This is a genomic window from Rhizobium sp. Root1220 (genome assembly GCF_001426265.1).
In the GTDB taxonomy this organism is placed as follows: domain Bacteria; phylum Pseudomonadota; class Alphaproteobacteria; order Rhizobiales; family Rhizobiaceae; genus Rhizobium.
In genome coordinates this window covers 114,122-170,024 of sequence record NZ_LMDG01000036.1, presented here as the reverse complement: position 1 = coordinate 170,024, position 55,903 = coordinate 114,122, and the positions used below count along the sequence as shown (strand labels likewise).

The following is a 55,903-nucleotide window of genomic DNA, read 5'->3' as shown; positions in this document are numbered from 1 at the left end:
TGGTTCGTGGGCCGTCTGGTGGACATTCTGGCGACCGTCACGCCCTCGGCGGGATGGAGTGGCCTTCTTGCCGCACACGGGGCCGAGATGGCCGGCATGCTGGTCCTCATCGGCATCGTTCGCTTCGTCGTTGCGTTCCTGATCGCACTTGTCGACCAACAGGTAATCATGCCCGGTTTCTATAATCTGGCGCGCTGGCAATCCTACCTGCATGTCTCGCGTCAATCGCTGTCGTTCTTCCAAAGCGATTTTTCGGGGCGCATCGTCACCAAGGTCTGGTCGGCCGGTCAGGCGACCGGCGATCTGGTCACCTCTTTGATGGAAAGCGTATGGTTCGTCGGAATCTACGCCGTTGCCACGCTTGCGCTGGTGGCCCGGCTCGACCTATCGCTTGCCGTCGTCGTGCTTGGCTGGCTCTGTGCATTCGGCGTCCTGGCGCGCTATTTCGTGCCGCGTATCCGCTTTCATTCCCGCGAGACGGCAGAAGCCGCGTCGATGATCAACGGCCGCATGGTCGATGCCTACAGCAACATCCAGACGCTGAAACTGTTTGCACGAGACGAGGAGACCGACCGCTACATGCGGCAAGGTTTCGATTTCTACCAGGAAACGGTACTTCGCTTCACGCGCTTCATCACCGGCGTGCGGGCGTCGATGGCGCTTCTCTCCGGCCTGATGATTGTGATGATGGCGGGCCTCAGCGTGCATCTGTGGCTCCAGGGCCTGATCAGTTCCGGCGCGGTGGCTTTCTCTCTGGCACTGGTCCTTCGTCTGAACTTTCTTCTCGGGCGGCTGATGACGCAGTTCAACGGCATCATGCGCAATCTCGGCACGATCCAGAATGCGGCCGAGCTGATTTCCAAGCCGCTCGGATTGGTCGACCGTCCGGGAGCGCCCGATATCGCCATACGACAACCCGGCATCCACTTTGAAAACGTCTCCTTTCACTATGGCCAGTCGAACGGCGTCATCGATGACTTTTCGCTGGTTGTTCGCCCTGGGGAAAAGGTCGGTATCGTCGGCCGTTCCGGGGCGGGAAAGTCTACGCTGGTCAATCTGCTGCTGCGCCTCTACGACCTCGAGGGAGGGCGCATTCTCGTCGATGGCCAGGATATTGCTGCCGTCACGCAGGAGTCGCTGCGCATGCAGATTGGCGTCGTCAGCCAGGATACCTCACTGCTGCATCGTTCGGTCAGAGACAATATCCTCTTCGGGCGCCCTGATGCGAGTGAGGCTCGTCTTGTTGAAGCGGCGCGACGCGCCGAGGCGCTGGGCTTTATAGAACGTCTGCAGGATCAGACGGGTCGCACCGGATTTGACGCGCATGTCGGCGAACGGGGCGTCAAGCTCTCCGGCGGTCAGCGCCAGCGGATCGCGATTGCGCGCGTCATGCTGAAGGACGCTCCGATCCTCGTCCTCGACGAGGCGACCTCGGCGCTCGATTCGGAGGTGGAGGAGGCGATCCAATCCAGTCTGCTCCAGATCATGGAAGGCAAGACGGTTTTGGCGATTGCGCACCGCCTCTCGACAATCGCCGCGCTCGATCGCCTCATCGTCGTCGACAAGGGCAAGATCATCGAGGAAGGCACGCATGAAACCCTGCTCAAGCTGGGTGGCCTCTATGCCGAGCTTTGGGCGCGCCAGTCGGGAGGCTTCCTCGCCTCCGAGTATGAAGAGACCAAGCCGGCTTCAGCGGTCGAGGGTAAACTCGGCCATGAGGCCAAAGTGATTTGAGCCCTTGTTGTCCTCGATGCGCTCGACGGATTTAAGCCTGAGCGGTGGTCGAGCGAAAACATGGTCGATGCTGATGCCGAGGCGACCAGCCTTGATCGGCCAGGTGGCCGGTTCGGGGAAAGTGCTGCGAAAGCCGGTCTGCCGCATGAAGCGCTGAATATGCGGATCGATGACTGCAGAATTGAAGTCGCCCGCAAGCACGAGGGGGCCGTCGATTGCCGCGACAGCCGTTCGCAGGTCGAGAAGCTCGTCAGCTTGAAAATCATCGAAGTAGGGTTTGGCGAGGTGTGCCGCCAGGAAATTGATCTTCGTCCCGTCGAAATCGATGGCTGATCGCGTGAGCCGGTTGCGCCAGAGATCTCCGAGGCTGCTCGTCTCCTGTTCCACGAAGGGGCGTTTTGAAAGCACGAGCGTGTCGCACTCCACGGACCCCGCAGCGCAGCCCAGGTGATAGGGATAGGTGGCGGAGAGGCGGGGGAGTTCTCTGCGGAGCGGTTCGGCCTCTAGGATGTTCACGACGTCGGCATTCGAGGCGATGATCATATCGGCGATACCGGTGCCGTTGGCGAAGTTGTCGTTTTCGATATTGAAGGAGATCAGCCGGAAAAGCGGCTTCGTCGCCGCGTTGGCGGGCGCGACTGCGAACTCCTTCATCATGATCACGCCGTGCCCCAGCAGCACCAGGGCAACGGCGAGGAGGAGATAGCCGAACCAGTGGCGCTTGATGAGCAGCAGCGCGAAAACACCGACAAGCGCTGCCAGGGCGAAATGCACCTGGAAGCTGTAAACGAAGGCTAGAAGCCAGACGTGCGTCAGGTAGCGGAGCGATATTGTCGCGAGCACGAGCGAGATCAGGACACTGACTACGCAGAACAACCTGTCTCTCATCGCTGGGTGCCGGTACGGTTAGGGGAATGAACCGATCGCCTAGCATGGGTCTGGATTTGTTGCAATGCAACATTGTTGCAAGCATGTGATTGTCTTAAAAAATCATCTGAAAATTCCCGCGACATTGTGCCCACATGGCCTTGCCAAGGCTGGACATAATTTGCGATCAAGCTTAGAACGCGCCGGGATTGGTGGGGAATCTATGTTCGGATTGTGTCGCGACAGATTCGCCGCCGTGAGGGGCAAGGCGGAGTTCCGCAAAATTTGCGCAGAGGATGGTAAGCCGTGAGCGAACACGAAACGACAGGCGGGGTCTCGGGAGAGCCTACGCGCCGTGATTTCCTTTATCTCACCACTGGTATGGCCGGAGCGGTAGGCGCCGTTGCGGTCGCTTGGCCGTTCATCGATCAGATGCGTCCGGACGCTTCGACGCTGGCCCTGGCTTCGATCGAAGTCGACGTGACGACGCTTGAGCCGGGTATGTCGCTGACCGTCAAGTGGCGCGGCAAGCCGATCTTCATCCGCAATCGGACGCCGGAAGAAATCAAGGCCGCTGCGGACACTCCGCTGGCGGATCTCAAGGATCCGGTCGCCCGCAACGCCAATCTTCCGGCCGATGCCCAGGCGACGGATCTCGACCGTTCGGCAGGCAAGGACAAGGAAAACTGGATCGTCATGGTCGGCACGTGCACGCACCTCGGTTGCGTACCGCTCGGCCAGGCGGGTGAATACAACGGGTGGTTCTGTCCCTGTCATGGTTCTGTCTACGACACGGCCGGCCGTATCCGTAAGGGTCCGGCGCCGGAAAACCTGGCCATACCGACCTTTTCGTTCATTTCCGACAAGAAGATAAAGATCGGTTGAGGGGAGACTGATACATGAGTGGCCATTCCAGCTACGAGCCATCAACCGGCTTGGAAAAATGGGTCGATGCGCGGCTTCCGCTGCCGCGTATGGTCTATGACAGCTTCATTGCATACCCGGTTCCGCGCAATCTGAACTACGCCTATACCTTTGGCGCCATGCTGGCGGTAATGCTGATCGTGCAGATCCTGACCGGCGTGACGCTTGCCATGCACTATGCGGCCGAAACGTCCATCGCCTTCAATTCCGTCGAAAAGATCATGCGCGACGTCAACCACGGTTGGCTGTTGCGCTATATGCACGCCAACGGCGCGTCGTTCTTCTTCGTCGCAGTCTACCTGCACATTGCCCGCGGCCTGTACTACGGCTCCTACAAGGCGCCGCGCGAGATCCTCTGGATCCTCGGTGTTCTCATCTACCTGCTGATGATGGCAACCGGCTTCATGGGTTACGTTCTGCCCTGGGGTCAGATGTCGTTCTGGGGCGCAACCGTCATCACCGGCTTCTTCTCGGCCTTCCCGCTAGTCGGCGAATGGGTGCAGCAGTTCCTGCTCGGCGGCTTTGCCGTCGACAATCCGACGCTGAACCGCTTCTTCTCGCTGCACTACCTTCTGCCTTTCGTTATCGCCGGTGTCGTCGTCCTGCACATCTGGGCGCTGCATGTCGTGGGCCAGACGAACCCGACGGGCGTCGAAGTCAAGACAAAGACGGATACCGTTCGGTTCACGCCCTATGCAACGCTCAAGGATGCGCTCGGCGTTTCGATCTTCCTGCTGGTATATGCCTACTTCGTCTTCTACCTTCCGAACTTCCTCGGCCACGCCGACAACTACATTCCGGCTGACCCGTTGAAGACGCCGGCTCACATCGTTCCCGAGTGGTATTTCCTGCCTTTCTACGCGATGCTTCGTTCGATCACCTTCAATGTCGGTCCGATCGACTCCAAGCTTGGCGGCGTTCTGGTGATGTTCGGCGCGATCATCGTGCTGTTCTTCCTGCCCTGGCTCGACACCTCGAAGGTCCGTTCCGCGGTCTATCGTCCTTGGTACAAGCTTGCTTACTGGCTGTTCGTGATAAACGCGATCATCCTCGGATGGCTCGGTTCACAGCCGGCCGAGGGCCTCTACACGACGATCTCGCAGATCTGTACGCTCCTTTACTTCGCATTCTTCCTTGTGGTCATGCCCGTGCTTGGTCTCGTCGAGACACCGCGCCGCGTGCCGAACTCGATCACGGAAGCCGTGCTTGAAAAGCGCAACAAGACTGTCTCTGCTGCAACGGCCAAGGCATAAGCGGGCGACGGAAGGAATAGAGAAATGAAAAAGCTTGTTGCAAGCATTCTGTCGCTCGCAGTCGTTGTTGGTCTCGGGACCGCGGCCTACGCTCAGGAGGCCGCACCCGCCGAGCACCACGAGGCGACGCCGCACTATCCGCTGAAGGAGCCCAAGGAGGTCGACTGGACCTTTGCCGGGCCTTTCGGTCACTATGACAAGGGTCAGTTGCAGCGTGGACTGAAGGTCTACACCGAAGTCTGTGCCGCCTGTCACTCCATGTCGCTGGTGCCGTTCCGCACGCTGAGCGATCTTGGTTATTCGGATGCCCAGATCAAGGCTTTCGCCGCCAACTATGAAGTCCAGGACGGTCCCAACGCCAGTGGGGACATGTTCACCCGCAAGGCTGTTCCGTCGGATTATTTCCCTTCGCCTTTCCCGAATGCGGAAGCGGCCGCGGCCTCCAACAACGGCGCGGCACCGCCTGACATGTCGCTGCTCGCCAAGGCGCGGGAAGTCGAACGTGGCTTCCCGCAGTTCGTCTTCGACATCTTCACGCAGTATCAGGAAGCGGGACCGGATTATATCTATTCGCTGCTGACAGGATACGAAGAGCCACCTGCCGGTTTCCAGGTGTCACAGGGCCAGCACTACAACCCGTATTTCCATGCGGCCGCGGTCCTTGCGATGCCTAAGCCGCTCGCGGATGGCCAGGTAACCTACGACGATGGCGCGCCGGCGACCGTCGATCAGTACGCCAAGGATGTTTCGGCCTTCCTGATGTGGGCAGCCGAGCCGCATCTGGTCGATCGCAAGCATACGGGCTTCATGGTCATGGTATTCCTGATCATCTTCGCGTTCCTGATCTACCTGACGAAGCGCTCGGTCTATTCGAAGAAGGACCATTGAGACCTTTGCCCCAGAGTTAAGGGAAAAGGCGGCTTTCGAGCCGCCTTTTTTGTTGGTTCCGGCAGGCGCAGTTGGTAGGGTGCAGCCGATTTGAGACCCTGCAGAATATGGAACTTCCATGAGCGATACCATTTCGGAGCTTGCGGCCAGCATCCGCTCCATCCCGGACTATCCCAAGCCCGGTATCATCTTTCGTGACATTACGACGCTGCTCGGCAATCCGCGGGCGTTCCGCCGGGCTGTCGATGAACTCGTTCAGCCCTATGCCGGACTGAAGATCGACAAGATCGCCGGCATGGAGGCGCGCGGCTTCATTCTCGGCGGGGCGGTGGCGCACCAGCTATCGGCAGGCTTCGTGCCGATCCGCAAGAAGGGCAAGTTGCCGCGCGATACCGTACGGGTTGCCTACAGCCTGGAATACGGCGTCGACGAGATGGAGATGCATCGCGATGCCGTGCAGCCGGGCGAGAAGGTCATTCTCGTGGACGACCTTATCGCCACCGGCGGTACGGCAGTCGGGGCTACCCAGCTCCTGCGGCAGATGGGCGCGGATATCGTTTCTGCCTGCTTCGTCATCGACCTGCCGGATCTCGGCGGTCGCAAGAAGCTCGAAGATCTGGGTGTCGATGTTCGCACGCTGGTGGAATTCTCGGGCCATTGAGACCCGAGCCTACTCAAAGTCGATGACGGTGCTTTCGAACCTGATGACCGGTGTGCCGTCGAGAAGCCGTCCCTCGCAAAGGATCGTGTTCAGCCGCCGACCCTGCTTTGAAGACAGGGAGCGACTTGCGAGGAAGGTCACCGAATAGGCGACTTCTTCGCCAGCGAATACCGGGCGCAGCCATTGAAGCTTGATGAAGCCCGGGGAGGGGCCGAGGCGCGGCGGAAGGATGCCCTCGCTCGCAAGGCGGGCACTTTCCTTCTCCCAATAGATGAGAAACATGCGCATCCATACAGCGCAGGTATGCCAGCCCGAAGCGCAGAGGCCGCCGAACAGCGACGCCTTTGCGGCTTCCGCATCCAGATGAAAAGTCTGGGGATCGAAGCGTTCGGCGAAGTGAATGATATTTTCTGAAGTGAAGACATAGCTGCCGAGCTCGGACTTCTCGCCGATGGCATAGCGTTCAGCCATGATCATGAGGTCATCTCCAGAGACTGGCGCATGGCGAACATGATCGAGTTCTCCGACAGGCAGGCGAGTTCGCCTTTCTGGTTCTCGATCTCGTGCCGGAATTTGACCATGCCGACCCCTGGCCGCGAGCGCAGGGGGCGGGTTTCGATGACGGTCGAATGGCCCGAAAGCGTATCCCCCGCCAGCACTGGCTTCCGCCATTCCATGAAATCGATACCGGGCGCGCCGTGCGATAGCGAGGCAAGCAGGAAGCTGTCTGCCATCATGCGCATGAACAACGCCGAGGTGTGCCAGCCGGAAGCCGCCAGTCCACCGAGAATGCTGGCGCGGCCCGCGGCCTCGTCGAGGTGCATGGGCTGGGGGTCGAATTCGCGGGCGAACTCGATGATTTCCTCTGTTGTTACCGTCTTCGGCCCGAGCGCGAAGCGCCGTCCCGGCTGGAAATCCTCGAAGGCAAGTTTGTTGTCGGACAAATTCGGTTCTACCTCATAGGAGTTTCACAATAACTACAATAGCATGCCGCGAGACTCAACGATTCCCGCGAGATTTCGAGCATGTCCGAATTGAAGCTGATCCTCGACGAGGCCGCGCGTGAGGGTATCATTCCGGCGCAGACCGCGGAGCGGCTCTTGCCGTTTCTGATCGAGCGCGGCGTGAAGGCCGATACCGTGCAGGTGGCGCGGCGCGGGGCGATGGAGCCGTTCTCGGACACCGAGACGCCTAGCTTCGTTCGGGGCTTCCACGACGTCCTGATCACCATCGGCGTTGTCGTCGCGCTGGCAGGGTTGTGGGGTATTGCATCGGTCTACGCGGTGTTACCGGCGATCATCGTTCTTGCCGAAGTCCTTGTGCGGCGGCAAAGGCTGGCGCTGCCCGCCGTTGCGCTGACAGTGATGCTTGCTGTCTGGACCGCGGTGACGTCGGCGAGCTGGCTGGACGGTTCATCTACGTTCATTGCAATAGGCGGCAACAGGGCGCTGCAGTTTACCCTTGCTTTTCCCGTCGTGCTTGGCCTCTTCTACCTGTTGTATCGCATACCGCTTGCCCTTGCGCTGGCGGTTATCGGGGCAACTGTAGTCGTGCTGCAACTGGTACTGCGCTTGCTCAGCTGGCTGACCGATGATCCGCTCTTTGAAATCAATCATCCGGTGGTGTTGTCGGTCATTGCGATCGTATGCGCGGTTGGCCTTTTCGCGCTGGCCATGAGGTTCGACGTGCGCGATCCGCTCCGCCGGACCATCAATTCCGATATTGCCTTCTGGCTCCATCTCGGAGCAGCGCCGGCCTTGCTCTATAGCGTCGTCTCGCTCGCCGGTTTCAATGGCGGCACACTTGCCGCGCTGCAGACCGTGTCGTTTCGCACACCGCTGGTCGTCGCGACAGTTGCAGCGCTGATGTTGGTCGGTCTGGTCATCGACCGCCGCGCGTTCGTAACGTCGGGTTTGCTGTCGTTGGGTTTTGCGCTCTACGGTATCTTCCGTCAGGGCGACGCGCGTGTCGACACCTACATCTTCATCACGCTTCTCACGGTCGGCGTGATCGTGCTTGTCATCGGAACAGGATGGATGCCGCTTCGACGCTTCGTCATGAGGCAGCTGCCGGTCGCAATGCAGGAGAAACTGCCGCCCGCGTAGGCGGCAGTCCTGTTTTCAAGTCAGGTATTGAATCGGAAATGGATTACGTCGCCGTCCTGGACGACGTATTCCTTGCCTTCGTCGCGGCCTTTGCCGGCTTCCTTGGCGCCGACTTCACCCTTGAAGTTGATGTAGTCGTCGTAGCCAACGGTAAAGGCGCGGATGAAGCCGCGTTCGAAGTCCGTGTGGATCACGCCGGCAGCGGCAGGGGCCTTGGTGCCGCGGACGATGGTCCAGGCACGCGTTTCCTTCGGGCCGACGGTGAAATAGGTGATCAGGTCGAGCAGATGGTAACCGGCGCGGATCAACCGGTCGAGACCGGCTTCCTCGAGGCCCAGTGCCGACAGGAACTCGGTCGCTTCCTCTTCAGGAAGCTGAGCGACCTCGGATTCGATCGCGGCCGATATGATAACGCATTCCGCGCCCTGTTCCTTGGCCATGGCGGCCACTGCGGTCGTATGCTCGTTGCCTGAAGAGGCGTCGGCTTCAGCGACGTTGCAGACATAAAGCACCGGGTGCGACGTCAAGAGGTTCAGGCCCTTGAGGATTTCGATATCCTCGACGGCAAGCGTTTTCAGGAGAAGACGTGCCGGCTTGCCTTCGTTCAGCAGCTTGATTACGGCTTCCATGACGGGAAGCTGCGCCAGCGATTCCTTGTCCTTGCTGGCGGCGCGCTTGCGGGTCTGCTCGACGCGGCGCTCCAGGCTTTCGAGGTCGGCGAGCATCAACTCGGTCTCGATCGTGTCAGCATCGCCGACCGGGTTAATGCGGCCTTCGACGTGGGTAATGTCGTCATCCTCGAAGCAGCGAAGCACGTGGACGACTGCATCGACTTCGCGGATGTTGGCGAGGAACTTGTTGCCGAGGCCTTCACCCTTCGATGCGCCGCGCACGAGGCCGGCAATATCTACGAAGGAGATGCGTGTCGGGATGATTTCCTTGGAGCCGGCAATCGCTGCGAGCTTTTGCATGCGCGGATCGGGGACGGCGACTTCGCCGGTGTTCGGCTCGATCGTGCAGAACGGGTAGTTCGCCGCTTGCGCCTGCGCCGTCTTGGTCAGCGCGTTGAAGAGGGTCGACTTGCCGACATTCGGCAGACCGACGATACCGCATTTGAAGCCCATGGCCTGAAACCTGCTGTTCTTGAATTCGTTGGCCTGCGTATGGGATAAAAGGCGGTGTGCGGTCAAGCTTTTCGCGCACATCTCTCGTCTTCGGAGGTTGAACGCCGGGCTTTGCGGCGCAATATAGGTGCCAGCGAGCATTCTCTCGCATTTCCATGTCATCAACGGCGGGTTTCCGATGAGCGACAACGACATTGCCCTGAAACCGAAGGCGCGGTCTAAACCGAAGCTGGATCGGCCGAAGCTCTACAAGGTCATCTTGGTCAACGACGACTTCACGCCGCGCGAGTTCGTCATCATGGTTCTCAAGGCGGTTTTCCGTATGAGCGAGGAAACGGGGTATCGCGTGATGCTCACGGCCCACAAACTTGGGACGTCGGTGGTTGTCGTCTGCGCAAAAGATATCGCCGAGACCAAGGCAAAGGAGGCGGTGGATTTTGGCAAGGAAGCGGGATTTCCGCTGATGTTCGTCACCGAGCCGGAAGAGTAGCGCCTACGGGCGCCGGATCTGAAACCCCGTCTTGTCCTGGATAAAACCACAATCCTCGTAAAAACGCAGTGTTGCTGGCTCTTTCGACCCTGTCAGCAGCATGACCTTGTAGCAGCCAGCTTGCCATGCGGCGGCGATCGCGTGACGGATCAGCGCGCCTGCATAACCACGCTTGCGATAGGCTGCAGCGGTTACGACGTTCTCAATCACGGCGTAGGGCGCGCCGTTCCTTGTCAGGTTTGGCACGACGATCAACGTCACTGAGGCTGCGGGTGTCTCGCCAGCAAGGCCGATCAGCGTGGTCATTCCTTGATGGCCGAGAATCGCGGCGAAGCGCGCCTCGGCCAATGCGGCGTCGATGACGGGATCGGCAGGGTTCAGTTCGCGATAGAGCGAAAGCAGCGCGGGCAGATCACCCGCCTCAGCGGCACGGATCGAAAGGTTCGGAATCGGCACGGTTATTCGCCCTTGTTGCCGAACATCTTCCTGAGCATTTCGGCCATTGGTCCCGTCGTCGGCAGCTTCGGCTGGTTGGTGCCACGCGCTTGGTGAATATGCGACTTTGCCACCGGCTTCTTTTCGGCCGTTGGTTTGTCCTCGTCGGATTTGCCGCCGACTGCAAGCGCCAGCTTGTTCATGAGTTGCGAGTCCTCGTTTCGGACCAGCATGTCCGCATTGTCGGCGAGCGCTTCCAGCAGAGGCTCCAGCCATACGCGATCGGCTTTGGCGAAATCGCTGAGCACGTGATGCTGCACCAGTTCCTTGACGCCGGGGTGGCCGATGCCGAGGCGCAGGCGCCGATAGTCCTTGCCGCAATGGGCGTCGAGCGACTTGATGCCGTTATGGCCACCATGGCCGCCGCCGGTCTTGAGGCGGGCCTTGCCGGGGAGCAGGTCAAGCTCGTCGTAAATGGCGACCAGATCGGCAGGCTGCAGCTTGTAGAAGCGCATCGCCTCTCCGACCGACTCGCCCGAGAGATTCATGTAAGTCTGCGGTTTGATCAGCAAGATCTTCTCGCCACCGATCTCGCCCTCGGCGATCTCGGCCCTGAACTTCTTTTGCCACGGCGAAAAGCTGTGCTGGCGATGGATCGCGTCGACGGCCATGAAGCCGATGTTGTGGCGGTTGCCGGCGTACTTGCCGCCGGGGTTGCCGAGGCCCGCAATGATCAGCATGGCTCGTTCGTTCCTTGCAAAATACTCTAGAGGTTCACCACCGCGAAACGGTGGCAAAGTCAAGCACAAGCGGTGAGAAGGAACGGAAAATCAATCCGAAGGGCGAAGGCCATATTTCATGAAGATGGCTTCCTGGGTGCCGTCGGCAATCAGTCTGTCGAGCGCCGCTTGCATTTTCGTCAGCAGATCGCTCGGAAACCCTTTCTCGCAGGCAATTCCCATCGGTTGGGAGGACAGGGTCGTGACTTTCTCTATCGGTTGTTCCGCCTTCAGCTTTGCGAAGTAAATCTCGGAGATCGGCATCATGTCGACGCGCCCGTTGAGAAGTTTGCGAAGTGTCGCGTTGAAATCGGTGGCGACATCGAGCTTGGGGAAGCCCTTCTCCTTGAGCACAGTCTCGGTATAATCCTCGCGCTGTGTTCCGATTGTGTAGTTCTTGGCTTCCTCGAGGTTGCTGGCGGATACGCTGGAGCCGGATTTCTTGATCAGTATGTTATTGTCGACCAGCAGCGGTTCGACCCATCGGAACATCGGATCCCGCTTCGTGTTATGCGCGGTCGTGAAGACACATGTCATCGGCGTCGTCTGCGCCAGGCTGTAGGCGCGGGCCCATGGCAGCATCTCGATCGTGTAGTCGATGCCTGCCGCCGCCATGATTTTTTCGACCTGCTCGACGGAGGTGCCTTTGATCGCCTTGCCATCCCGATAGTTGAAGGGCGCGTATTCCTCCGTCGTCAGGGTCACGGTCGCCGCATAGGCTTGCGACGTGATCGTGACGCCGAGGAGGGCGAGAAGCATCAGCCTTTTCATCGTGTTGCCTTCCCGGTTTGGCGTCATGAAGCGCGCGCTATCGAACGTTCGTCGGCCCTCAGTCGCTCGATCAGATCCGCGGCGTTCTGCGGACGGTGGAACAGATATCCCTGACCGAAATCCAGCCCCATGTCGCAGAGCGTACGGCACTCGTCCTCGGTCTCTATACCCTCGGCGATAACCGTGCAGTCCATCTTGTGTGAGAGCGTCGTGATGCTCTCGACCAGCATGCGGCTCTTGTGGCGGACATCTTCGTTGGCGTCGTTGATCGACCGGGTGAACGACTGGTCTATCTTGATGATGTCGACGGGAAAGCGGTTGAGATAGCTGAGCGACGAGTAGCCCGTGCCGAAGTCGTCGAGCGCGATACGGCAGCCAAAACGGCGCATCTCGGCGACAACCATGCGGATTTCGGGGTTGTTGTGCATCAGCACGGCCTCGGTGATCTCGACCACGATGCGATCGGGGCGAATGCCGTGGCGACCAAGGAAGGCGGCAAGCCGGGCAGGCAGAGCCAATTCGAACTGCAGCGGCGAAAAATTGATCGCGAGGTAGCTATCCTGCATGCCGGGCAGGCGCGAAATGGTCGCCAGATGCGCGATCGCCTTTTCCATGACGACGTTACCGACACGCACGATTTTTGCCGTTTCTTCCGCGACATTGATGATGGCGGCCGGTGCCATCAACCCCTTCTGCGGATGATTGAGCCGCATGAGTGCTTCGAAGCCGGCAATGTGCCGGCCATTCAGGCTGACGATCGGCTGCAAATAGGCATCGAACCAGTCCTCGGCGAGACCGGCCTCGATGCAGGTCTCGATCTCGGCGCGGGCGCGCGCGTGGTCCAGCATGCTGTTGTCGAAAAGCTGCGCGCCATTCTTGCCGTCGCGTTTCTTCGCATACATGGCCATATCGGATTTCTGCAACAACTCGGCCGCGTTGGAGGCGTGGCGCGGATAGATGGCGATGCCGACGCTGGCACTTAGGTGAAGCTCCGGGCCGAAAGGCTCGAGGAAGATGGAGGCGATCTGCTCCGCCATGGCGTTCGCCCGCCGGTCTGCATCCTTCGCAGGCAACAGGATTGCGAACTCGTCGCCGCCAAGGCGTGCCGCTACATCGGAGGGCGCGAGATGGGCCTTCAGTCGCTCGACAAATGCACGCAGCGCCCGGTCGCCTTCCGCGTGCCCGAGATTGTCGTTGATCCACTTGAAGCGGTCGAGATCAACGAAGAGGCAGGCGAGTTCGTGGCCGACGATGTCGGCCTCACCGATCTTCCGGTCCAGCACGGCTTCGAAGCCCTGGCGGTTGAGCAGGCCGGTCAGATGGTCGCTGATCGCCTGTCGATGATTTCTTGCCTCGGATGCCTTTAGTTCGGTGACATCGGTCATAACCGAAAGCGATAGCTGATGGTCGTTTCCGGATGCTGCATGTGATTCAAGGATCAGTACGTCCATGACCATGCCGCCCGCGCACAGGAATTTGACAGTCACGTCAAGCGCCGTGCCCCCATCGACTTCGTTCTTGCGGTTGAGGAAGGCGTCCCGGGTGTCGAAGGTCACAAGATCGGCAAACCTTGAGCCGACCACGCGCGCACGTTCGTACCCTGTGGCGACGAGCCAATAGTCGCTGACGGCTGTAATGCGGTCGGCCTCGTCGAGCGAAAACAGCATCGCGGGTGTGAGGTCGTAGATATCGATCGCCCGGCGGTGGGCAAGTTTGAGCTCGCGCTCCTCGCTCGCCAGCTTTGCCTGCATCTCATTGAAGCCGCTGGCAAGACGGCCCATCTCGTCGTTCGACTGCCAGTCCACGTGGTGGCGCGAGCCAAGCTGGCAGGTCGCTTCGATGGCTGCGGTCAGGCGCATCAGCGGTCGGATGACGAAGATGCGATTACCAATCAGTGCGGCGCTGAAGACGGCAAGGACGGCGAAGATGAATATCGACATGAAGACGATCTCTTCGTGCTTCAGGCCTGAGAAGAGGCCGAGCGCCGGGTAGAAGACCGCGATGGTGCCGAGATTTTTCGGACCGTCGAGCGTGTTGTAGATGATGGCGCGCGACACCTCTACCAGGTGGCCGCCGAAGGATCGCGGGATGGTCGATTGCGTCACATCAAGCTGGCCGGACTGGTCGCGGACCTGAACCTTGACGATGGCGCCCTGCGACACGATCGTTGCGCTGATCTGCGTTACGCTGTCTTCGTCGAGATCCCAGAGGGGCTTGGCAAGTGCCTGTGCGTTGGCAACAAGAAGGACGGAGATGTGGTCTCGTATTTCCTTGTCTGCACGCTCGGACGAAAGAAAGAGAAACAGAATAAAGAGAGGACCGACGAAGAGGAGAAGCGCCCCGAAGATGATTCCCAGAAATCGATTTTCAACGGAATTGTGCATCGTTCCGTCTACCCCCTGCCGCCTTCAGTTCTTGCCGGCTTCTACAAGAGCAGTGTCTTGGAAGGCGGTCAGTTATGCTTCCCTCAAATGTATTAAATGTTGCTGAAACGGGGTCTTACGGCCAAATGAAAAGGCCCGCCTTCCGGAGAAAGCGGGCCTTATGCTTTACAAATCGTGGAAGCTATCAGGCTTCTGCTTCGCCTGCTTCTGCAGCACTTTCGTCGATACCGCCAGCCGGGGCAATGATCGTTGCGATCGTGAAGTCGCGATCGATAACCGTAGTCACGCCCTTCGGCAGGGTGACTTCCGAGATATGGATGCTGTCGCCGATCTTCTTGCCGCTGAGGTCGATGTCGAAGAATTCCGGGATGGCATCAGCCGGGCAATGAACTTCGATTTCGTGACGAACGATGTTCAGAACGCCACCGACCTTGAGGCCCTCGGACTTCGCTTCGTTGACGAAGTGAACCGGGATTTCAACGGTGACCTTTGTGTTGCCCGACACGCGCAGGAAGTCTACGTGCATCGTGAAGTCGCGAACCGGATCGAGCTGGTAGTCCTTCGGCAGAACCTTGTACTTCTTGCCGTCGACTTCGATCGTTGCAATGGTGGTCATGAAACCACCGGCATGGATCCGCTTCGTCACCTCATTGGTGTTGAGAGCGATAGAAATTGGGGCCTGCTTGTCACCGTAGATGACAGCGGGAATAAAGCCTTTGCGGCGGAGTTCACGGGCGGACCCCTTACCAACCCGTTCGCGCGCCTCGGCCTTGAGCTCGTAGCTTTCGTGGCTCATGACATTACCTTTCGAGGTTATATGGAGAGTTCGACGAAGGCATCCGCCTGCCGCTGAACTGGAGGCGGGTTTCCCCATCCTCATCCGTGTTGCCTCCAAGGGTGTCTACACGGACGCGTGCGCTATAGTATAGATGCGCCTGAAAGGCAAGTCGCTGCGGCGGGGTGGGTTTGCCGGCCGTGGCGACAAGCTCCGCGCGAGCGGCGCTGCTCACCAGCGGCCAGAAGTTGAAGCGGCTCGTCAACGTTTAACCATGTAGCAGCAATTCCGCCGGAGTTAAGGATTGCTAATGTGCGTGGCGATATGAAGGAACCGTTTTCCAATCTGGTCCCGTCATGCTCCGAGTTATCTCCTGTATCGCCGTAGAACATAGTTTGCCGCACCTGATCTTCGCAACGGTCATCTGCCTGCTTGGCTCGTTGCTCACCGTGCGCCTGTTTTCCAGGGTACGGCGTACGCAAGCGCTGCAGAAGCTGAACTGGTTGTTCCTGTCGGGCTTCGTCGGTGGCGCAACCATCTGGACGACGCACTTCATTGCAATGCTGGGATACAAGGCGCCGGCCTTGAGCGGTTATGAGCCCGGGTTGACGCTGCTGTCGCTGTTCATCGGCATCGCCTCGACGATGACCGGCTTCGCGATCGCCTCCACGCGGCAGCAGGATGGCCTTGTCGAAGCTGGCGGTGCAATCGTCGGGCTCGGTGTTGCCGCGATGCACTATACCGGGATCGCCGGCTACAGTGTCGCGGGCGATGTAGAGTGGAGCAGGGGCCTCGTGATCTGCTCTCTGATCGCGGCAGCTGGGTTCGGCGCGCTGGCGACCAATCTTGTCGCGCGTCCGAAAAGCCGGTTCAGCAGGTTGGGCGCCGCTTTTCCGCTGATCCTTGCGATCGTCTGCGCGCATTTTCTGGGCATGGCCGCGATGACGATCGTGCCGAACGCGACGATCGCCGTGCCTCAGGAAATTCTGTCCGGCGGCGTGATGACTGGCCTTGTGGGCGCAGTCATGATCATCATCCTCCTTCTCGGCGCATCAACATACGTGATCGACATGCAGTCGAATGAGGCGGCTGTTGCCCTCTACCGCCACTTGTCGCTTCACGACCCACTGACCAATCTGGCAAACCGTACAGCCCTGAACGACCATCTCCAGAAGCTGATCAAGAACCTGAACGATACGACGCATAACGTCGTCGTGCTGTGTTTCGACCTCGATCGCTTCAAGGAAATCAACGATGTCCACGGCCACGCGGCGGGCGATGCGGTGCTGCGGGCAATTGGCGAACGACTGACCAGGATCATGGGCAAAGGGCAGTTCGCCGCTCGCGTCGGCGGCGACGAATTCGTTGTCGTGATCCGAGATCCCGTTGGCCGGTCCGAGGCAGGCGTCCTGGCTCAGCGGCTTCTCGAGGAGATCGAGCTGCCAGTAGAATGGAGCGGCCAATCGCTCTGCGTCGGATCCAGCATCGGGGTTTCGAGCTTTCCCGATCACGCCAGAACGGTTGACGACCTGCTGTCTCAAGCCGACGTTGCGATGTATCGGGCAAAGGCTGCTGCCGGCAGCAGCATCTGCTTCTATGACCCCTCGATGGACGAGGCCGCCCGCGCACGAAACGCGCTAGCAATTGAGATGCGCGAAGGGCTTAAGCGGGGGGAGTTCGAGCTATTCTACCAGCAGCAGAATGATACCATGAGTCGCGAAGTGATTGGTTTCGAGGCGCTCTTGCGGTGGAAGCACTCGACGCGCGGATACATCTCGCCGGTCGAGTTCATTCCGATCGCGGAAAAGACCGGGTTCATCATGGAACTCGGGGAGTGGGTCCTGCGTCGTGCGTGCGCCGAGGCCGCAAGTTGGAAGAAGCCGCTTGGCATCGCCGTGAACGTAGCGGCTCAACAGCTTGCCGACAGCCGCTTGCCGCAGATCGTCCATCAGATTCTCGTTGACACGGGGCTGACACCATCGCGGCTCGAACTGGAGATCACCGAAACCGGCATCATTGCCGACCACGGACACGCGCTGAACGCGATCCGTCGGTTGAAGGCGCTGGGCGTAAAGGTGGCGATGGATGACTACGGAACAGGCTACTCGTCGTTGTCGACGCTGCAGAGCTTTCCCTTCGACAAGATCAAGATCGATCGCGCATTCGTCGACGGGGTGGTCAGCAACAAGCAGTCCGCGGCGATCGTGCGTTCAACACTCATCCTTGCGCAAAGCCTCGACATTCCGGTGTTGGCCGAGGGTGTGGAAAGGGAAGAGCACATCGATTTCCTCCGACGCGAGGGGTGCCTGCAGGTACAAGGATTTCTGTTCGGCCAGCCGGTACCACGCGCGGGGATCGAGGCGCACGTCAATCCAACGCCGGGTGAGCGCGACGCGGCTGCCTGACGACCGGACGGACGGGTTGACATCCTCTGTCGGGAAACTTCACATATCCTGAAGCGAAGCGGCGGGGGACTTGACGATGCGGCTCAACATCATCACGGCTACCAGCGTCTTGGCGCTCGGTCTGGCCTCGACGGCATATGCTGTCGACATCAACCAGGACGGCGCAAAGGCGATCCAGCAAGGCCTGACGAGGCTGCTGCCACCGGAAGCAGTCAGGGATGGCTTCGTTACCGTCAATCCAGCGGGGACTCGGTACGAAATTATTTACGACTTCGCGAGGTTGCTGAACAGCATTGATCCAGCAAGTTTCGCAATCAGCGGCCTCACGCCCTGGTCGATGTTTGCGACGCCACAGGATAGCGGACTCTGGAAGATAGACGGCGATAACTCGCTGGATGTCTCCGGACATGTGAAGGCTGCGGACCAATCGAAGACCGACTTCACCTATGTCATCGAGTCACTCGTCTACAGCGGCGTATTCGACACCACGATCCGCTACTTTCGTTCCGGCGATTTTACCACCAAGGGTGTCCGTTTCTCCTCGAAAACCGATGCCGAGGAGGTCAGCGCCAGCGTGGATCATAGCCAATACAAGCTAACGTCGTCGAATGGAGCCACCGCTGGCAGGACGAATTTCGCCGCCAGCGGTCGAGCCACGGCGTTTGTCGAAAGGATCAGCGGCAAACAGGTGCCTCCGGTCGAGATTCGCGCCGATACCATCGATTTTGCCGCGGCTGTGAATGGCCTGCCAGCAAAGGAAATCAGCGATATCGTCGTTTTCGCACTGGAACACGCCGAGGACAAGACGCTGAGGCCGGCTGAGAGCGAGAAGCTGAAGGCGACGTTGCGAGATGCATTTCCGCTGCTCACCAGCCTGAGCGAAACGATCGATCTCAGCAATTTCACCGTATCGAGCGAAGCCGGGAGCGGTGTTGCAAAGGAACTGACCTACGAGGTGTCAATCGACGGACCGAGCAACGCCATGCGTCTGGGGGTTGGCCTGGCGGCACAGCAGGTTAGTTTCGACAGTCCGCTTGTTCCGGCCGGCTATTCCGCGTTCGTGCCGGAGGCAATGCAGGTGCAGTTCGCTGTCGCCAACCTCGATTTTGCCGCCTTCGGCGAGGAATTCATGAAAGTCGACCTGACGCGATCCAATGCTTCGGATGACGCCGGCCAGAAGGCTGCCGAAGCCCTCTTCAACGGCGGCGATCTGGTTATCGATTTCCCGAAGATCAGTGCTGTTTCCAGTGTCTACGATGCAGAGGTCTCGGGAAATATCCATGGCCGGATCGATAGCGCCAAAGACTACTCCATGGATGCCTCGATCCTCGCGCGCGACTTTGACAAGACGATCGCCGCTGTGCAGGACCTCGCAAAGACCAATCCCGATCTCAACCATGTCTCGTTCGGCCTGATGATGGCAAAGGGATTTGCCAAGACTGAGCCAGATGGACGGCAGAGGTGGGATATCAACGTCGCGCGCAGCGGTGCGGTCACGGTCAACGGTCAGGTGATCAAAGGCGCCGACTAGCTTCCGGCCCACCCGGGCGTTTTGAGCATCGCCACCGCTGGTCGCGATGCACGCTCTTGCGGGGTTTTCGCCTCAGGTTCATTGTAGCTTGCCGGCGCAGGCGATGAGGCACACTCGGAGCGGCTGACGCCTGGTTTCGTAAGGTCGGTTTCAATGAATTGTGCCGCCTGCGGGTTTGCGATTGAGAGCGGCTTTGCGTTTTGCCCGAAATGCGGTGCAAGGCAGCCCATCGCTTGCGCTGCCTGCGGGGAAGCGTGCCAGCCCGACTTCGCGTTCTGCCCGAAGTGTGGAGCGGCTATCGGCGGAGCGGCCGTGCGTGGCGGTGGTTCTGATACGGTTTCGGAAAGGCTTCTTGCCGTGCCGACAGCCGACGAAGGTGCTGACAGACGACTGCTCACCGTATTGTTTGCCGATCTCTGTGGTTTCACGACTCTCAGCGAGAAAACCGACCCGGAACTCATGCGCGCCTTGCAAAACGAGCTGTTCGAAGAGCTGACGCGTGCGGTGGAAGCCTTTGGCGGTTTTGTCGACAAGTTCGTCGGCGATGCGCTGCTTGCTTTGTTCGGCGCCCCCGCCGCACATGAGGACGATCCGGACCGAGCACTTCGCGCCGGGCTCGAGATGATCGCCAGCGCGACCCGCCTCGGCGCCAAATGGCAGGGGGGCGGTGCGCCGCTCCTGCTCCACGTCGGCATCAACACAGGCACCGTCGTCAGTGGTGGCTTTGGCGCTGCAGCGGCCAGATCCTATTCGGTTACAGGCGATACCGTGAACACGGCTCAGCGGCTGCAAACCATCGCCGGCCCAGGTCAGATACTGGTGGGACCGGTAACCTATCGCCTGACAAGGCATGCATTCAATTTCGAAGATCTCGGCTCTCAAGCTCTTCGCGGGAAAGCCGGTCAGGTCGAGGTTTACCGCCTGATTGGGCCGATGGATTCCCCGCATGCCGCGCGCGGCCTGGAGAGCCTCGGGCTTCATGCCGAGATCATTGGACGCGATGCGGAGCTCTCCAGAATGACGGATTGCCTCGAGCTCGCGTGTGGCGGCAAGGCCCAGCTCGTTCAACTGGTCGGCGAGGCCGGGATCGGCAAATCAAGGCTCGTCAGGGAGTTCCTTGACTCGATTGCGGCGGCCGGCCGTTTCCAGGATGTCGTTGTTCGGCGCGCGGTCTGCTCGCCGTTGGGCGAGCAGACCTATGGCACGCTCGCATCTGTCCTGCGCAGCGCATACGGGATTGCGGAGCGGGAGACTGCATCGAGGACGGCGGAACTGATGGCATCCGGCTTGAGGGAGCTGGGCTTTGCTGACGACGATGTCGCGGCGCTGGCGCCCCCATTGTCCTATGTCTTCGGCCTCGGCGATCCCGACGGAGCTTTGCGCCACGTTGAACCGGAACAACTGCGGCGACAGATACTCCATGCTACCCGCACAATCATCGAACGGCGGCTGTCGCTCAGCCCGCTGTTGCTGGTGGTGGAGGATCTTCACTGGGCGGATTCAGCCTCGATCGAGGCGATTCGTTTCGTGCTCGACAGGTCGGAGCGCATGCGACTGATGATGCTGACGACCGGGCGTTCGGTCGCCGAAGGCGTTGGGCTCGAATCCGACCGGACGAGCCGCACGGTGCTGCGTCTGGCACCGCTTTCCCCAAGGGATGGGGAGAGACTATTGACGCAGTTCTTCGGCGCCGATGACGCGGTGCCACGGGGCACCCGTTCGCGGATTCTGGGACGCGCAGGCGGGAATCCGCTGTTCATCGAAGAGATGGTTCGATCCCTTATCGAGACCGGCGCGCTGCGCTTCGATGGCGGACGCTGGAGCGTTGCAGACAGCGACATAGAAACGGAGATACCGATGAGCCTGCAGGCAATGCTGCTTGCGCGCGTCGATCGGCTGCTGCCGCAGATGAAGCGGCTGGCGCAGGAGGCCGCAGTCATTGGTCCGCGTTTCGACGACGCGCTGCTGCGCGCAGTGGCGTCGGATGCCGGCGGCATTGATGCCGGTCTGGATTTTCTCTGCAAGGCAGAAATCCTTGAGGAGATACCCGGTAGCGCCGTGGGAACGACGATGTCCTATCGTTTCCCGCAAATTTTGTTGCATGACGCCATCTACGCCAATCTCCTGCTGCAGCGCCGCAGGCAACTGCACGGCCGCATCGCAGCGGCAATCGAGCGGATGCATCAAGGCACGCCCGACCGGCTTGACGATATCGTGCAGCTCGGCCACCACTTCTGTATGGCAGAGGTGTTGGGAAAGGGCGCCCGCCATCTCATGGCCGCCGGGGATCTCGCTCGCAAGACCTATGCTAATGGCGACGCTATGCGCCTCTACCGGGAGGCGCTAGCGGCGATCGCGGACAGTCCCGACGTGCGGCTCGAACGCCTTGCGCTTTCCGAGCGGCTCGCGGATTTGTGCGGGTCCGCCGGTGAACGCGATGCGGCACGCGAGCACTACCTGTGGACATTGGAGAACTTTCGCCAGACTGGCGATCTGCCGGGTGCCGGGCGCATCCGGCGAAAACTCGGTCGCCTGAATGTGGCCGCCGGCAGGTGGGATCTCGCCGATGCCGACTATGCCCAGGCGGCTGCGCTACTCGCTCAGACCGAGGCTCCAATAGAGCTTGCCCACCTGCTGCAGGAGCGCGGCCACCTTGCGTTTCGAATGGGAGATCCGAATGCGGCTGCGCGCTGGGCGGACGATGCGCTTGCCTGCCTCAATACCGCTACCTTCGAAATGGCGAGTTCGGTTGCCTCTGAGGTAGCGCGAGTAAGGGCAGAGGCGCTGAACACCAAGGGCGTCGCGCTGGCCCGGCTGGGCCGCCACCGCGACGCATTGCATGAGGTCGAGGGAAGCCTCGAGGTAGCGGAAGGAGCGGGGCTCCTCGGCGGTGTTTGCCGGGCCTATGCCAACCTTAGTGTTCTCTACACGATCGTAGATCCAGTACGGGCGATTGACGTTTGCCGGCGCGGGCTCGATGTCGCCACGCAGATCGCCGACCTGAGTTATCAGGCGCGGCTCTTCGCCAATCTCGCGGTGGCATGCTGCACGTTCACGGACAATTGCGCCCGTGAGGGCGTGCCGGCAGCAGAGAAGGCGATCGAGATAGACCGGGCTCTTGACCTGCGCGACCATCTGGCCGTGCCGCTTATCGTCCTTGGGCAGATCCATCAATGCCATGGCAAGCCGGATCTGGCCTGGACCTACTACGAGGAGGCACTTCAACTTGCGCATGAGATCGGCGAACCGCAGCTGCTCTTTCCGTGCTATGATGGGCTTGCCACGTTGAATCTCGAAAAGGACGACATGGCCGAGGCGGAGCGCTACTTCACGCTGGCCCAGGACGTGTGTGCGAGGCATGGGCTGGACCCGGATGCGTTGATCGTTCTGCCGTTTCTTGATTGATTCAAGGTCGACGCGTAAATCGCTGATTTTCAAGACTATTTGTGTGGATGGGCTTTCTCAGCGGGCGCTAACAGGTGCCGGACAGCAAATCAAGGAGGGTGATATGCCCGAAAATCAAAGCGAAAGGCCGCTGCAGCCCGGCGACCGTGCTCCGAATGTCGTTCTCGATGCGATCACCCGCAATGGCAAAATTGCCATCGATGATTTTCGAGGGCAGAAGCCCGTGCTCGTCGGGCTGTTTCGCGGACTTCACTGTCCGTTCTGCCGCCGGCAGATTGCCGCCATGGCGAGCCTCGCCGGCGACCTGCACGAGAAGGGGGTGGACAGCCTGACGATCGTCAATACACCAATCGACCGGGCACGCCTCTATTTCCGTTTCCATCCCTTGCCCAACCTGGTCGCTGCTTCCGATCCCGACCGGATTTCGCATCGCGCCTTCGGCCTTCCCAACCTGGAATTCACGGAGTCGGAGACTGTCTGGCCGTACAAGGTCGGTCTGGATGCCCTTACGTCGATGCGCATCGAGATGGCGGATTTGCCCGAACCTATGGCGCCGATGGCCGCTGTCGACTATCTCGACAAGGCAGATGGCTACGACTTCACCGACGACGACCGGCACATGATCGCGACAGGCGAGGGCCAACTGGTCGGCGAATTTCTCCTTGACCGGGATGGTGTCGTCAGATGGTGCTTCACCGAGGTCCCCGACGATGGGCGTCGCATGTTCGGTATTCCGGCGCCACATGAGGTCATGTCGGCGGCGTCGCATATCGTGGGCTGAGTTGCAGAGGCGACGTCATCGGGCTTCCAAGGATGCCATCCTACCTGTGGCATTCCCCCTCACCGATGACGCGGAAGCCGTCGTTGTGCGCTTCGCAGGCATTCGGGAAGGTGCGGATCTGCGGACCGCGCTGGCCGCAAACGGGCCGGTACTCGCGGGTGCAGACGCCGCCTGGTCTATCAGGTTCCGGGCGCGATGGCTCGGGACGCGGCGGGCGCGGCGTTACCGGCGGTTCGGCACGGCATTCACCGCGACCGATGATGTGGAAACCATTGCTGCGTGCCTGGCACGCATTGCCGAACGTCTGTACGCGACCGCCGCGCTGGCCGCAGACGGGAGCATACTCCATCGTGCACATCTGGGGCTGAGGCGGGCGAGGGTTGGGCGGTGGTCGGGAATAGCCGGGATCGACATCGACAGTGCAGGCAGAAAGGAGAGGCACGAGAAGCAGCGCGAGTTTGCGTAGCTGCACCAGGCTTTCGAACCTCATCATCATCCCTTCCGGCCGGAATTTCGCATAACACAAGCGGAAGCTGCATTCACCCGGAAGCGCAAACTGCTGCAATCGTTGCTAATTTCATGAAAGGTCAGTCGAACAGGCTGGAGACCGACTCTTCCTGGCTGGTGCGGTTGATCGCTTCGCCGATCAGGCTTGCGGTCGAAATGACGCGGATGTTGTGGGCGGATTGGACGCCGGTCGTCGGCTGGATGCTGTCGGTGATCACCAGCTCCTTCAGTTTGGAGGAGGTGATGCGGGTAGCCGCGCCGCCGGACAGGACGCCATGGGTGATGTAGGCGGTGACACTGGCGGCGCCCTTGGAGAGCAGTGCTTCCGCAGCATTGCAGAGGGTGCCGCCGGAATCGACGATGTCGTCGATCAGAAGGCAATCCTTGCCGGTTACGTCGCCGATGATGTTCATGACTTCGGATTCACCAGGGCGGTCGCGACGCTTGTCGACGATCGCCAGCAGACAGTCCAGCCGTTTGGCAAGCGAGCGGGCGCGCACCACACCGCCGACGTCAGGCGAAACCACCATGACGTTGCCGAGATCGTAGTTCGCCTTGATGTCGCGGGTCAGGATCGGCACGGCGTATAGGTTGTCTGTCGGAATGTCGAAGAAGCCCTGGATCTGGCCTGCATGGAGATCGAGCGTCAGAACGCGATCGGCGCCGGCTTCGGTGATCAGGTTGGCCACCAGCTTGGCCGAGATCGGCGTGCGACCGGAGGCGCGGCGATCCTGGCGGGCGTAGCCGAAATAGGGAATAACGGCCGTGATGCGGCGGGCCGACGAGCGGCGCATCGCATCGATCATGATGAGCAGCTCCATCAGGTGGTCGTTTGTCGGGAAGGACGTGGACTGGACGAGGAAGATATCCTCGCCGCGCACGTTTTCCTGGATTTCCACGAAGATTTCCTGGTCGGCGAATCTTCGGACCGTTGCTCTGCCCAAAGGCACATTAAGATAGTTGCAGATCGCTTCGGCGAGATGCCGGTTCGAATTGCCTGCGAAAACCTTCATCTTGGTCCGCCTATTACCTGCTGATAGCCGCGCTTTTTAGCCAGCTTGCTCCTGAATGCAAGGGCAAAGGAGCCACATGCCTCCATATTTCTGAAAACCCTGTGGCTTAGCCGTCCCGAGCCTGTCGCCACGAGGAAAACTCGGTGATCGTTTTCGAGGCGATTTGCTGCATCACGGAGGCGGGTACGGCGGCCCATGGATCCTGTGCCGCCGAGGGTACGCTTTCCTGACCCTGTATGCGGTGCAATCGAGCGCCGGTATTGTCGAGCACGTCCCAGACGTAGACGACCGTTACCTTGCCGCTGTCGGAAAAGGCCGAGAGGTAGCCCTTGAGAATATATGCACTGCTGTTGTCGTTCGAGCTCTTGATGGAAAAGCCGTGCGACCTGGCTTCAGAGCCCAGCTGGCGGGAGAGCGGCGTGACGGCCTGAACAGGAGCGCCGATGATCGGCAGGAACCGGACAGTCGTGCGCGTTTCCGGCGTGCTGGTATTGAGCGCCGCCGTGCGCGTCGGCTGACGCGCCGGTGTTTCCACCATGTCTTCTTCTTCGGCCTGGGCGTTCGATACCGGTTCGGAAAGTGGCTGTGCCTCGATCGGCACGGAAGTGCCGGGAGACGGTGTACTGCTGTTCAGTGCCAGTGCCTGCGCTTCCATCGTGGTGGGAGGCGCTCCGGAGCCGCGTACATAGGCCTGCTGATTGTAAAGAGGATGATATCCGCCTTGCCGCGGTTCCGCCGTGAACGCCTGTCGCGGCCGGGCGCCCGCCATGCGCTCGGCCTCGCTCTGGGTAACGGGAGAGGACCGAATGCTTGCGGAGGAATCGCCGATGTCGACAAGGGGAACGAGGGCGTCGGTCGTGTTGCAGGCTGATAGCAGGGCAAGGCAGGCAAAGAGCATCGGAGCAGTCGCAGCTCGCGTCATCCCTTATTTCGTCCTTCCGTCATGCATTCGTCAGCCCCGATCACTTTATGACGGTCGGGACTGTCCAGGTCAATTCCGGATTGTTGCCGGTGAAGGTTTGCGTCAGGCGCTGATGAAGTCGAGCGAATGGCGGGAGAGTGCGCGGGGCGCGTCGCCGGTCGTCAGGTATGTCTGGCCAAGCGTCATTGCGGTGCCTGTGTCGGAGTCCATGATGATCATGTGCACGAACAGCGACATGTCGGGCTCGATCAGCTGCGGGTTGCCGACATGGAACATCTGGTGCTCCATCCATGACGGAGAGAAACGCGCCCCAAGCGAATAGCCGCAGGCGTTGAGCCGGTGGCGGGCGAGGCCACGCTCATCCATGATCCTGGCGTGCATGTCGAAGACATCACCGAAGCTGTAGCCCGGCTTCAGAACGGTTTCAATCGCCCGGATGGTCTCGAGGCAGGCGTTGTATAGCTCTCGGTGGCGATAGGTGGGTTCGCCGATGACGATCGTGCGCATCATCCCCGCGTGGTAGTGCGCAAAGGCTCCGGCCCATTCAAGGGTCAGTTGATCATTGGTGTCGAGCTTGCGGCGGCCGGCCTTGTAGCGGCAGAGGAGTGCGTCCTCGGCGGAGCCGATGATGAATTCGTTGGCGGGATAATCGCCGCCGCCTGCAAAAACCGCGCCCTGCATCGCCGCGAGGATATCCGCTTCGTCGGCGCCCGGCTTGGTCAGAGCAATGGCGGCGTCGAGCGCATCGTCGGCAAGCGCCGCTGCGCGCTCCACATAGACGATCTCGGCGGGGCTCTTGATCAGGCGCAGGCGACTGACGAGATAGGAGGCGTCGACGACCTGAGCGAACGCCATCAGCTGCGCATCGAGCAGCCGCGCGACGCGGCCCGTCATGCCGTGGGTGTCGTACTCGACGCCGATCCGGGCGCCAAGCAGGTCCATCTCGACCAGGAGGTTCTTCAGATCCAGTGTCGGATCGGCATTAACGCGATCGACCCAGACCTGGATGTTGTCAAGGATCGATGTCTGCTTTGCCTGGCGCAGATCGGCGGAGCGCGTGATCAACGCCATGGTGCCATCCGCCTTGACAACGAGCGTCTGGAAAAAGCAGTAGCCGAACGTGTCGTATCCGGTGAGCCAGTACATGCTTTCCTGGGCGAAGAGCAGGATGGCGTCGAGTTTCTCCTCCCGCATCTTGTCGGTCAGGCGCGCCAGACGAGTGGCAAATTCGGGCTTTTCGAAATGGAGGGCCATGCCGCTCAAATCTCCCTTATGGCAATCGCTGAAATCTGCCTGCCATAGTCAGGCTCTTTGTTATGTGTGGTCCGGCGGTAGGAAAAGAAGCGCTCGCTGTCGGGATAGGTGCAAATCCCGAGGCATTCCGCCCTGACGCCGGCAGCGCGGAGCCGATCCACCGTGAGCGCCGGCAGATCGAACATCGCATGTCCCGGCTTGGGTGAAGCCACGAAGTAGCGTTCGTAGGTTGGATCCTGCGCCACAAAACGATCGACGAATTCCGGGCCGACTTCATAGCTGGCCTGGCTGATCGAAGGACCGAGGCAGGCTACGATCGATTCCCGCCGCGCACCAAGGCGTGTCATGGCGTCGATGGTGTTTTCGAGGACGCCGGTCAGCGCTCCCTTCCAACCGGCATGTGCTGCGCCGATGACGCGCTTCTCCGCGTCTGCGAAGAGGATCGGTCCGCAGTCGGCAGCCAGCACGCCAAGCGCGATGCCGGGTGCTGCCGTGACCATCGCGTCGGCCGAAGGACGCGTCCCGTCATAGTTCTCATCGACGGTGACGACATCGGAGGAATGAACCTGATGCACTGTCGCCATCCGGTCTACAGGCAGTTTGAACCAGCTCGCCACCCGGCGGCGGTTTTCGTGAACCCTGTCGCGCTCATCGTTCGAGCCGAGGCCAACGTTCAGTCCGCGGTAGATGCCTTCGGAAACTCCGCCGTGGCGTGTGAAGTAACCGTGGAGAATTGTGTCGCCGGTTGCTTCTGTCAGCAGCGCGCTTTGGATTGGTGCCGGAGATACAGCATGCGTCATAGAAAATTCCAGGGTTGCTTGAGGTGTTTGTGCCGTTCGCTTGGCAAGGCATTGCGGATTGCGCCGAATGTTGGCTTCGACGCGTGCGATGTCAATCCACTGGACGGAAGGGCATGAGATCGAGCGCAGGGTGCGAGACTGCCATCACCTTGAACAATTCGCCCATTCGTCCTTCTCCTTCCCCGGCCAACCGATCTACAGCGGTCTGTATGATCTGTTGCGTGTGTAGTTCCCTGTCACGGCCGAGTACCGCAGCTCGGTCGAGGATGCCCAGTCCGACGAGGAAGTCGCCCTGATGCAGCGCACCGTTGAGATGCATCCCGGCAGAAACCGCGGTCTCCGCAAGCGCCTGGAAGTCAACGTGGCTGGTGAGGTCAGCTTCGCCTGGATGAGCCAGTGGCGGGTCAAATTCATGCATGCGCACGGCCTGCAGGGTGTCGCCGAAACCTGTCACCAGATGTCCGTAATCAATGGCCAAAGCGCTACCGCCAAAGGCTTTCAGCCGTTCGCATATCGCGAGCATCACCGACTGGCGGGCCGGCGAGATTTCGAACAGCGTTCCGGCCGGAACGTTTTGCACGGGTCCGGGCAGAAGGTCCGGATCAATGGCTGCTGCCCCGGCGCCGAATGCCAGTTCGCCGTCAGCATCCAGGCCGACCATGCGCTCACGAAAGCCCGTCGCCGTCTTGACGAACTGCCGGATCGGGATGGCATCGAAAAGCTCGTTGGCGGCAATCAAACTGACGCCGGGCGGGATTTCATCGAAGCTTTCATGCCAGCTGACTTGGTCGCCATGTGAGGCGAGTGTTTCCTTCTGGATATCGCGCAGTCGTTCGCTGGTTTCGACAAGATGCACGGTCATACTCTCGGCGAGCGGTGGCGCGAGCTTGGCAATGACGCGCAACATGTCCGCCATCATGGTGCCGCGACCGGGGCCGATCTCGACAAGACGAACACCGGTGGGGGTTCCATGCTGTTGCCAGGCATGAACGATGAAGACGCCGATCATCTCGCCGAAAAGCTGGCTGACCTCGGGGGCAGTTACGAAGTCGCCGGCGCTGCCGAATGGTTCGCGCGTCCTGTAATAGCCCTGTTCGGGGTCGGCAAGGCACAGAGAGAAATAGTCTGTGACGCTGATCGGCCCGTTTGCCTGGATGATAGCCTTGATCTTCTCACCGAGCGGGGTGGTCATGGTAGTCCTCCCTCCAATGGCTGCGATCAGTGCTGCAAGGCAGCCTGACGGCGGGCGCGGACCATGGCCCAGATGCCCAGTAGAATCATGGGAGTGGAAAGGACCATGCCCATGGTAAGCCAGTCGGTGCCAAGAAGATAACCGAGCTGGGCATCCGGTTCGCGGAAGAATTCAACGAAAATGCGCGACAGCGCGTAGCCGCAAACGAAAACGCCGGTAATGAACCCAGGCGTTTTCAGCGCACGGAACGCATAGATCAGCACGCCCAGGACGAGGAGCAACACGATGCCCTCAAGACCAGCTTCGTAGAGCTGGCTCGGATGGCGTGCAAACGGGCCGCCGGTCGGAAATACCACCGCCCAGGGGACATCGGTCAGCCGACCCCACAATTCGCCGTTGATGAAGTTGGCAATGCGGCCAAAGAAAAGGCCGATCGGAACCACGGCCGAAACGATATCGAACAGGCTCCACAACGGTATGCCGTTGCGTCGCGCAAAGATGATCATCGCGATCGTCGTGCCAGCCAGGCCGCCGTGGAAGGACATGCCGCCGTTCCAGATCTGTATCGCCCGGATCGGGCTTTCGATGATTGCGGGCATATCATAGAACAGGATGTAGCCGATGCGGCCACCGAGAACGATGCCGAGCGCGACCCAGACGATGAAGTCGTCGAGCTGCGTCCTGGTGATTGGCGAGCTATCGGCCGGCCAGAGCTTGCGATTGCCGGCGAGCAAGCGCGCATAATACCAGCCAAGCATGATGCCGGCGACATAAGCCAGCCCGTACCAGTGAATCGAAAGTGGCCCAATCGAAAATGCGATCGGGTCGATGTCGGGGAAGGGCATGATGGCAAGAAGATTGGCAGCTGTCGGCAAGGTGTTCCCATCCGTTGATGAGCGCGGAAGATGACCCTGGCAGCAAAAGCGGTCAAGTCGATTGTTGACGATGTGCATGGCGAGGCTGGCTTATCCAGAGCAAAGCGCTTGCATCCTCGATGGCCAGGCCCTACCTCATTCTTCAGAGGCTGGAAAAGGCCATAATTCATCTATGCAAAGGGAGTAAGCCGCCATGACGACTGGAGCAAACCGCATCATGGACGAGTTCGCGAAGCTGATGACGGATGCAGCAGGTGCCGCCCAGGGCGTGCGCAAGGAGGTCGAGACGGCCTTCAGCGCACAGGCCGAACGCTGGCTGAACAGCATGGACGTCGTCAAGCGCGAGGAATTCGAGGTCGTTCGTGAAATGGCGATCAAGGCGCGTGATGAAAATGATGCGCTTCTCGCCCGGATTGCGGCGCTGGAAGCGAAGCTTGCAGCCAAGGGGAAGTAATTCCCGATCTGGCACAGCCTGCGGTGTGGCCTTTATGAGACACGCCGCGGCTACAGCCGAAATTGGGTGTGAGTTTTTCCACCTGTGGACACTGCCAAAAAAGCCAATGCGCAGAGTCGTTTAAACCCTCCTCCTGAATCGAATTCCCAACACCTTTCCACAGTGCCGTTCGCTAAATCGGCTCTCAGGGGGCTGGCGTGTCGGCAAGCCCGTTATACACTGATTTTAAATGATGATTCGTACAGTTGGTAAGCTTCGGACAGGTTAGTTGCGTAAGTCTGACAGCGGTTCAACGATCATCTGGGTTGGTGGTTTCCGGTAGCTGAGTTTGTTCTTTCTTGTGTCGTCGTTGACCAAGCGGTTCGTATTCACTCCGGTCAAGAAGGTGCTGCATGAGCCTCATGGAATTGGAAGTCGAGCGTCAGTCGAACCCGGTCGATATGATCGAGTACGTCGCCGCCAACAACGACTGGGCTTTCGAGCGGTCGGGCGATGACGAGATCGCCATGACGGTCGAAGGCAAGTGGACCGACTACCACGTTTCCTTTTCCTGGATGGAAGAGTTCGAAGCGTTGCATCTCGGTTGCGCCTTCGACGTCAGGGTTCCCGACCTGCGGATGAATGAGGTGACCAAGCTGCTCGCGGCCATCAACGGCCAGGTGCTGATGGGTCACTTCGACGTGTGGCGCCAGGAGGATGTGATCATCTTCCGACAGTCGCTGCTTCTGGCTGGCGGTGCAGAGCCGACCAACCGCCAGGTCGAAGTGCTGTTGGGCAGTGCGCTCGATACTTGCGAAGCCTATTTCCAAGCGTTCCAGTTTGTCATCTGGTCCGGTATGGACGCGAACCGCGCCATGGAAGCGGTGCTTTTCGAAACGGTCGGCGAGGCATAAATGTCATCCGAATCCGCAGGGCCTGTCGTTCTCATCGGTGCCGGCAATATGGGTGGCGCGATGCTCACCGGCTGGCTGAAGAGCGGCGTCCCGGGTTCGTCCGTGGTCGTTGTCGATCCCGGCCCTTCCGCGCAGATGATGAAGACGATCAATGATGCTGGTGCAACGCATGTCACAGCGGTGCCTGCCGATCTGATCGCCGGTGTTCTCTTCCTTGCAGTCAAGCCGCAGGTGATGGAGAGCGTGCTTCCGCCGGTGAGGAGTACAGTCGGTCCTGAAACGGTCGTGGTTTCGGTCGCTGCCGGCAAGACGCTCGGTTTTCTAGAGGCGCATCTCGGCGAAGCTGCCATGGTTCGTGCCATGCCGAATACGCCCGCCATGGTGGGTCGCGGCGTAACCGGCGCGTTTGCCAACGACCGCGTCGGCGATGCCCAGCGCGGACGCGTTCATTCTCTTCTGAGCGTATCCGGTCCAGTCGAGTGGGTTCCGGCCGAGTCTGACATAGACGCCGTCACGGCGTTGTCGGGCAGCGGACCCGCCTATGTGTTTTATCTCGTCGAGTGCATGGCAGAAGCAGGCCGTAAACTTGGCCTGCAGGCGGACCTTGCCATGCGTCTTGCGCGGGAAACGGTCGCGGGGGCTGGTGAACTCTTGCACCAGTCCCCCGACGACGCTTCGCGCTTGCGCCAGAACGTTACCTCGCCGGGCGGCACGACCGCTGCGGCGCTTTCTGTGCTGATGGCCGATGATGCCATGCAGCCGCTGTTCGACAAGGCGCTCGCCGCTGCGCGCAAGCGCGCCGAAGAGCTTGCTGGCTGAGGGCACAAATGGCTGACGAAATCACCTATTCCGATTTTGAGCGCGTCGACATTCGTGTCGGGACCATTGTCGAGGCGAGCCCATTTCCGGAAGCGCGCAAACCGGCGGTCAAGCTGCTGATCGACTTCGGGCCGGAAGTCGGGGTCAAGAAGTCCTCCGCACAGATCACCGTCCACTACACGCTGGAGAGCCTGGTCGGTCGACAGGTGCTGGGTGTCGTCAACTTCCCGCCACGCCAGATTGGTCCGTTCCGCTCGGAAGTCCTGACGCTTGGCTTCGAGGACGAGGCGAGTGCGATTGTTCTCGCGGCCACCGACAAGCCGGTGCCGAACGGCAAGAAACTGATGTAGTCAGTGGATGTCGCGCGACAGCGGGTCCGCCAAAGAGAAATCATGGAACACGGCTTCGAAGCCTTCGCGCTGCGGCGAACAGAAGACCGGACCGACGCCAACTTCTTCGAATGACGGATCAAACCAGGCGAGCCGGGCCATGCGCCATACCGCCATACTTTCGGTCTTGTATTGAATGAAGAGCGCGTCGCCGTTTCGCGTTACGCGCACCGACATCCGCTCGAAGTCGTGATCGATGCGAAAGGCCGACCAGTCGGAGTTGCCGTTGGTGACGACAACGCTGAAATGCATGGCGCCATCGGTGTATTCGATACCGCATTTCATCCAGTGGGCAGCGTCGGCGCGCACCATAAGGCCGGCTTGGTCGTAGAGTTCCTGGTAGCGTCCGGAAAAGCAGAGCTCGGCGGTGAAGTCGCCTCGGCGCTGCTGATGCAGGAAATGTCCGTTGTCGCGATGGAAGCCGTAATAGGTGCCCTGCCAGAAGTCGGTCCTCGCGCCTGAGCGGGCATGCAACCCGTCTTCGCGCCGTTCTGCGAAGGGGGGCGGATTGAACCATTTCATCTGCATCGGATCGATCGTCATTTGCGGACTCATGCGGGGAGGCGAACGGTTGCGCGCAGGCCGCCAAGCGGGCTGTCGCCTAGCGTAACGTTGCCGCCGTGGCTGCGGGCGATGTCGCGGGCGATGGCGAGGCCGAGGCCGGTGCCGGACGCATCGAGGTTTCTGGCCTCGTCGAGCCTGAAGAACGGCTTGAAGACGTCCTCGCGGTTCTTTTCGGGTATCCCCGGGCCATCGTCGTCAAAGGTGAGTGTCAGCCATTTGGCGCTGTGTCGGGCATCAATCCTGAGCGTGTTGGCGTAGCGGCGGGCGTTGGAGGCCAGGTTGGTGACAAGGCGCGTAAAGGCGTTCGGCCGCACTGAAATATTGTCGTCGCCTTCTATCGAAAAAGTCAGCGCCTTTCCTTCGTGCAGGCTGAAGTCCGCTTCGAGCTTTTCGAATAGCTCGCTGAGCTTGAGTTCGCCGACATCCTCCTCGACCTCGGTTCGGGCAAAGGCCATGTAGGCTTCAAGCATCGACTGCATATCGTTGACGTCATCGTTCAATCCGTGCAGATCCGGATTGTCGCCGGCCAGCGCCAGCTGCAGCTTGAATCGCGTCAGGATGGTTCGCAGATCGTGGCTGACGCCCGTCAGCATTGCGGTACGCTGTTCCATCTGGCGCTCGATGCGCTCCCGCATCAGAATGAAGGCGAGGCCGGCGCGGCGAACCTCATCGGCGCCGCGCGGATAGAAGTTTTCGGCCTTCTGGCCCTTGCCAAAGCTTTCGGCGGCGCTTGCCAGCGACACGATCGGGCGGATCTGGCCGCGCAGGAAGAGGATCGATATGCCGATAAGCACCAGAGACGCGCCCACCATCCAGACGATGAAGATATGGGTGTTCGAGGCGTAGGTCTGGCTGCGTCGTGCGAGCACGCGCAAAATCTTGTCCTCGAGCTTGATGCGGATCTCGACGAGGTTGGAGTCGCCAACGGTATCGATCCAGTATGGCCGCTTAATCTGGTCGTTTATTTCGTCGCTGAGGATGCCGTCAAGGATCGAGAAGAATGGCTTGATCCGCGGCGGCGGCAGATCGCCGTCCGGTTCGACGGATATCTGCAGGTTAAGCTGATCGCGCGCGATGCGGGTGATTTCGCTGTAGTCCGTATCCTGCGGATAGGTTTCGATGATCTGGATGATCGCCGCGATGTCGCGCGTCACGGCCATGGATAGCCGTTGCGTCACCATCTGCCAGTGCCGTTCCATGAAAACAGCGGCGACGACGGACTGCAGCAGCACCATCGGAATGATGATGATGAGCAGGGAGCGAACGTAGATGCCGGTTGGAAGGCGACGGCGCAGCCAACGGCTCAGCCAACGCCAACCGCGGGCGGCAGAGCGCTCCTCTCGCCGAAGGGAGTCGAGTGTCACCATCTAGTCGCCGGTCCTGACATCTGAACCTGTCAATCGATACTCAGCCGGTATCCTATACCACGAACCGTCTGCAGCCAGACCGGATTTGCCGGGTCGTCTTCGATTTTGCGCCGCAGCCGATTGATCTGGACATCGATCGTGCGCTCGCCGACGTCGACGTCGTTGCCGATCAGCTCGTGACGCGGAATGGTGTCTCCTGCTCGTTTGGCGAACAGCAGCATGATTTCCTGCTCACGATCGGTCAGCCGGACGACTTCGGACGCCTTCTTCAGTTCCTTGCGCGTAAGAGAGAAGGTGTAAGGGCCGAACATCACCTGCTCGATCTTCGGGGCATCGTTGGAAACGTTGCGTCGCAGGATGTTGTTGACGCGCAAGACCAGCTCGCGAGGATCGAAGGGTTTGGCAAGATAGTCGTCAGCACCCGCTTCGAGACCTGCAATGCGACTACCCGACTCCGCCAGAGCGGTCAGCATGATGATCGGCACGTTCTTGATGGTGCGCAGCACCTTCGTCACGTCGATGCCGGACTCCCCGGGCATCATCACGTCCATGATGATGAGATCGAAGTCCAGTCCAGCGAGCTTGCGCTGTGCTTCCGCGCCGTCGGCCGCCACGGTCACGCGAAATCCATTTTCGGTCAGGTAGCGGTTGAGCAGGGCACGGATACGCGTGTCGTCATCAACAACAAGCAAATGTGCCGCATCGTCCGAAATAACTGTCTTTACCGCCATTCAGTCCGCTTTCGAGTTCGGTTTGTTTCGCATGCCTTTCAAGAAGGCTTTTACGCCGTCACGTATCTCGGGAGAAGCTCCGTCGAATGCTCTCTCAATGCGGCGCGATTGCGGCTCCGCCAGCGCAAATGCCAGCTCGCGCCCGGTCCCGGTCGGATAGAGCTTACGCTGGCGCCTGTCCTCCGGTCCCGCAATCTGATGAATATACCCCGAATCGATCAGCTGTTTGAGCACTCTTGCGAGACTCTGCTTGGTAATCTTCAATGTATCCAGCAGATCGGCAACGGTCATGCCGGGATTTCGGTTAACGAAATGCACCACGCGGTGGTGGGCTCGCCCGAAACCACTCTCGGCGAGAATGGCGTCGGGGTCGGAAACGAAGTCGCGATAGGAAAAGAACAACAGCTCGATGATATCGAAATCGATGGTTTCGGTGTTTTCCATCGGCATCTTAAGCGGCTCAGGCTTGGCTGCTTTCGGGCTGGTCTGTCGTGCCAATTTGGCATTTCCTTCCTGATCGGCGCACTGTTCGTACGATTCGCAAAAATATGTCAGCATTATTGACATAAATTTGCGGCGTTGTTAGTTTCCCGAGCCTTGGCGAAGCCGGACTATATCCTATTTCCACTGGAAAACGGTCCTGCCTCGCGAGGGTCCAACACAATGCGTCATTTTCCCCTATATGAGTGGATAAAACGTAATGGGGACAACAATCAACAGGCAGGGCGTGCAAGCGCGCCCGAGGAGTGCAGCATGGCTTCGGTTCCCTTCGATCAACTGGATGGCGAAATCTGGTTCAATGGCGAGTTCGTGCCGTGGAAGGATGCCAAGATTCACGTGCTGACGCATGGCCTGCACTATGCCAGTGCCGTTTTCGAGGGGGAGCGCGCTTATGGCGGTCGCATCTTCAAACTCACTGAGCATAACCAGCGTCTCCACACCTCCGCGGAGATCCTCGGCTTCAAGGTGCCGTACTCTGTGCCTGAACTGGATGCTGCGACCATCGAGTTGCTCAAGCGTCAGGGCTTTTCCGACGCCTATGTTCGACCCCTCGCATGGCGCGGAAGCGAGATGATGGGTATCTCCGCGCAGTCGAACCGCATCAATGTCGCGATCGCCATCTGGCAGTGGGGCAGCTACTTCAATCCTGCCGAAAAGCTGAAGGGTATCCGCCTCGACATCGCTGAATACCGTCGGCCGGATCCGAGGACTGCACCTTGCGCCTCCAAGGCAGCCGGGCTCTACATGATCTGCACGATTTCCAAGCATGCCGCCGAGGCCAAGGGTTACGCCGATGCCATGATGCTGGACTATCGCGGACAGGTTGCGGAGGCGACCGGCGCCAACATCTTCTTCGTCAAGGACGGTGTCATTCACACACCCACACCGGATTGCTTCCTGAACGGCATCACCCGCCAGACGGTCATCCAGCTTGCCAGGCGCCGGGGCATCGAGGTTGTCGAGCGCGCCATCCTGCCGGAAGAACTTTCTTCCTTCAGCGAATGCTTCCTTACCGGCTCGGCGGCCGAGGTAACCCCGGTCTCGGAAATCGGCCCACACAGGTTCACGCCTGCGGGGATCTCCGAGACGCTGATGAACGACTACATGAAGGAAGTCTATCCGGCCGCCATTTAAGAATACGGCCGGATGCATTGCCCTCGGAGCATCCGGCCGTTCTGAGCATGCCCGCTTATCTTGCCTTTGCGGCTACGGCGCCGACGATCGTCGACAGAATGCCGCCGCCGATCAGTCCGCCAATGCCGTCAGCAATAAGGCCAGTCATTCCAGCTTCGCCGCCGAACATGCTCAGAAGCATGCCGCCACCAATGCCGCCGATCGCACCCGCGATCGTTCGGGCGATCGCATTGATCGCAACCTGTTTCAGAGCGCCGCTTGCGACGTTGCCACCAACCGCGCCGGCAACTGCCTGTGTGATGATAGGTATCAAGGCTTCCATGATTCCCTCCTTCGCGTTTCCTCAAACGCTATCGCCGGCTGCGCTTGTCTCAAAGACAGCCAGCCACACAGGCGATCCGACGTCCGATCGGGGCAGGGATATCGTCTGAATTTCAGTATCTTATCATATTTGAAATCGGAGCGAAATGGAGGGCAACCCTTACGGGAGATTTTTCCCCAGTAGCCGCAGGGAAGGCGGCTTCGCGGCCGCCTTCCCTGGTCAATCTGATCTATTGATAGACATAGACGATGCGGCGTGTGCCGGGATCCACTAGAACCGGTCGGTCGTTGATGCGGACGTAGCGATACTGGTAGTCCGGAATCTGCTGGAAGGTGACGTCACCCGGGACCTCAGCGCCGACCACTACGTCGCCACCAAGCTGAACAGTCTGACCAGGGTTGGTGTCGACATAGGTTCTGACTGTCTCCGGTGGCGTTATTGCTTCCACGGAGCCGACGGGACCGAGCAACTCGTCGCCTGGCGCCGGGTCGGCGGGCGCAACGCTTGCCGTCGACTCATAGGTCACTACGGGAACACCAAGATCGGCCTGATTGTCTTCGACGATGATCGAGCTACCTCCCTGATTCACCTGCAAATACTCGGCATACACCCAGCCTCGGACACCATTCGCATCGACGCGGCACCAGCGGCTGCCTTGAACGCATCCATCCAGTATCGTTTGAGATCCGCGTGTCGCGACGCCGACGGAGGGATATTGCGGGCCTGGACCGGAACGGATCGTAAGGTCATTGACGGCAGTGGCCGCCATTTCCGCCTGCGCCAGACCGGCGCTTGCCGCGACGATCGCGCCAGCCAGGAAAAGATTTCGCTTCAAGGTCATCTCGTTTCTCCTTTTTCCGATGGGCTGGTAACGTTTGGGTGAAGACGAGGTTCCGCAATCACGCGTATTGGGAGGCGTAGCCAGCGCCTTCGCGCGCTTGGCGAGGCGTCAGTTCCTGTGACCTACGTTTGTGAAGTGTCAGCAAAAACAACGCCTCGATTAAAATCGCGGCTGCACGCGATGCGATTTCCGATTATACCGACCGCATCAGAGATACTGTACGAGGCACAAATGGGCATGCTCCAAGCCGGCATTATTCCGGTGACAGCTTTTCAGCAGAACTGCACGATCCTGTTCGATCCCGAGACAAAAGAGGGGGTGGTGGTCGATCCAGGCGGCGACGTGCCGGCCATTCTGCTGTCGATAAGGGAGAACGGTCTCCAGATAAAAGAGATCTGGCTCACGCATGGCCATCTGGATCACGCCGGTGGGGCGAAGGAGCTGAAGGAGGCACTCGGTGTCGACGTCGTCGGTCCGCACGAGGACGATCTTCCGCTGTTGCAGCGCATCGAAACGCAGTCGCAAAAGTATGGCTTGCCACCGGGAATGCAGAACGTTGTTCCCGATCGTTGGTTAAACGATGGCGACAAGGTGTCCTTCGGCGACCATGAGTTCGAAGTCTACCATACGCCGGGCCATGCTCCGGGCCACGTCATCTATTTCAACCGCGCACAGAACTTTGCCCATCTGGGGGATGTTCTCTTCAACGGCTCGATCGGCCGCACCGACCTGCCGGGCGGCAATCAGCAGCAATTGCTGGATTCCATTCGAGACAAGGTATTGCCGCTTGGCGACGACGTCGGCTTTATCTGCGGACATGGCCCCGGCAGCCGCATTGGCGACGAACGGCGCAACAACCCCTATCTGCGCGGCATCTGATTCGGGTCGCCGCTGAAAACAGAAGCGCCGCTTAGGAGCGGCGCCTCGCAAATCATCCGCTGTGGCGTCTATCAGCCAGCCGTGCAGAAGTGGCTGCGACCATCATAGCCGACGAACGTTCCACTACCTGGGTCGAAGGAACGATACCGGTAGGAGCAGTATCGCTCCCACTGCGGCGTCCACGGTTCGAGCTCGGCGCGCACCGGAACGGGGCGGTAGTAGCGCGGCGGCGCGCGATAGGTCGGAGCAGCATCGTATTCAGGCTCATAGACTGGCGGATCGATATAGCGAGGCTCGTCATAGCGCGGTGCATTGGCAATCGCCGATCCGACGATCAAGCCTGTTGCAAGCCCCACTGCGCCGCCAACCAGTGCATCATTGTCACCATGATAGTGACGACGGTTCCAATCGTTTGCCGACGCGGCGCCCGTCGAAGAAAGGGTGAGGGCAGCAGCCGTTGCCGTCAGAAGGGCGGTTTTGGCGAGCATGTTCATGATGTCGTGTCCTGTCTAGGCCGTGTGCCGGTCTTGCACTGTGATGAGGGCAAAGTAGGGGGCGGCGTCTGAATACAGGCTGAACGACAAAACCCGGCAGACTTGCCGGGCCTCAAATCGAATGACAGCTTTGGCGTGGCGATCAGCCTGAGATCTGCAGGTTAACAGCCTTGGGGCCCTTGCCGCGGCGGTCCGGCTCGGTGTCGAAGCTTACTTTCTGATTTTCCGTCAGTCCGGCCAGGCCGGAAGCCTGAACGGCAGAAATGTGAACAAAGATATCGGCGCCACCCTTGTCCGGCTTGATGAAGCCAAAGCCTTTGTCGGTATTGAAGAATTTTACAGTGCCAGTTTCGGCCATGCGTCAGGTCCTTTTATATCTGCCCGCCATCCACACGGGCAGCATCACTGATATTGCCTCCTCACGGAGACGCTAGCAGGCAAATATTGAAATGTGAGAAAAAGGTCCCCTCTAACTCAACCATGTTCACCACGGACATTGCCCGCTGTATTGGAACCGGCTGCCGGAGTATTGGCGTCTCCGTCGCGCACATTCTTAAGGACTTCCCATGCTCGCAAAATGCCCGAACGCCGTGAGAGTGCTGCGGTTACTAGGATTTGGCAAGCAAAAGTTTTTTAACGCATCTGTGCTTACACGCTGGTCGGGGACGCGCTTTTGCGACGCAAAAGCAAAAAAACGCTCGTAAGCAGGTGCTGATTAACGTTTTATATCGTCAGCAATATAATATGGGAGCAGATTTTCCCAAAAATGCAACGCTGACGCGACCATCCCGTCACACCTAATTTTTTTGACAATTGGGTATTCAACCCAGGTTTTGGCTCGGTTTCAGTCTCTCGGGAGCGCGGCGCCGGGCGATCTCCGGCACGATTTCAACCAGAAGCATAGCTGCGAACATCAGCGCACAGCCGACATAGCCAAGCGCCGGCATCGTTTCGCCAAGCAGCAGCGCCCCGAGCGACGCCCCAAAAAGTGCTTCGGAGGACAGGAAGATCGCGGCTTGCGACGAGGTGGTGTAGCGTTGGCCGATAATCTGCAATGAGAATGCAACGCCGGACGAGAAGATGCCGACGTAGAGGATTTCGGGTGCCGCGTCCCATACTGCCGCCCAACCGATCGGTTCCGTTACCATGGCAACGGCCAATGCACACACGGCGGTCGTCGCAAACTGTGCGAACGAGAGCGTTAGCGCGCGGCCTGTCTCGGATACGGCAATGCCGGCGAGCGTGATCTGTCCCGCCCAGAAAATCGCACAGATGACGGTCAGCAGGTCGCCTGTGGACAGAGCGGACAGCTCGCCGCCTGACAGGAGATAGATGCCGGACACGGCCATGATCGCGCCTGGCCAGATGATCCAGTGCGGCGAGCGTCGCAGGAAGACGACGGCAATCAGCGGCACGATCACGACGTAGAGACCGGTGATAAAGCTTGAATTGGTCACCGTCGTCGTCAGCAGGCCGATCTGCTGGGTTACTGCGCCGCCGAACAACGCGAGACCTGTCATGAGGTAGAGTTTGAAGTGGCGCGACGACGTCTTCACCGGAGCCTTGCGGACCTCCAGCAGCATGAACGGCAAAACCGCCAGTGCAGCGATGGCGAAGCGGAGGCCGATGAACCAGAACGGACCGATCACCTTCATCGCCGTCGACTGTGCGACGAAGCCGCCGCCCCAGATGGCTGCCGCAAGCAATAGAAGGAGGTTCGCCTGAATGCGCGTCATTTCATCCTCGATAGGGATAGTCCGGATTGCGGGCGAGCGTTAGCAGTTACCCTCAGGCTGGGCAAGCCTGAGCGGAAATCCCTGCAGCGTCTGCATGTCACACGTCGGCGTCAGCCGTTGCTTGCCGGCGTGCGCGAAACCCGTAGGAGGGTGCCGTCATCTGCGTCGGTCAGTATCAGAAGCGACCCGTCCGGCGCGATTACCACATCGCGCATTCGGCCATAAGCACCGTCGAACATGCGCTCCTCGGCGACAAAAGCGCCCGCATCGTCGCGCTGCATGCGGGACAACAGCTGGAATTTCAGCGCAGCGACCAGGAAATCGCCATCCCACTCGGGAAACATCTTGCCGCGATAGATTGCCAGCGCTCCAGGCGCGAGCGAGGGATCCCAATAGTACAGCGGCTGCTCCAGCCCTTCCTTGGCCGTACCTTCCCCGATCTCGGCGCCGGAATAGTCGCGGCCATAGGTGATGATCGGCCAGCCGTAGTTCTTGCCCGGCTCGATGCCGTTGATCTCGTCGCCGCCGCGGGCCCCGTGCTCAACCGTGTAGAGTTTGCCATCAGCAGCATCGAAGGCAATTCCCTGGGGGTTGCGGTGGCCCTTCGACCAGATCTCGGGAAGCGCCTTGACGCCGTCCTTGAAGGGATTGTCGCGCGGGATGCTGCCGTCGGCGTTGATGTGGATGATTGACCCGGCATCGTCCCTCCAGTTCTGCGAGCGATCGCGGTTGCCGCGATCGCCAATGCTGATGAAAAGCGAGCCGTCCTTCGCGACCGCGATGCGCGAGCCGTATTGGATGTTGCCGCTGGTGAAGCGGTTCATCGCGAAGATCGATTTGACGTCGTGAAGCGTGGTGCCGTCGGCGGATAGGCTTGCGCTGAAGACTTCCGTGCCCGAACCGCCGGTCCGCTGGGTTGCGGCGGTGAAGAATACTTTCCGGGTAGCCGCAAAATCCGGCGAGAGTGCTACGTCCATCAAGCCGCCCTGACCCCGGGCGCTGACCTTCGGCACACCTGCTATCGGAACGGAAAGCTCTCCATTGCGAATGACTCGCATCCGGCCCGGTCGTTCGGTGACGAGATAGGAACCGTCCGGAAGCACTTCGACCGCCCAGGGGTGCTCAAGACCATCTGCAATCGTTTCGACCTGAACTTCCACCCTCTTGGTTGGGATGACGTCGGCGGCAAAAGCCTGGGACGTAGCGGCTGCCGCGATCGCAAGCAGTGAGCCGAATTGAATGTTTCGAAACGTGTTCATGGTCCATCCCGTTGCCTTCTGACTTCAACGTGGGGCGGCAGGTGGCCGCTTCAACCTTGCGGCGTTGTCGATAACGGCTTTGTGTCCGCTGACCATGGGCGCGTCCTTGCCGGCGCGCGGGGCGCTCACTTCGGGCTCTGGGGTGAAGTCCGCCAATGGCCAGGGTTGGTTTCCTCTACGTGGGGTTCGGCCGCGAATGCCCGCTTCAGGTGAAGTTGGGACAGTTCCGCTTTCGCCTTGATGTAGAGACCATCGCCGATCAGGATGAAGCCATACAAGGCAAGGGCAGTGATGCTTGCGGCAATCAGCTTCTCAACCGTGGAGAGGCTGGACAAAAGCGCGCGGCGCTCCTTCGAATTCGTGCCGTCGTAGGCGGTTGCCGCCGCCGCTGCCATGGCAAGCTCGAGATAGGTCGGCAGTGGAGAAAATGCGTCCGAGTCCGCAATTCGGGTGGCCTGGCCCAGTCTAGCCGGCATCGTGCGTGGCTCCTGAGAAGATGCCGCGCACGCGTCGTCGCCACACGGCGAGGCCGCTGGTCGCGCTCAGGGCCAGGAGCAGCAGCGTGAGGCCCTGCATGATTTGCTGATCTGCGCGGGTGGCCGTTGGCGGCAGTTTCACGGGGCTCGGTTGCTGCGCAGTGGTGCTCGTGGATTCGGCGGTGGCAGCCACGCTGTATGTGGCGAGCTGCGCGAAATTTCGGCTCGTCGGTGACGCGTCCGTGGATCCCATGTATCCAGCGACGGAATGGGTGTTCGTCGGGGCTGCCGCACACGCGGCCGTCACCAGCCCAAACGTCATCAGAATCGACGCGCCCAGCGTCGCGCCCGCAACCAGCAAAGACATGGAAACGCGACTGGTGCGCAGGCGCCTGACAACAAATTCGTCTTCCAGAAACATGGTATCCCTCAATGACCAATTTCGGATGTCACTAAAATGCGACTTCGATCTCGGCACGCTCGCGACCGAATTGCGGCATGCCATGGCATTTGTTGCGGCCAATTCGTGGCAATGGCGGAAATCGACGAAGTTTTTGATTTCAGGACGGAAATCCGGACGAGCTCGCAACCTGATTCAAGCAGCTTGCAAGGCGTTTGATCCCGCCAAGCGGGAAATCGAACGAATCAGCGATCTCCGCGACCAATCGATCACGAAGAATCATTGGCTCCATCACGCCTTTGCGCTTGAAATGCCTGCCTACATTGGACATAGACCTTAGCGCAGAATTCCGGTCCCGGGTTTCTGCCCATATCAACCGTATAGGACCGATATCATGGCCTTTCTTGCCGATGCTCTTTCCCGTGTGAAGCCTTCAGCCACCATCGCCGTATCCCAGAAAGCGCGCGAGTTGAAAGCCAAAGGACGTGACGTGATCGGCCTTGGTGCCGGTGAGCCGGATTTCGATACGCCTGACAATATCAAGCAAGCCGCCATCGACGCGATCAACCGCGGCGAGACGAAGTACACGCCGGTTTCCGGCATCCCTGAACTGCGCAAGGCGATTGCCGCGAAGTTCAAGCGCGAGAACGGCCTCGAATACTCCTGGGAGCAGACGATTGTCGGCACCGGGGGAAAGCAGATTCTTTTCAACGCCTTCATGGCGACACTGAACCCGGGCGATGAAGTCGTCATCCCGGCGCCCTACTGGGTCTCATATCCTGAGATGGTGGCGCTGTGCGGCGGAACACCTGTCATCGTTTCGGCGACACAGGAAAACAACTTCAAGCTCCAGCCAGCCGATCTCGACAAGGCGATCACGCCGAAGACGAAGTGGTTCATCTTCAACTCGCCGTCCAACCCTTCGGGCGCAGCCTATACGCATGACGAGCTCAAGGCGCTGACCGACGTGTTGCTCAAGCATCCGCATGTCTGGGTGTTGACGGACGACATGTACGAGCATCTGACCTATGGCGATTTCAAGTTCGTGACACCTGTCGAAGTCGAGCCGAAGCTCTATGACCGCACCCTGACCATGAACGGTGTCTCCAAGGCCTATGCCATGACCGGCTGGCGTATAGGTTATGCAGCAGGTCCAATTCAGTTGATCAAGGCGATGGACATGATCCAGGGCCAGCAGACGTCCGGTGCGACCTCGATCGCCCAGTGGGCTGCCGTCGAAGCGCTGAACGGCACACAGGACTTTATTCCCGAGAACAAGAAGATCTTCGAAGGCCGCCGTGATCTGGTGGTGTCGATGTTGAACCAGGCCAAGGGCATCACGTGCCCGTCGCCGGAAGGTGCCTTCTATGTCTACCCGTCCTGCGCCGGCCTGATCGGCAAAACCGCTCCGTCGGGCAAGGTCATCGAGACCGACGAAGACTTCGTTTCCGAACTTCTGGAAAGCGAAGGCGTTGCGGTTGTTCACGGCTCGGCTTTTGGTCTCGGCCCGAACTTCCGCATTTCCTATGCGACCTCGGAGGCCTTGCTCGAGGAAGCCTGCAAGCGCATCCAACGCTTCTGCGGCGCTTGCAAGTAAGCTCGCGATCGGTCCATGAAAGCCTGTCAGCGATGGCGGGCTTTCCTTTCTGCGGTATTGTTAGCGGCTCGGTTTGATCAAGCGTCCGCCTCAAGCTCTTGAAATCGGAATCAAAGTCCAAGCGCCGTCAGCATTATGAATGTCGCGAAAAGGATGAAGTGCGTCATGCCCTCGATGGCGTTGGTTTCGCCGTCGTTGAGATTGATGGCCGCGGCGATCAGGGTAATCGCGACCATGACCGTCTGGACCGGCGACATGGCCATTATAAAGGGCTGACCGGTGTAGAGAGCGATCGTCTCCATGACGGGGACAGTCAGGATGACCGTTGACAGCGACGCGCCCATGGCGATGTTCACGGTCGCCTGCATCCGGTTGCGCAGGGCCGCGCGGAGCGCGGTCAGAATTTCCGGTGCGGCTGAGATCGCTGCCACCACGATCGCGGTAACGGCCACGGGCGCTCCGCTGTCCCTTAGCCCCTCGCTCATGAGAGTGGACATGAACTCGGCAAGGACGCCGATGATCACCACTCCCACCAGGATCAGGGCGATCGACGTCGAGGTCCTTTCCTCGTCATGGCTTTCCGCGTCGCTACCCCCCTTGCGCTCCACGCGCGGGTAGCTGTAGCTGAAAAAATAGCTGTGTTGACCAACCTGCATGCGCAGGAAGAGCGCATAGAGCGCGAGCATCGCCAGGATGGTGAAGGCGGAATAGTAGTGCCACTTGTCGCTCGGCACGAATTCCGGAACGATCATCGAGATGCCGATAGCGGTCAGGATCATCACGCCGTAGGTTTTTCCCGAATTGTCGTTATAGGGTTGCTCGCCATACTTCAGGCCGCCCAGCAGCGCCGCGAGGCCGAGGATCCCGTTGATATCCAGCATGAGGGCGGCGTAGATCGTGTCGCGCACGAGCGTCGGCGAGCTCTCGCCGGTCATCATGATGGCAAGGATGATCACTTCGACAGCCACTGCCGAGAGTGTCAGGATCATCGTGCCGTAGGGGTCGCCGACCTTGACGGCTAGAATTTCGGCGTGATGCGCGACGCGCATGGAGACGAGTACGATGGTGCCGACCAGCGCTGCCGCCGCCAGCAGAGCCGCGCCGCGGCCCAATTCCAATATGGCGTGTTCCGAGGAGTATGCGATCACGCCGACGACCAGCGCCACGGCGAGGAACTTCTCTTCTTTCAAACGAGACGCTATTCCCAAGGCTGGCTCCGGTTTTGATTCACCTGTCAAATCTAAGCTGATGATTTCACATGGCAAGCGAGCCTCGATCGGGAGCGAGTTTGCAGTCTTGCCGATTTAATGGAATACTCAATGCATCGGTAAGCCGGAAGCACATGGCGGCGAATGTCGTCCCCCTGCCAAGCGGCCCGCCGCGTAAACCGGATTCAATCCGGCCTGCGTTTGGCCGCGCGACAAAAAGAAGAGGAGTGAAGTGCATGGTCAAGGTGGTCTACGAAGTCGTCCCGCATGACGGGGGCTGGGCCTACCGGCTGGATGGCGTTTATTCCGAAGCATTTCCAACGCATTCCGAGGCGCTCGAAGCAGCGCGTATCGTCGCGGCCGAACAGCAGGTTGGCGGTGATTCCGCGGAGATCAGCTGGCAGGACGACAAGGGCAAATGGCATGAGGAATATGCCGAGGGTGGCGACCGGCCGGAGACCGAAGTGGTCGACGGGAACTGGAAAAGCCGCTCCAGCGACGCGTCTCCGCGCGCCTGAAGCCCTAGCCTAGTCTGGGCACACCGATGGGCCTGATTTGCGGGTCGTCGTCTTTATGTAGTTCGTAAGGCCGTCAACCAGAGCATCGAAAGTCACGCGATAGCGTGGCGACGTCTTGATCCCTTCGTTCATGACCACCCATGTGCCCAGTGGTATCTCAAAGGCTTGCGGCAGAACAGGCAGAAGGTCGGCATCCTTCGCGGCAAGCCCCGTCTGGCATATGCCGATCCCCAATCCCGCACGAATTGCCGAAAACTGGGCAAGCGTATTGTCGGCTTTGAATGCGAAGCTGAGACTCTCGGGAACAGGAAATCTCTTCAACATCGCCCTAATGTAGGCCGTCTGGCGATCGAAGCCGATGAGGCGGTGGTTCGCGAGTTCGGCAATGCTCTGCGGCATGCCGCGCTGTTCGAGGTAGCGGCGGTGGGCGTGGAATCCGAGCGGGATCTCGCCGATGCGGCGCACGATAAGCGCGTCTTGTGTAGGCTCCGCCATCCGAACGGCGATGTCGGCCTCTCGATTGAGCAGGTCTTCGATCACATCCGATGCGGAGAGCTCGATGTTGAGTTCGGGATGGGCTTCCATGAGCGGTGCCAGGATATCCGGCAGCACTTCTACACCGATTACCTCACTGGCGCTGATACGTACGGTGCCGGCCACGCGGTCGCGGTGACCTGATGCCGTGCGCAGCAAAGCTGCAGATGTCGCTGCCAGCGTCTCGGCATAGGGTTTCAGCTCAAGTGCCGTATCACTCGGCAGCAGGCCGTTCGCGGATCGGACGAAAAGCCGCGCGCCCATCATCTGCTCCAGTGCGTCGATATGGCGGCCGACCGTTGGCTGCGTCAGGCCTAGATCACGAGCCGCAGCCGACAGTGATCCGTGCTGAAGCACCGCCAGCAGGGTGCGGTAGAAATCCCAGTTCGGTTCTTTGCTCATCTATTTATGTATATAGGCGATACATTTTCAGTCAATTTTGTTTAGTGCGCCCCTGAGCAATACTCTGTCCATCGAATTGACGGAGGCTATGATGACAGAGAATAAACGGCAGATCGCACTGGTCCTTGGTGCGACAGGCGGCATTGGCGGGGAAGTCTGCCGTAGCTTGATTGCGCGCGGTTGGCATGTGAAGGCCCTGAACCGCAACGCCACAAAGGCCCAGGCGAGCCGACCCGACCTCGAGTGGCTGCAGGGCGATGCGATGAGCGCGCTTGACGTTATGGAGGCGGCACAGGGTGCGCACCTCATCGTTCACGCCGTCAATCCTCCCGGATACCGCAATTGGGAAAAGCTAGTGCTGCCAATGCTCGACAATACGATTGCGGCGGCACGCGCGGTTGGGGCAGGCATCCTGCTGCCAGGGACAATCTACAATTTCGGGCCGGATTCGTTCCCGATTCTTCGCGAGAATAGCCCACAGCGAGCGCTTACGAAAAAGGGGAGGATTCGCGTCGAGATGGAAAGACGGCTGGAGGCTGCTTCAAACGAAGGCATCCGGGTCATCATCGTCCGCGCCGGCGATTTCTTTGGGCCAGGTGCTGCCAGCAGCTGGTTCTCGCAGGTAATGGTCACGGCGGGAAAACCGGTGACAACCATCAGGAACCCGTCAACACCCGGTATCGGGCACCAGTGGACTTACCTGCCGGACGTGGCGGAAACGATGATCCGTCTGGTCGAGCGCGCTGATCGGCTACCGCCGTTTGCCGTCTACCATATGGAGGGTTTCTGGGATGCCGACGGCACGCAGATGGTCTCTGCGATTGGGCGGGTGGTCGGCCAAAGCGCGAAGATACGTGCGTTTCCATGGTGGATCGTGCCACTCGTGGCGCCCTTCGCGACGTTGATGCATGAGTTGAAGGAAATGCGCTACCTGTGGCGGGAGCCATTGCGGATGACCAACGAGCGCCTGATCGCCGAACTGGGCAGCGAGCCACACACGCCCATCGACGACGCCGTTCGGGCGTCGCTGGTGTCGCTCGGTTGCCTGGCTGTGCCGCAACGCGAAACGGCGGCGATGCGCCTAACGCAGAGCGCCTAGCTTCATTGCAGTTCAGCCAACGCGATGCGCGCGACGGAAAGGGGACTTTCCGCCAATGCAAACGAGCCGTCACCGATGAACCAGGCCGCTGACAGACCGGAATAGGCGACGATCCATTGCAACAGGCGTTTCGGCTCAATACCGGTTTCACTGGAAACGATCGGTAGCTGTCGTTGCAGGCGACCGGGTGCGTTGATCGTCGGGAGATCCTCATTGGCGAAGATGTTGGCAAAGTCGAAAGCAGGCTCGCCAAGGAGCCCTTTCGGATCGATTGCCAGCCAGCCATGTTCGTCGAAGTCGAGAATGTTGCCGTGATGAACGTCCCCATGCAGCACGACCGGATCGGGCGGATCGGCGAGCAAGGCGTCCGCAATCCTGCTGCAGTCGGTGAGCACGCCACCATGACGTCTTGCCGCCGGTTCAAGTTCGCGAAACCACTGCGACAACGGGATGAGTGGCGGGGGAGGCGTGCCACGGGGTATGTGGAGTTTCACGGCCGTGCGGCACAGGATGCGTGTTGCTTCGTTGTCGCCGCCGCTCATCGCCATCGCCAGCAGCGAGTGGCTGCCGGTGGCCCGTTCGAGCAGGACGGCTTCGTCGTCATGAGCATAGACGGTGGCCGCGCCGATTCCATTCCACCAGTGCATGAGCGCCCCGCCGGCCTTCTCCGCCGCGTCGCCGGAGATCTTAAGCATGGCCGGCCTGCCGTTCCAGAGTACCGGCAGGAGCTGGCTGGAGTGCGTGACCACTAACTCGCCGTCGATGGTCAGTCGCCAGCGCTCGATATAGGATTCGAACATCCGGCCATGCTAGCCACGACAGCGAAAAAGGAAATCCCGCCGGCACGGCGGGATTTCTTAACGAGCATGAAATGAAGGATCAGGCGGCCTTTTCCTGCGTCGGATAGTCAATGTAACCGTTTGCGCCGCCGCCATAGAATGTTGCCTGGTCAGGACCAGTGAGAGGCGTGTTGCTCTTCAGGCGCTGGACAAGGTCCGGGTTCGAGATGAACGGTTTTCCGAACGCCACGAGGTCTGCGCGGCCGCTTTCCACGGCGTCGATCGCTGTCTGGCGGTCGTAACCGTTGTTGACCATCCAGCTCGCTTTTCCGCCCGCCGCCTCATAGGCAACGCGCAACGCCTTGTAGTCGAAGGGCTTGTCGCCCTGCTGGTAGTTGCGATCACCGCCTGTGGCGCCTTCGACAATGTGGATATAGGCAAGATCGTACCTTGCCAGCCCGTTGGCCACATAGGTGAAGACCGACTGGGCATCGGGATCGGAGGCGTCGTTGGAAGGCGTCACCGGCGAGATGCGAATACCCGTCCTACGCGCGCCAATCTCCGCAGTGATCGCATCCACCACGTGGAAAAGGAAGCGGGCGCGGTTTTCGATGGAGCCGCCATACGCGTCGGTGCGGTCATTGATACCGGAGCGCAGGAACTGGTCGATCAGGTAACCGTTTGCCGCATGGATCTCGACGCCGTCGAAGCCGGCTTCGATTGCTGCGCGGGCTGCCTTGCGGTAATCCTCGACGATGCCGGGGAGTTCCGAAGCTTCCAGCGCACGCGGTTGGGAGGTCGGCGCGAAACTGCCGGTACCGTCCGGATTGACGAGATAGGTCTTGGAGTTCGCGACTTTGTTGGTCGAGGAAACCGGCTTTTCACCGTTAGGCTGCAGCGTGGTGTGCGAGATACGGCCCACGTGCCACATCTGTACGACGATCTTTCCGCCTGCGGTGTGAACGGCATTCGTCACACGCTTCCAGCCGTCGAGCGCTTCCTTGGTGTAGAGGCCGGGCACGTCGGCATAGCCTTGGCCCTGAGGGGTGATCGCCGTTGCTTCCGTGATGATCAGGCCAGCCGTTGCCCGCTGACGATAGTATTCAACGTTGAGATCGTTGGGGACAGCACCCGGGGAGCGGTTGCGGGTCAACGGTGCCATGACAACGTGGTTCTTGAGGGTGATATCGCCGACCTTGATCGGTTCAAAAAGCTTGGTCATGGGAGTCCTTTCTGCGTTTATCGAAAGATCATTCGGCTGGAGCAGGTTCTGCCTGCCCCTTGGCCGAGAGATAGGTAAAAGCCGTGGCGGCGAGGCCTATCAAGGCCATCAATGCGGCTGCCAATGGCACGCGCGTCATGTCGAAACCGGCGCTGATGACCATTCCGCCTGCCCAGGCGCCGAGTGCGTTGCCGACGTTGAAGGCGCCGATGTTGATCGTCGAGACAAGATTGGGCGCATCCTTGCCGAAGCGCACGACGCCGACCTGCAGGGCAGGGACGGCGGCAAAGCTTGCCATGGCCCAGAGGAACAGCGTGATTTCCGCCGGAATGAGGAAGCGACTCGTGAAGCTGAACGCAACGGAGGTGATGGCGATCAATGCAAACATGCTGGCAAGCGTCGTGCCGAGTTTCCAGTCCGCAAGCCGGCCGCCCAACAGGTTGCCGATGGTCAGCCCGAGGCCGATGAGGAACAGCGTCCACGTCACGCCTTCCGGTGAAAGCCCGGTGACGTCCCGAAGCAGCGGGGCGATATAGGTGAAAAGTGCAAACATGGAGGCCGCGAAGAAGACGGTCGTCGACAGGGCCAGCCAGAGATGGCCTTTTTTCAGAGCGGCGATTTCGCGGAAGATGTTACCCTGCTCATCCTGCTTGTCTTTTGGCAGGATGGCTATCAGGCCCGCGATGGTAACAATGCCGATGGCCGTCACCACCGCGAAGGTCGAGCGCCAGCCGTATGTCTGGCCGATGGCGGTGCCGAGCGGAACGCCGAGCACATTGGCGAGCGTCAGGCCGGTGAACATCAGCGCGACGGCCCGTGCGCGGCGATCCGGAGCCACCAGGTTTGCGGCGACGACCGAACCGATCCCGAAGAACGCGCCGTGGCAAAGCGCCGTGACCACGCGGGCAACCATCAGCACCCAGTAGCTGGGAGAGAGTGCGCAGAGCAGGTTACCGGCGATGAAAAACGCCATCAGCGCGATCAGCGCGGTACGACGCTTCAGGTGTGCCGTCGACACGGCCATGATGGGGGCGCCGATGGCGACGGCGAGTGCGTAGCCGGTAACGAGCCAGCCGGCCTGTGGAATGGTGACGGAAAGGTCAGCGGCGACCTCGGGCAGGAGACCCATGATCACGAATTCCGTCGTGCCTATCGCAAACGAGCTCAAGGCAAGGACAAGGAGGGCAAGGGGCATCGTCACAAATCCTGTGCCAGCTGCTTCAGGAAGGCAGCAATTGTTTCTTCGTTGCGTTTGTAGAAGATCCACTGGCCGACTCTTCTGGTGGTGACGAGGCCGGCTCGGCTTAATGTCCCGAGGTGTGCGGAGACGGTCGACTGCGAAAGGCCGCAGCGCTCGAACTGACTGGCGCAAACGCCCATTTCGACCGGATGCTCCTGGGAACTGAAGTGCTCCTGGGGGTTCTTCAACCAGTTCAGGATTTCGAGGCGCGTGGGATGCGAAAGCGCCTTGAGGATTTCGTCTTTATCCATCGCCGATTTCCGAATTATAAATCGTTGTTTGACGATATATGGACAGACAGTTGTCGACATGCAAGTCACGACGGAGTGAGTTGCACCGATTTTTGCCGTGGCTAAATTTTGGGCAAAAAAAGAGGGCCACCGAAATGTCGGGGCCCTTTAAGGTGTGAAGGTCAATAAACCTCCAGAGGGGAACAGCTAACGCGGTGGCACTGGGAGAGAACCACCATGTGCATCAGCTGAGGTGGATATGATGCTTTGGCAGGCATATTTCAATGGCTGTTTGTGCATGTCTGCTATGCGTTGCAGCAATTTTTGCTGCATTTGCGAAAAAATAGGGCAAAAAAAGAGGGCCACCGGAAAGCCGGGGCCCTTTATAGGTATGAAGGTCAAAACCTCCAGAGGGGAACAGCTAATGCGGTGGAACTGGGAGGAAAAGCCACCGTGTGCATCAGCTGAGTGCTATTTGGTGCATTAATGGGCAAACAGCAACCCTCTTTTATGCATGCCAGTCATGCGCCGCATGCATAACTTGTGTTTTTTCCAAAAAAACAACTAAAAGTTCCAGTTTCGCGCCTTGCTGACGATGAAATCGCGAAAGGCTTTCAGCTTTGCCGCGTTCTTCATTTCGTCCGGATAGCAGAAGTAGGTATCGAAGGACGGAACGTCCGCGTTGATCGCGAGCTGAATGAGGCCAGGGTCGCGGCCGACGATGTAGTCGGGCATGCATGCCACCCCCATGCCGAGCAGGCACGCGCGCTTGATGGATGTCTGGCTGTTGATTTGAAGGTGCGGGATGCGTTTGTTGTCGGACGAGCGTCCGGCAACCTCCAGCCAATTGACATCCAGCAGATAGTTGGGTGCCGGTTCGCCAAAGGTGATGATGCGGTGATTGTCGAGATCCTCGACCTTTTGCGGTTCGCCGTAGCGATTGATGTAGGAGGGGGCCGCGTAGACATGCATGTGCACAGTGAAGAGCTTGCGCTGGATCAGATCGGATTGCACCGGCTGGCGCAGACGAATTGCACAATCCGCATGCCGCATATTCACATCGACTTCCTCGTTGTCGAGGATCAGCTGGATCTGTACATCCGGATAAAGCTGCATGAACTCCTGAATCTTGTCCGTCAGCCAACCCTGGCCAAGGCCGACGGTCGTGGTGACGCGCAGTTTTCCGGACGGCGTTTCCGTCGTCTCGGTGAGTTGCATCTTGACGGTTTCGAGCTTCAGCAGCACGTCATGGGCGGTGCGATAGAGCAACTCACCCTGCTCAGTGAGAATCAGGCCCCGCGCGTGACGATGGAAAAGCTTGGTGCCGACATCCTGTTCCAACGCGCTGACCTGGCGACTGATGGCGGATTGAGACAGATGCAGTTTATCGGCCGCATGCGTGAACGATCCCGCTTCGGCAGCTGCGTGAAAAATACGCAGCTTGTCCCAATCCAATGGCATTCCCCCACCCCTCATACCGATCTTACTCCGCGGCCACGGCGACGGGCATGTGCGCCGTCAGATATCGCTCGGCTTCAAGAGCCGCCATGCAGCCCAGGCCAGCCGCAGTGATTGCCTGACGGAAGGTATCGTCCGTCACATCGCCAGCGGCATAAACACCTTCGACGCTCGTGGCGGTCGAATCCGGAGCCGTCCAGAGATAACCATTGTCCTTCAGCTTCAGCTTGCCTTTGAAAAGCTCTGTGGCCGGCGCGTGACCGATCGCAACGAAGACGCCATCAACGGCGATATCGGTGATCGTGCCTGTGTGGGTGTCGCGCAGGCGGGCGCCGGAAACAGACGGCGGCATCGGCGGCTTGGCCGGCGTGCCGATGATTTCCGCGACTTCGGTGTTCCAGCGAATCTTGACGTTTTCCTTCGAAAACAGCCGTTCCTGAAGGATTTTTTCGGCGCGGAAGAAGTCACGGCGATGAATGACCGTTACCGACTTGGCGATGTTCGACAGATAAAGCGCTTCCTCGACGGCACTGTTGCCGCCGCCGACCACGATCACATCCTTGTTGCGGTAGAAGAAGCCGTCGCAGGTCGCACAGGCCGAAACGCCGAAGCCCTGGAAGTGCTGTTCGCTTTCGATACCCAGCCATTTCGCCTTGGCGCCGGTCGCGATGATCAGCGTGTCGGCAGTCCAGACCTGGCCGCTGTCTGTACGCGCCACGAACGGTCGCTGGTTCATCTCGACTTCGGTGACGATGTCGGTGACGATCTCGGCGCCGACGTGCTTGGCCTGCTGCAGCATCTGCTCCATCAACCATGGACCCTGGATCGGATCGGCAAAGCCCGGATAGTTCTCGACGTCCGTGGTGATCATCAACTGCCCACCTTGCTCCAGGCCGGCAATCAGCACGGGCTTCAGCATCGCACGCGCCGCATAGACGGCTGCCGTGTAGCCGGCAGGGCCGGAGCCAATGATGAGCACCTTCGTGTGGCGGGCGGACATGGTATTTCCTTTCGACTGGCAGGAGGAGGCGGCTAAATGGCGAATGGGCCGTCTCGCGATCCATCCGCCATTTATGAACGTCCAATGCTTTTATTCAAGGGCAGCCTTGCGTTTCCAACAAGGCATTCAGCGTGGCCTATGGCCCCTATGCGGGTATCCGTCAACACGACGAAACATTCTTGCGTATTCCGTTGCTTTATATAGAAGCTGGGTTTCAGAAATTAAAGGAAAGGCAAGATTGTGCTTCGTGCCGAACTCGACGCTATCGATATAAAGATCTTGCGTGAGCTTCAGGGCGACGGTCGCATGACCAACGTCGAGCTTGCCGATCGCGTCGGTATCTCTGCTCCACCGTGTCTGCGTCGCGTTCGCAAGCTGGAGGAATCCGGCATTATCGAGGGCTATCATGCGATGCTGAACAGCCCGAAGCTCGGATTTGACCTGGTGGCTTTCTGCATGGTGGGGTTGAAGCATCAGTCGGAAGCAAACCTGAAGGCATTTGCCGCGGCCACAGTGCAATGGTCGCTTGTCCGCCAGGCCTGGATGGTGTCTGGTGATAGCGATTTCTTGCTGCATTGCGTTGCTGAGAACCTGACGCGATTTCAGGACTTCGTCATCGAAGTGTTGACTGCTAACGAGCATGTCGACACGGTGCGCACGATGCTGACCATTCGGCAGGTCAAGAGGCTGGGGCTGGTCGAGGTTTAGGCGCTTCGACGCTAGCTGTGGGACGAGGCTTTATGAGCAGCATGGCTTACTCAGTTGGTTATTTTTTCGACCGGACGGCGCAAGGTGCCTGCTCACCCGCGCGCCCACTGGTCCGACATGCGAAGACAGCCGCATGAGGACACTACCGATCTCAGCCTTCGTCATCTGCCAGGATGAAGAAACCTACCTTGGCAAGTGCATTGAAAGTCTAGGCGATTGCGCCGAGATCGTCGTCGTAGATTCCGGCTCGACGGATGGAACGGTTGCGCTCTTGCAGTCGTTTATCGACCGGGGATGGCCGATCCGATTGTTGCACGAGAAGTGGCGCGGTTATGCGGGGCAAAAGCAGTTCGCCCTCGAACAGTGCACCCAACCTTGGTGCCTCAACATCGATTCCGACGAACGGCTGGATGCGGCGCTGCGCAAGATTCTGCCGAAACTGATCGCCGCGTCCTCGGACATCGTCGGCTGGCGGGTCGCGCGGCGGCCCTATCTCATCGGTTACGGCTATACGCCGGAGCATGTGCGCGAGCGCAAGAATCTGCGCCTGATCCGCAAGGGGAAGGGGGCTTATGATCTGAACCGGGCTGTTCACGAAGGGATCGTGCCAGATGGACGTGTCGAGGAGGCAAAGGCCGGAAGCTTGCTTCACTACCGGCCGCTTATCATCGACCAGCAGATCCTAAAAGAAAACAAGTATTCGACACTGAAGGCGGACCAACTGTCCGCGGAGGGGGAGGCGCCGAGTTTCCTGAAGCTGATTGTCAGCCCGCC

At 59.8% G+C, this 55,903-nt stretch carries 58 protein-coding genes (2 of these 58 cut by a window edge); 23 read left to right on the top strand and 35 right to left on the bottom strand.

Features of this window, described 5'->3' with window-relative positions; all coding sequences use genetic code 11:
* Positions 1-1,734, top strand: partial view of an ABC transporter ATP-binding protein gene (locus tag ASC90_RS25585; protein WP_056546886.1) — the 3' portion only. Its footprint begins 186 nt before the window's first position; 1,734 of the gene's 1,920 nt are visible here — the last part of the coding sequence; its start codon lies beyond the left edge, outside the window; it ends in the stop codon at positions 1,732-1,734.
* Here ASC90_RS25585 and ASC90_RS25580 read toward each other — a convergent pair.
* Positions 1,690-2,622, bottom strand: a complete 933-nt coding sequence (locus tag ASC90_RS25580) for an endonuclease/exonuclease/phosphatase family protein (RefSeq protein WP_056546883.1) — start codon at positions 2,620-2,622, stop codon at positions 1,690-1,692. The two genes, ASC90_RS25585 and ASC90_RS25580, sit on opposite strands and share 45 nt — an antisense overlap.
* Before the next feature lie 285 nt (positions 2,623-2,907).
* On the opposite strand from ASC90_RS25580, the gene petA reads away from it, so the two are divergent.
* The 4 genes from petA to ASC90_RS25560 all read left to right on the top strand — a co-directional run bounded on the left by petA (position 2,908) and on the right by ASC90_RS25560 (position 6,327).
* Entirely contained in the window at positions 2,908-3,486 is a 579-nt protein-coding gene (petA, locus tag ASC90_RS25575; RefSeq protein WP_056546880.1) for a ubiquinol-cytochrome c reductase iron-sulfur subunit, read from the top strand.
* Positions 3,487-3,500: 14 nt separating this feature from the next.
* Positions 3,501-4,778 carry a cytochrome b N-terminal domain-containing protein gene (locus ASC90_RS25570; RefSeq protein WP_056546878.1) on the top strand — a complete coding sequence of 426 codons (1,278 nt, stop codon included), beginning with the start codon at positions 3,501-3,503 and terminating at the stop codon, positions 4,776-4,778.
* 24 nt (positions 4,779-4,802) lie between these two features.
* A complete protein-coding gene (locus ASC90_RS25565; protein ID WP_056546875.1) occupies positions 4,803-5,666 on the top strand; it encodes a cytochrome c1 in 864 nt (287 codons plus the stop codon).
* A gap of 118 nt (positions 5,667-5,784) precedes the next feature.
* Positions 5,785-6,327: an adenine phosphoribosyltransferase gene (locus ASC90_RS25560; protein ID WP_056546872.1), complete on the top strand. Its 543-nt coding sequence runs from the start codon at positions 5,785-5,787 to the stop codon at positions 6,325-6,327.
* Positions 6,328-6,336: 9 nt separating this feature from the next.
* On the opposite strand, the gene ASC90_RS25555 is transcribed toward ASC90_RS25560, so the two are convergent.
* Together ASC90_RS25555 and ASC90_RS25550 are read right to left on the bottom strand one after the other, a co-directional pair.
* Positions 6,337-6,804 carry a MaoC/PaaZ C-terminal domain-containing protein gene (locus tag ASC90_RS25555; RefSeq protein ID WP_056546869.1) on the bottom strand — a complete coding sequence of 156 codons (468 nt, stop codon included), beginning with the start codon at positions 6,802-6,804 and terminating at the stop codon, positions 6,337-6,339.
* On the bottom strand, positions 6,801-7,271 hold the full coding sequence (locus tag ASC90_RS25550) for a MaoC family dehydratase (RefSeq protein ID WP_056546866.1): 471 nt from the start codon (positions 7,269-7,271) through the stop codon (positions 6,801-6,803). Before ASC90_RS25550 ends, ASC90_RS25555 begins: the two co-directional genes overlap by 4 nt.
* 81 nt (positions 7,272-7,352) lie before the next feature.
* Here ASC90_RS25550 and ASC90_RS25545 point away from each other — a divergent pair, with 81 nt between their 5' ends.
* Complete coding sequence (locus ASC90_RS25545) at positions 7,353-8,432, top strand: hypothetical protein (RefSeq protein ID WP_056546863.1); 1,080 nt, start codon at positions 7,353-7,355, stop codon at positions 8,430-8,432.
* A gap of 20 nt (positions 8,433-8,452) precedes the next feature.
* Here ASC90_RS25545 and ychF read toward each other — a convergent pair whose 3' ends face one another.
* The gene (gene ychF, locus ASC90_RS25540) at positions 8,453-9,556 is read right to left on the bottom strand and encodes a redox-regulated ATPase YchF (RefSeq protein ID WP_056547260.1); all 1,104 of its coding nucleotides are present in this window, start codon (positions 9,554-9,556) and stop codon (positions 8,453-8,455) included.
* A 178-nt stretch (positions 9,557-9,734) separates the two neighbouring features.
* Here ychF and clpS point away from each other — a divergent pair, with 178 nt between their 5' ends.
* Positions 9,735-10,046, top strand: a complete 312-nt coding sequence (gene clpS / locus ASC90_RS25535) for an ATP-dependent Clp protease adapter ClpS (RefSeq protein ID WP_056547257.1) — start codon at positions 9,735-9,737, stop codon at positions 10,044-10,046.
* A gap of 3 nt (positions 10,047-10,049) precedes the next feature.
* Here the strand turns inward: clpS and ASC90_RS25530 are convergent, their stop codons facing one another.
* The 5 genes from ASC90_RS25530 to ASC90_RS25510 all read right to left on the bottom strand — a co-directional run bounded on the left by ASC90_RS25530 (position 10,050) and on the right by ASC90_RS25510 (position 15,211).
* The gene (locus tag ASC90_RS25530; protein WP_056546860.1) at positions 10,050-10,502 is read right to left on the bottom strand and encodes a GNAT family N-acetyltransferase; all 453 of its coding nucleotides are present in this window, start codon (positions 10,500-10,502) and stop codon (positions 10,050-10,052) included.
* A gap of 2 nt (positions 10,503-10,504) precedes the next feature.
* Positions 10,505-11,221, bottom strand: coding sequence for an aminoacyl-tRNA hydrolase (gene pth, locus ASC90_RS25525; protein ID WP_056546855.1), 717 nt, complete (start codon positions 11,219-11,221; stop codon positions 10,505-10,507).
* 90 nt (positions 11,222-11,311) lie between these two features.
* Positions 11,312-12,031, bottom strand: coding sequence for a transporter substrate-binding domain-containing protein (locus ASC90_RS25520; RefSeq protein WP_056547254.1), 720 nt, complete (start codon positions 12,029-12,031; stop codon positions 11,312-11,314).
* A gap of 23 nt (positions 12,032-12,054) precedes the next feature.
* Positions 12,055-14,415 (bottom strand): EAL domain-containing protein, encoded by a 2,361-nt coding sequence (locus tag ASC90_RS25515; RefSeq protein WP_056546852.1) that lies wholly within the window; start codon positions 14,413-14,415, stop codon positions 12,055-12,057.
* A gap of 184 nt (positions 14,416-14,599) precedes the next feature.
* Positions 14,600-15,211, bottom strand: a complete 612-nt coding sequence (locus tag ASC90_RS25510; protein ID WP_056546849.1) for a 50S ribosomal protein L25/general stress protein Ctc — start codon at positions 15,209-15,211, stop codon at positions 14,600-14,602.
* A 335-nt stretch (positions 15,212-15,546) separates the two neighbouring features.
* Between ASC90_RS25510 and ASC90_RS25505 the strand changes: the two genes are divergently transcribed.
* From ASC90_RS25505 to ASC90_RS25490, 4 genes are all read left to right on the top strand, one after another.
* A complete protein-coding gene (locus ASC90_RS25505; protein ID WP_056546846.1) occupies positions 15,547-17,595 on the top strand; it encodes a bifunctional diguanylate cyclase/phosphodiesterase in 2,049 nt (682 codons plus the stop codon).
* Between the two features lie 76 nt (positions 17,596-17,671).
* Positions 17,672-19,126: a hypothetical protein gene (locus tag ASC90_RS25500; RefSeq protein ID WP_056547251.1), complete on the top strand. Its 1,455-nt coding sequence runs from the start codon at positions 17,672-17,674 to the stop codon at positions 19,124-19,126.
* Positions 19,127-19,279: 153 nt separating this feature from the next.
* Positions 19,280-22,531 carry an adenylate/guanylate cyclase domain-containing protein gene (locus ASC90_RS25495; protein WP_056546843.1) on the top strand — a complete coding sequence of 1,084 codons (3,252 nt, stop codon included), beginning with the start codon at positions 19,280-19,282 and terminating at the stop codon, positions 22,529-22,531.
* A 103-nt stretch (positions 22,532-22,634) separates the two neighbouring features.
* The gene (locus tag ASC90_RS25490; RefSeq protein WP_056546841.1) at positions 22,635-23,312 is read left to right on the top strand and encodes a peroxiredoxin-like family protein; all 678 of its coding nucleotides are present in this window, start codon (positions 22,635-22,637) and stop codon (positions 23,310-23,312) included.
* A gap of 40 nt (positions 23,313-23,352) precedes the next feature.
* Here ASC90_RS25490 and ASC90_RS28540 read toward each other — a convergent pair whose 3' ends face one another.
* The 7 genes from ASC90_RS28540 to lgt form a co-directional block, all read right to left on the bottom strand.
* Positions 23,353-23,805, bottom strand: coding sequence for a Kazal-type serine protease inhibitor domain-containing protein (locus ASC90_RS28540; protein WP_162246995.1), 453 nt, complete (start codon positions 23,803-23,805; stop codon positions 23,353-23,355).
* 94 nt (positions 23,806-23,899) lie between these two features.
* Positions 23,900-24,832 carry a ribose-phosphate pyrophosphokinase gene (locus ASC90_RS25480; RefSeq protein ID WP_056546835.1) on the bottom strand — a complete coding sequence of 311 codons (933 nt, stop codon included), beginning with the start codon at positions 24,830-24,832 and terminating at the stop codon, positions 23,900-23,902.
* 106 nt (positions 24,833-24,938) lie between these two features.
* Positions 24,939-25,754, bottom strand: a complete 816-nt coding sequence (locus ASC90_RS25475) for a hypothetical protein (RefSeq protein ID WP_056546831.1) — start codon at positions 25,752-25,754, stop codon at positions 24,939-24,941.
* Between the two features lie 102 nt (positions 25,755-25,856).
* Positions 25,857-27,008, bottom strand: coding sequence for a Xaa-Pro peptidase family protein (locus ASC90_RS25470; RefSeq protein WP_056546828.1), 1,152 nt, complete (start codon positions 27,006-27,008; stop codon positions 25,857-25,859).
* A 5-nt stretch (positions 27,009-27,013) separates the two neighbouring features.
* Positions 27,014-27,808, bottom strand: a complete 795-nt coding sequence (gene pgeF, locus ASC90_RS25465) for a peptidoglycan editing factor PgeF (protein WP_056546826.1) — start codon at positions 27,806-27,808, stop codon at positions 27,014-27,016.
* Positions 27,809-27,899: 91 nt separating this feature from the next.
* The gene (locus tag ASC90_RS25460; protein ID WP_056546823.1) at positions 27,900-29,000 is read right to left on the bottom strand and encodes a class I SAM-dependent methyltransferase; all 1,101 of its coding nucleotides are present in this window, start codon (positions 28,998-29,000) and stop codon (positions 27,900-27,902) included.
* 26 nt (positions 29,001-29,026) lie between these two features.
* On the bottom strand, positions 29,027-29,875 hold the full coding sequence (gene lgt, locus ASC90_RS25455; protein ID WP_056547247.1) for a prolipoprotein diacylglyceryl transferase: 849 nt from the start codon (positions 29,873-29,875) through the stop codon (positions 29,027-29,029).
* Between the two features lie 193 nt (positions 29,876-30,068).
* Here lgt and ASC90_RS25450 point away from each other — a divergent pair, with 193 nt between their 5' ends.
* The 4 genes from ASC90_RS25450 to ASC90_RS25435 all read left to right on the top strand — a co-directional run bounded on the left by ASC90_RS25450 (position 30,069) and on the right by ASC90_RS25435 (position 32,391).
* Entirely contained in the window at positions 30,069-30,329 is a 261-nt protein-coding gene (locus ASC90_RS25450) for an accessory factor UbiK family protein (protein WP_056546821.1), read from the top strand.
* A gap of 392 nt (positions 30,330-30,721) precedes the next feature.
* Positions 30,722-31,222, top strand: a complete 501-nt coding sequence (locus tag ASC90_RS25445) for a YbjN domain-containing protein (RefSeq protein WP_056546818.1) — start codon at positions 30,722-30,724, stop codon at positions 31,220-31,222.
* Entirely contained in the window at positions 31,223-32,041 is an 819-nt protein-coding gene (gene proC / locus ASC90_RS25440; RefSeq protein ID WP_056546816.1) for a pyrroline-5-carboxylate reductase, read from the top strand.
* Positions 32,042-32,049: 8 nt separating this feature from the next.
* Entirely contained in the window at positions 32,050-32,391 is a 342-nt protein-coding gene (locus ASC90_RS25435; protein ID WP_056546812.1) for a tRNA-binding protein, read from the top strand.
* Here ASC90_RS25435 and ASC90_RS25430 read toward each other — a convergent pair whose 3' ends face one another.
* The 4 genes from ASC90_RS25430 to ASC90_RS25415 are packed head-to-tail and all read right to left on the bottom strand — an operon-like array spanning position 32,392 to position 35,590.
* Positions 32,392-32,973: a DUF1349 domain-containing protein gene (locus ASC90_RS25430; RefSeq protein WP_056546809.1), complete on the bottom strand. Its 582-nt coding sequence runs from the start codon at positions 32,971-32,973 to the stop codon at positions 32,392-32,394.
* A gap of 8 nt (positions 32,974-32,981) precedes the next feature.
* The gene (locus ASC90_RS25425) at positions 32,982-34,361 is read right to left on the bottom strand and encodes an ATP-binding protein (protein ID WP_056546804.1); all 1,380 of its coding nucleotides are present in this window, start codon (positions 34,359-34,361) and stop codon (positions 32,982-32,984) included.
* A 29-nt stretch (positions 34,362-34,390) separates the two neighbouring features.
* On the bottom strand, positions 34,391-35,092 hold the full coding sequence (locus ASC90_RS25420) for a response regulator transcription factor (RefSeq protein ID WP_056546801.1): 702 nt from the start codon (positions 35,090-35,092) through the stop codon (positions 34,391-34,393).
* Positions 35,093-35,590, bottom strand: coding sequence for a MarR family transcriptional regulator (locus ASC90_RS25415; RefSeq protein ID WP_056547244.1), 498 nt, complete (start codon positions 35,588-35,590; stop codon positions 35,093-35,095).
* A gap of 255 nt (positions 35,591-35,845) precedes the next feature.
* Between ASC90_RS25415 and ASC90_RS25410 the strand changes: the two genes are divergently transcribed.
* Positions 35,846-36,727, top strand: coding sequence for a branched-chain amino acid aminotransferase (locus tag ASC90_RS25410; protein WP_056546798.1), 882 nt, complete (start codon positions 35,846-35,848; stop codon positions 36,725-36,727).
* Between the two features lie 55 nt (positions 36,728-36,782).
* Here ASC90_RS25410 and ASC90_RS25405 read toward each other — a convergent pair whose 3' ends face one another.
* Positions 36,783-37,049 carry a hypothetical protein gene (locus tag ASC90_RS25405; RefSeq protein WP_056546795.1) on the bottom strand — a complete coding sequence of 89 codons (267 nt, stop codon included), beginning with the start codon at positions 37,047-37,049 and terminating at the stop codon, positions 36,783-36,785.
* A 229-nt stretch (positions 37,050-37,278) separates the two neighbouring features.
* Positions 37,279-37,890 (bottom strand): DUF1236 domain-containing protein, encoded by a 612-nt coding sequence (locus ASC90_RS25400; RefSeq protein ID WP_056546792.1) that lies wholly within the window; start codon positions 37,888-37,890, stop codon positions 37,279-37,281.
* Between the two features lie 231 nt (positions 37,891-38,121).
* Here ASC90_RS25400 and ASC90_RS25395 point away from each other — a divergent pair, with 231 nt between their 5' ends.
* Positions 38,122-38,769 (top strand): MBL fold metallo-hydrolase, encoded by a 648-nt coding sequence (locus tag ASC90_RS25395; RefSeq protein WP_056546789.1) that lies wholly within the window; start codon positions 38,122-38,124, stop codon positions 38,767-38,769.
* A gap of 71 nt (positions 38,770-38,840) precedes the next feature.
* Here the strand turns inward: ASC90_RS25395 and ASC90_RS25390 are convergent, their stop codons facing one another.
* The 5 genes from ASC90_RS25390 to ASC90_RS25370 form a co-directional block, all read right to left on the bottom strand.
* Entirely contained in the window at positions 38,841-39,263 is a 423-nt protein-coding gene (locus ASC90_RS25390; protein ID WP_056546786.1) for a BA14K family protein, read from the bottom strand.
* A 142-nt stretch (positions 39,264-39,405) separates the two neighbouring features.
* Positions 39,406-39,621 (bottom strand): cold-shock protein, encoded by a 216-nt coding sequence (locus ASC90_RS25385; protein WP_007824341.1) that lies wholly within the window; start codon positions 39,619-39,621, stop codon positions 39,406-39,408.
* Positions 39,622-40,084: 463 nt separating this feature from the next.
* Positions 40,085-40,999: a DMT family transporter gene (locus ASC90_RS25380; RefSeq protein ID WP_056546783.1), complete on the bottom strand. Its 915-nt coding sequence runs from the start codon at positions 40,997-40,999 to the stop codon at positions 40,085-40,087.
* A gap of 110 nt (positions 41,000-41,109) precedes the next feature.
* On the bottom strand, positions 41,110-42,258 hold the full coding sequence (locus ASC90_RS25375; protein ID WP_056546780.1) for a PQQ-dependent sugar dehydrogenase: 1,149 nt from the start codon (positions 42,256-42,258) through the stop codon (positions 41,110-41,112).
* Positions 42,259-42,383: 125 nt separating this feature from the next.
* On the bottom strand, positions 42,384-42,734 hold the full coding sequence (locus ASC90_RS25370) for a hypothetical protein (RefSeq protein ID WP_056546776.1): 351 nt from the start codon (positions 42,732-42,734) through the stop codon (positions 42,384-42,386).
* 182 nt (positions 42,735-42,916) lie between these two features.
* On the opposite strand from ASC90_RS25370, the gene ASC90_RS29555 reads away from it, so the two are divergent.
* Together ASC90_RS29555 and ASC90_RS25355 are read left to right on the top strand one after the other, a co-directional pair.
* Entirely contained in the window at positions 42,917-43,474 is a 558-nt protein-coding gene (locus tag ASC90_RS29555; protein WP_156393138.1) for a hypothetical protein, read from the top strand.
* Positions 43,475-43,528: 54 nt separating this feature from the next.
* Positions 43,529-44,731, top strand: a complete 1,203-nt coding sequence (locus ASC90_RS25355) for a pyridoxal phosphate-dependent aminotransferase (protein WP_056546768.1) — start codon at positions 43,529-43,531, stop codon at positions 44,729-44,731.
* A 110-nt stretch (positions 44,732-44,841) separates the two neighbouring features.
* Here the strand turns inward: ASC90_RS25355 and ASC90_RS25350 are convergent, their stop codons facing one another.
* Positions 44,842-45,939: a calcium:proton antiporter gene (locus ASC90_RS25350; protein WP_056546765.1), complete on the bottom strand. Its 1,098-nt coding sequence runs from the start codon at positions 45,937-45,939 to the stop codon at positions 44,842-44,844.
* A 236-nt stretch (positions 45,940-46,175) separates the two neighbouring features.
* Here ASC90_RS25350 and ASC90_RS25345 point away from each other — a divergent pair, with 236 nt between their 5' ends.
* Positions 46,176-46,457: a DUF2188 domain-containing protein gene (locus tag ASC90_RS25345; protein ID WP_056546762.1), complete on the top strand. Its 282-nt coding sequence runs from the start codon at positions 46,176-46,178 to the stop codon at positions 46,455-46,457.
* A gap of 9 nt (positions 46,458-46,466) precedes the next feature.
* On the opposite strand, the gene ASC90_RS25340 is transcribed toward ASC90_RS25345, so the two are convergent.
* Positions 46,467-47,393 carry a LysR family transcriptional regulator gene (locus ASC90_RS25340; protein WP_056546759.1) on the bottom strand — a complete coding sequence of 309 codons (927 nt, stop codon included), beginning with the start codon at positions 47,391-47,393 and terminating at the stop codon, positions 46,467-46,469.
* Between the two features lie 91 nt (positions 47,394-47,484).
* On the opposite strand from ASC90_RS25340, the gene ASC90_RS25335 reads away from it, so the two are divergent.
* The gene (locus ASC90_RS25335) at positions 47,485-48,492 is read left to right on the top strand and encodes an SDR family NAD(P)-dependent oxidoreductase (protein WP_056546756.1); all 1,008 of its coding nucleotides are present in this window, start codon (positions 47,485-47,487) and stop codon (positions 48,490-48,492) included.
* 2 nt (positions 48,493-48,494) lie between these two features.
* Here the strand turns inward: ASC90_RS25335 and ASC90_RS25330 are convergent, their stop codons facing one another.
* The 6 genes from ASC90_RS25330 to trxB all read right to left on the bottom strand — a co-directional run bounded on the left by ASC90_RS25330 (position 48,495) and on the right by trxB (position 54,421).
* Entirely contained in the window at positions 48,495-49,292 is a 798-nt protein-coding gene (locus ASC90_RS25330) for an aminoglycoside phosphotransferase family protein (protein WP_056546753.1), read from the bottom strand.
* A gap of 79 nt (positions 49,293-49,371) precedes the next feature.
* Positions 49,372-50,493 carry an alkene reductase gene (locus ASC90_RS25325; RefSeq protein WP_056546750.1) on the bottom strand — a complete coding sequence of 374 codons (1,122 nt, stop codon included), beginning with the start codon at positions 50,491-50,493 and terminating at the stop codon, positions 49,372-49,374.
* A 28-nt stretch (positions 50,494-50,521) separates the two neighbouring features.
* Entirely contained in the window at positions 50,522-51,688 is a 1,167-nt protein-coding gene (locus ASC90_RS25320; protein ID WP_056546747.1) for an MFS transporter, read from the bottom strand.
* Positions 51,689-51,690: 2 nt separating this feature from the next.
* Entirely contained in the window at positions 51,691-51,984 is a 294-nt protein-coding gene (locus ASC90_RS25315; RefSeq protein WP_056546743.1) for a metalloregulator ArsR/SmtB family transcription factor, read from the bottom strand.
* A 543-nt stretch (positions 51,985-52,527) separates the two neighbouring features.
* On the bottom strand, positions 52,528-53,424 hold the full coding sequence (locus ASC90_RS25310; protein ID WP_056546740.1) for a LysR family transcriptional regulator VtlR: 897 nt from the start codon (positions 53,422-53,424) through the stop codon (positions 52,528-52,530).
* Between the two features lie 22 nt (positions 53,425-53,446).
* Positions 53,447-54,421 (bottom strand): thioredoxin-disulfide reductase, encoded by a 975-nt coding sequence (trxB, locus tag ASC90_RS25305; protein WP_056546737.1) that lies wholly within the window; start codon positions 54,419-54,421, stop codon positions 53,447-53,449.
* A 240-nt stretch (positions 54,422-54,661) separates the two neighbouring features.
* Here trxB and ASC90_RS25300 point away from each other — a divergent pair, with 240 nt between their 5' ends.
* Positions 54,662-55,129 carry an Lrp/AsnC family transcriptional regulator gene (locus tag ASC90_RS25300; protein ID WP_056546734.1) on the top strand — a complete coding sequence of 156 codons (468 nt, stop codon included), beginning with the start codon at positions 54,662-54,664 and terminating at the stop codon, positions 55,127-55,129.
* Between the two features lie 133 nt (positions 55,130-55,262).
* Positions 55,263-55,903 carry the 5' portion of a glycosyltransferase family 2 protein gene (locus ASC90_RS25295; RefSeq protein WP_056546732.1) on the top strand. It continues 169 nt past the right edge of the window, so only the first 641 of its 810 coding nucleotides appear in the window; the start codon lies at positions 55,263-55,265; the stop codon falls past the right edge of the window.

Coding starts and splice junctions, on each gene's coding strand:
- ASC90_RS25580 (WP_056546883.1), bottom strand. CDS start 2,622: ATGAGAGACAGGTTGTTCTGCGTAGTCAGTGTCCTGATCTCGCTCGTG.
- ASC90_RS25570 (WP_056546878.1), top strand. CDS start 3,501: ATGAGTGGCCATTCCAGCTACGAGCCATCAACCGGCTTGGAAAAATGG.
- ASC90_RS25565 (WP_056546875.1), top strand. CDS start 4,803: ATGAAAAAGCTTGTTGCAAGCATTCTGTCGCTCGCAGTCGTTGTTGGT.
- ASC90_RS25560 (WP_056546872.1), top strand. CDS start 5,785: ATGAGCGATACCATTTCGGAGCTTGCGGCCAGCATCCGCTCCATCCCG.
- ASC90_RS25555 (WP_056546869.1), bottom strand. CDS start 6,804: ATGATCATGGCTGAACGCTATGCCATCGGCGAGAAGTCCGAGCTCGGC.
- ASC90_RS25545 (WP_056546863.1), top strand. CDS start 7,353: ATGTCCGAATTGAAGCTGATCCTCGACGAGGCCGCGCGTGAGGGTATC.
- ychF (WP_056547260.1), bottom strand. CDS start 9,556: ATGGGCTTCAAATGCGGTATCGTCGGTCTGCCGAATGTCGGCAAGTCG.
- clpS (WP_056547257.1), top strand. CDS start 9,735: ATGAGCGACAACGACATTGCCCTGAAACCGAAGGCGCGGTCTAAACCG.
- pth (WP_056546855.1), bottom strand. CDS start 11,221: ATGCTGATCATTGCGGGCCTCGGCAACCCCGGCGGCAAGTACGCCGGC.
- ASC90_RS25520 (WP_056547254.1), bottom strand. CDS start 12,031: ATGAAAAGGCTGATGCTTCTCGCCCTCCTCGGCGTCACGATCACGTCG.
- ASC90_RS25515 (WP_056546852.1), bottom strand. CDS start 14,415: ATGCACAATTCCGTTGAAAATCGATTTCTGGGAATCATCTTCGGGGCG.
- ASC90_RS25510 (WP_056546849.1), bottom strand. CDS start 15,211: ATGAGCCACGAAAGCTACGAGCTCAAGGCCGAGGCGCGCGAACGGGTT.
- ASC90_RS25505 (WP_056546846.1), top strand. CDS start 15,547: ATGCTCCGAGTTATCTCCTGTATCGCCGTAGAACATAGTTTGCCGCAC.
- ASC90_RS25500 (WP_056547251.1), top strand. CDS start 17,672: ATGCGGCTCAACATCATCACGGCTACCAGCGTCTTGGCGCTCGGTCTG.
- ASC90_RS25495 (WP_056546843.1), top strand. CDS start 19,280: ATGAATTGTGCCGCCTGCGGGTTTGCGATTGAGAGCGGCTTTGCGTTT.
- ASC90_RS25490 (WP_056546841.1), top strand. CDS start 22,635: ATGCCCGAAAATCAAAGCGAAAGGCCGCTGCAGCCCGGCGACCGTGCT.
- ASC90_RS28540 (WP_162246995.1), bottom strand. CDS start 23,805: ATGATGAGGTTCGAAAGCCTGGTGCAGCTACGCAAACTCGCGCTGCTT.
- ASC90_RS25480 (WP_056546835.1), bottom strand. CDS start 24,832: ATGAAGGTTTTCGCAGGCAATTCGAACCGGCATCTCGCCGAAGCGATC.
- ASC90_RS25475 (WP_056546831.1), bottom strand. CDS start 25,754: ATGACGCGAGCTGCGACTGCTCCGATGCTCTTTGCCTGCCTTGCCCTG.
- ASC90_RS25470 (WP_056546828.1), bottom strand. CDS start 27,008: ATGGCCCTCCATTTCGAAAAGCCCGAATTTGCCACTCGTCTGGCGCGC.
- pgeF (WP_056546826.1), bottom strand. CDS start 27,808: ATGACGCATGCTGTATCTCCGGCACCAATCCAAAGCGCGCTGCTGACA.
- ASC90_RS25460 (WP_056546823.1), bottom strand. CDS start 29,000: ATGACCACCCCGCTCGGTGAGAAGATCAAGGCTATCATCCAGGCAAAC.
- ASC90_RS25450 (WP_056546821.1), top strand. CDS start 30,069: ATGACGACTGGAGCAAACCGCATCATGGACGAGTTCGCGAAGCTGATG.
- ASC90_RS25445 (WP_056546818.1), top strand. CDS start 30,722: ATGAGCCTCATGGAATTGGAAGTCGAGCGTCAGTCGAACCCGGTCGAT.
- proC (WP_056546816.1), top strand. CDS start 31,223: ATGTCATCCGAATCCGCAGGGCCTGTCGTTCTCATCGGTGCCGGCAAT.
- ASC90_RS25435 (WP_056546812.1), top strand. CDS start 32,050: ATGGCTGACGAAATCACCTATTCCGATTTTGAGCGCGTCGACATTCGT.
- ASC90_RS25430 (WP_056546809.1), bottom strand. CDS start 32,973: ATGACGATCGATCCGATGCAGATGAAATGGTTCAATCCGCCCCCCTTC.
- ASC90_RS25425 (WP_056546804.1), bottom strand. CDS start 34,361: ATGGTGACACTCGACTCCCTTCGGCGAGAGGAGCGCTCTGCCGCCCGC.
- ASC90_RS25420 (WP_056546801.1), bottom strand. CDS start 35,092: ATGGCGGTAAAGACAGTTATTTCGGACGATGCGGCACATTTGCTTGTT.
- ASC90_RS25410 (WP_056546798.1), top strand. CDS start 35,846: ATGGCTTCGGTTCCCTTCGATCAACTGGATGGCGAAATCTGGTTCAAT.
- ASC90_RS25405 (WP_056546795.1), bottom strand. CDS start 37,049: ATGGAAGCCTTGATACCTATCATCACACAGGCAGTTGCCGGCGCGGTT.
- ASC90_RS25400 (WP_056546792.1), bottom strand. CDS start 37,890: ATGACCTTGAAGCGAAATCTTTTCCTGGCTGGCGCGATCGTCGCGGCA.
- ASC90_RS25395 (WP_056546789.1), top strand. CDS start 38,122: ATGGGCATGCTCCAAGCCGGCATTATTCCGGTGACAGCTTTTCAGCAG.
- ASC90_RS25390 (WP_056546786.1), bottom strand. CDS start 39,263: ATGAACATGCTCGCCAAAACCGCCCTTCTGACGGCAACGGCTGCTGCC.
- ASC90_RS25385 (WP_007824341.1), bottom strand. CDS start 39,621: ATGGCCGAAACTGGCACTGTAAAATTCTTCAATACCGACAAAGGCTTT.
- ASC90_RS25380 (WP_056546783.1), bottom strand. CDS start 40,999: ATGACGCGCATTCAGGCGAACCTCCTTCTATTGCTTGCGGCAGCCATC.
- ASC90_RS25375 (WP_056546780.1), bottom strand. CDS start 42,258: ATGAACACGTTTCGAAACATTCAATTCGGCTCACTGCTTGCGATCGCG.
- ASC90_RS25370 (WP_056546776.1), bottom strand. CDS start 42,734: ATGCCGGCTAGACTGGGCCAGGCCACCCGAATTGCGGACTCGGACGCA.
- ASC90_RS25355 (WP_056546768.1), top strand. CDS start 43,529: ATGGCCTTTCTTGCCGATGCTCTTTCCCGTGTGAAGCCTTCAGCCACC.
- ASC90_RS25345 (WP_056546762.1), top strand. CDS start 46,176: ATGGTCAAGGTGGTCTACGAAGTCGTCCCGCATGACGGGGGCTGGGCC.
- ASC90_RS25340 (WP_056546759.1), bottom strand. CDS start 47,393: ATGAGCAAAGAACCGAACTGGGATTTCTACCGCACCCTGCTGGCGGTG.
- ASC90_RS25335 (WP_056546756.1), top strand. CDS start 47,485: ATGACAGAGAATAAACGGCAGATCGCACTGGTCCTTGGTGCGACAGGC.
- ASC90_RS25330 (WP_056546753.1), bottom strand. CDS start 49,292: ATGTTCGAATCCTATATCGAGCGCTGGCGACTGACCATCGACGGCGAG.
- ASC90_RS25325 (WP_056546750.1), bottom strand. CDS start 50,493: ATGACCAAGCTTTTTGAACCGATCAAGGTCGGCGATATCACCCTCAAG.
- ASC90_RS25320 (WP_056546747.1), bottom strand. CDS start 51,688: ATGCCCCTTGCCCTCCTTGTCCTTGCCTTGAGCTCGTTTGCGATAGGC.
- ASC90_RS25315 (WP_056546743.1), bottom strand. CDS start 51,984: ATGGATAAAGACGAAATCCTCAAGGCGCTTTCGCATCCCACGCGCCTC.
- ASC90_RS25310 (WP_056546740.1), bottom strand. CDS start 53,424: ATGCCATTGGATTGGGACAAGCTGCGTATTTTTCACGCAGCTGCCGAA.
- trxB (WP_056546737.1), bottom strand. CDS start 54,421: ATGTCCGCCCGCCACACGAAGGTGCTCATCATTGGCTCCGGCCCTGCC.